The 56,687-nt window shown below is 33.5% G+C and carries 51 protein-coding genes and 1 tRNA gene; 29 read left to right on the plus strand and 23 right to left on the minus strand.

Annotation, left to right across the window (positions count from 1 at the left end; genetic code table 11):
- Positions 1-78 precede the first annotated feature (78 nt).
- Together ACFSSE_RS16760 and ACFSSE_RS16765 are read right to left on the minus strand one after the other, a co-directional pair.
- Entirely contained in the window at positions 79-771 is a 693-nt protein-coding gene (locus ACFSSE_RS16760; protein WP_379044392.1) for a head GIN domain-containing protein, read from the minus strand.
- Positions 772-821: 50 nt separating this feature from the next.
- Positions 822-2,483: a M1 family metallopeptidase gene (locus ACFSSE_RS16765; RefSeq protein ID WP_379044389.1), complete on the minus strand. Its 1,662-nt coding sequence runs from the start codon at positions 2,481-2,483 to the stop codon at positions 822-824.
- A gap of 301 nt (positions 2,484-2,784) precedes the next feature.
- On the opposite strand from ACFSSE_RS16765, the gene ACFSSE_RS16770 reads away from it, so the two are divergent.
- The 21 genes from ACFSSE_RS16770 to ACFSSE_RS16870 all read left to right on the plus strand — a co-directional run bounded on the left by ACFSSE_RS16770 (position 2,785) and on the right by ACFSSE_RS16870 (position 21,172).
- Positions 2,785-3,576, plus strand: coding sequence for a HipA family kinase (locus ACFSSE_RS16770; RefSeq protein ID WP_379044386.1), 792 nt, complete (start codon positions 2,785-2,787; stop codon positions 3,574-3,576).
- Positions 3,554-3,940: a DUF3037 domain-containing protein gene (locus ACFSSE_RS16775; RefSeq protein ID WP_379044383.1), complete on the plus strand. Its 387-nt coding sequence runs from the start codon at positions 3,554-3,556 to the stop codon at positions 3,938-3,940. Before ACFSSE_RS16770 ends, ACFSSE_RS16775 begins: the two co-directional genes overlap by 23 nt.
- A gap of 246 nt (positions 3,941-4,186) precedes the next feature.
- Complete coding sequence (locus ACFSSE_RS16780; protein ID WP_379044380.1) at positions 4,187-6,985, plus strand: outer membrane beta-barrel protein; 2,799 nt, start codon at positions 4,187-4,189, stop codon at positions 6,983-6,985.
- A gap of 1 nt (position 6,986) precedes the next feature.
- A complete protein-coding gene (locus ACFSSE_RS16785; RefSeq protein WP_379044377.1) occupies positions 6,987-7,739 on the plus strand; it encodes a GLPGLI family protein in 753 nt (250 codons plus the stop codon).
- An 80-nt stretch (positions 7,740-7,819) separates the two neighbouring features.
- A complete protein-coding gene (locus tag ACFSSE_RS16790; protein WP_379044373.1) occupies positions 7,820-8,074 on the plus strand; it encodes a type II toxin-antitoxin system Phd/YefM family antitoxin in 255 nt (84 codons plus the stop codon).
- Positions 8,075-8,169: 95 nt separating this feature from the next.
- Positions 8,170-8,328: a Txe/YoeB family addiction module toxin gene (locus tag ACFSSE_RS18015; RefSeq protein WP_449304959.1), complete on the plus strand. Its 159-nt coding sequence runs from the start codon at positions 8,170-8,172 to the stop codon at positions 8,326-8,328.
- Between the two features lie 86 nt (positions 8,329-8,414).
- Positions 8,415-9,233: a serine O-acetyltransferase EpsC gene (gene epsC / locus ACFSSE_RS16800; protein WP_379044370.1), complete on the plus strand. Its 819-nt coding sequence runs from the start codon at positions 8,415-8,417 to the stop codon at positions 9,231-9,233.
- Positions 9,230-10,102 (plus strand): cysteine synthase CysM, encoded by an 873-nt coding sequence (gene cysM / locus ACFSSE_RS16805; RefSeq protein ID WP_379044367.1) that lies wholly within the window; start codon positions 9,230-9,232, stop codon positions 10,100-10,102. The genes epsC and cysM overlap by 4 nt, the downstream gene beginning before the upstream one ends.
- A gap of 36 nt (positions 10,103-10,138) precedes the next feature.
- Positions 10,139-10,768: a Crp/Fnr family transcriptional regulator gene (locus ACFSSE_RS16810; RefSeq protein ID WP_379044364.1), complete on the plus strand. Its 630-nt coding sequence runs from the start codon at positions 10,139-10,141 to the stop codon at positions 10,766-10,768.
- Between the two features lie 82 nt (positions 10,769-10,850).
- Positions 10,851-11,057, plus strand: coding sequence for a YgaP family membrane protein (locus tag ACFSSE_RS16815; protein WP_379044361.1), 207 nt, complete (start codon positions 10,851-10,853; stop codon positions 11,055-11,057).
- 1 nt (position 11,058) lies between these two features.
- Positions 11,059-11,505, plus strand: coding sequence for an OsmC family protein (locus tag ACFSSE_RS16820; RefSeq protein ID WP_379044358.1), 447 nt, complete (start codon positions 11,059-11,061; stop codon positions 11,503-11,505).
- Positions 11,506-11,513: 8 nt separating this feature from the next.
- On the plus strand, positions 11,514-11,717 hold the full coding sequence (locus ACFSSE_RS16825; RefSeq protein WP_379044355.1) for a DUF6132 family protein: 204 nt from the start codon (positions 11,514-11,516) through the stop codon (positions 11,715-11,717).
- Positions 11,710-11,964, plus strand: coding sequence for a rhodanese-like domain-containing protein (locus ACFSSE_RS16830; RefSeq protein ID WP_379044351.1), 255 nt, complete (start codon positions 11,710-11,712; stop codon positions 11,962-11,964). Before ACFSSE_RS16825 ends, ACFSSE_RS16830 begins: the two co-directional genes overlap by 8 nt.
- Before the next feature lie 8 nt (positions 11,965-11,972).
- Positions 11,973-12,287: a rhodanese-like domain-containing protein gene (locus ACFSSE_RS16835; protein ID WP_379044348.1), complete on the plus strand. Its 315-nt coding sequence runs from the start codon at positions 11,973-11,975 to the stop codon at positions 12,285-12,287.
- Positions 12,288-12,289: 2 nt separating this feature from the next.
- A complete protein-coding gene (locus ACFSSE_RS16840) occupies positions 12,290-12,547 on the plus strand; it encodes a hypothetical protein (RefSeq protein ID WP_379044345.1) in 258 nt (85 codons plus the stop codon).
- A 1-nt stretch (position 12,548) separates the two neighbouring features.
- Positions 12,549-12,845 (plus strand): thioredoxin, encoded by a 297-nt coding sequence (gene trxA / locus ACFSSE_RS16845; protein ID WP_379044342.1) that lies wholly within the window; start codon positions 12,549-12,551, stop codon positions 12,843-12,845.
- 4 nt (positions 12,846-12,849) lie between these two features.
- Positions 12,850-13,242: a rhodanese-like domain-containing protein gene (locus tag ACFSSE_RS16850; RefSeq protein ID WP_379044339.1), complete on the plus strand. Its 393-nt coding sequence runs from the start codon at positions 12,850-12,852 to the stop codon at positions 13,240-13,242.
- A gap of 490 nt (positions 13,243-13,732) precedes the next feature.
- Positions 13,733-15,139, plus strand: a complete 1,407-nt coding sequence (gene rlmD, locus ACFSSE_RS16855) for a 23S rRNA (uracil(1939)-C(5))-methyltransferase RlmD (protein WP_379044336.1) — start codon at positions 13,733-13,735, stop codon at positions 15,137-15,139.
- Positions 15,136-15,525, plus strand: a complete 390-nt coding sequence (locus ACFSSE_RS16860; RefSeq protein WP_379044333.1) for a hypothetical protein — start codon at positions 15,136-15,138, stop codon at positions 15,523-15,525. Before rlmD ends, ACFSSE_RS16860 begins: the two co-directional genes overlap by 4 nt.
- 207 nt (positions 15,526-15,732) lie before the next feature.
- On the plus strand, positions 15,733-16,326 hold the full coding sequence (locus ACFSSE_RS16865) for a phospholipid scramblase-related protein (RefSeq protein ID WP_379044330.1): 594 nt from the start codon (positions 15,733-15,735) through the stop codon (positions 16,324-16,326).
- Positions 16,327-16,537: 211 nt separating this feature from the next.
- Complete coding sequence (locus tag ACFSSE_RS16870) at positions 16,538-21,172, plus strand: T9SS type A sorting domain-containing protein (RefSeq protein WP_379044327.1); 4,635 nt, start codon at positions 16,538-16,540, stop codon at positions 21,170-21,172.
- Between the two features lie 111 nt (positions 21,173-21,283).
- On the opposite strand, the gene obgE is transcribed toward ACFSSE_RS16870, so the two are convergent.
- The 8 genes from obgE to ACFSSE_RS16910 form a co-directional block, all read right to left on the minus strand.
- Positions 21,284-22,282, minus strand: coding sequence for a GTPase ObgE (gene obgE / locus ACFSSE_RS16875; protein ID WP_379044324.1), 999 nt, complete (start codon positions 22,280-22,282; stop codon positions 21,284-21,286).
- A gap of 117 nt (positions 22,283-22,399) precedes the next feature.
- Entirely contained in the window at positions 22,400-22,972 is a 573-nt protein-coding gene (locus tag ACFSSE_RS16880; protein ID WP_379044321.1) for an adenylate kinase, read from the minus strand.
- Positions 22,973-23,040: 68 nt separating this feature from the next.
- A tRNA-Arg gene (locus tag ACFSSE_RS16885) sits at positions 23,041-23,114 on the minus strand.
- 179 nt (positions 23,115-23,293) lie between these two features.
- Entirely contained in the window at positions 23,294-24,184 is an 891-nt protein-coding gene (locus ACFSSE_RS16890) for a flavin reductase family protein (protein WP_379044319.1), read from the minus strand.
- Complete coding sequence (locus tag ACFSSE_RS16895; RefSeq protein ID WP_379044317.1) at positions 24,171-25,184, minus strand: fumarylacetoacetate hydrolase family protein; 1,014 nt, start codon at positions 25,182-25,184, stop codon at positions 24,171-24,173. The genes ACFSSE_RS16890 and ACFSSE_RS16895 overlap by 14 nt, the downstream gene beginning before the upstream one ends.
- 171 nt (positions 25,185-25,355) lie before the next feature.
- A complete protein-coding gene (locus ACFSSE_RS16900; RefSeq protein WP_379044314.1) occupies positions 25,356-26,663 on the minus strand; it encodes an MFS transporter in 1,308 nt (435 codons plus the stop codon).
- Positions 26,664-26,681: 18 nt separating this feature from the next.
- On the minus strand, positions 26,682-28,541 hold the full coding sequence (locus tag ACFSSE_RS16905) for a glycoside hydrolase 100 family protein (RefSeq protein WP_379101034.1): 1,860 nt from the start codon (positions 28,539-28,541) through the stop codon (positions 26,682-26,684).
- Positions 28,542-28,718: 177 nt separating this feature from the next.
- A complete protein-coding gene (locus ACFSSE_RS16910; protein ID WP_379044308.1) occupies positions 28,719-31,343 on the minus strand; it encodes a TonB-dependent receptor domain-containing protein in 2,625 nt (874 codons plus the stop codon).
- A gap of 167 nt (positions 31,344-31,510) precedes the next feature.
- Between ACFSSE_RS16910 and ACFSSE_RS16915 the strand changes: the two genes are divergently transcribed.
- The 3 genes from ACFSSE_RS16915 (at position 31,511) to hppD (ending at position 35,142) form a co-directional block, all read left to right on the plus strand.
- Positions 31,511-32,503, plus strand: a complete 993-nt coding sequence (locus ACFSSE_RS16915; RefSeq protein WP_379101037.1) for a LacI family DNA-binding transcriptional regulator — start codon at positions 31,511-31,513, stop codon at positions 32,501-32,503.
- 246 nt (positions 32,504-32,749) lie between these two features.
- Positions 32,750-33,907 (plus strand): homogentisate 1,2-dioxygenase, encoded by a 1,158-nt coding sequence (locus tag ACFSSE_RS16920; RefSeq protein ID WP_379044302.1) that lies wholly within the window; start codon positions 32,750-32,752, stop codon positions 33,905-33,907.
- 131 nt (positions 33,908-34,038) lie between these two features.
- Complete coding sequence (gene hppD / locus ACFSSE_RS16925) at positions 34,039-35,142, plus strand: 4-hydroxyphenylpyruvate dioxygenase (RefSeq protein ID WP_379044299.1); 1,104 nt, start codon at positions 34,039-34,041, stop codon at positions 35,140-35,142.
- Positions 35,143-35,260: 118 nt separating this feature from the next.
- On the opposite strand, the gene ACFSSE_RS16930 is transcribed toward hppD, so the two are convergent.
- Genes ACFSSE_RS16930 through ACFSSE_RS16945 form a run of 4 tightly spaced genes read right to left on the minus strand, consistent with a single transcriptional unit; the run spans position 35,261 to position 37,582 of the window.
- Positions 35,261-35,500: a cytochrome b5 domain-containing protein gene (locus ACFSSE_RS16930; RefSeq protein ID WP_379044296.1), complete on the minus strand. Its 240-nt coding sequence runs from the start codon at positions 35,498-35,500 to the stop codon at positions 35,261-35,263.
- Complete coding sequence (locus tag ACFSSE_RS16935; RefSeq protein WP_379044293.1) at positions 35,481-36,179, minus strand: lycopene cyclase domain-containing protein; 699 nt, start codon at positions 36,177-36,179, stop codon at positions 35,481-35,483. Before ACFSSE_RS16935 ends, ACFSSE_RS16930 begins: the two co-directional genes overlap by 20 nt.
- Complete coding sequence (locus ACFSSE_RS16940; protein ID WP_379044290.1) at positions 36,180-36,707, minus strand: hypothetical protein; 528 nt, start codon at positions 36,705-36,707, stop codon at positions 36,180-36,182.
- Positions 36,708-36,748: 41 nt separating this feature from the next.
- Positions 36,749-37,582: a phytoene/squalene synthase family protein gene (locus ACFSSE_RS16945; RefSeq protein WP_379044287.1), complete on the minus strand. Its 834-nt coding sequence runs from the start codon at positions 37,580-37,582 to the stop codon at positions 36,749-36,751.
- Between the two features lie 98 nt (positions 37,583-37,680).
- On the opposite strand from ACFSSE_RS16945, the gene ACFSSE_RS16950 reads away from it, so the two are divergent.
- Entirely contained in the window at positions 37,681-39,162 is a 1,482-nt protein-coding gene (locus ACFSSE_RS16950; RefSeq protein ID WP_379044284.1) for a phytoene desaturase family protein, read from the plus strand.
- A gap of 154 nt (positions 39,163-39,316) precedes the next feature.
- On the opposite strand, the gene ACFSSE_RS16955 is transcribed toward ACFSSE_RS16950, so the two are convergent.
- Positions 39,317-39,736: a nucleoside-diphosphate kinase gene (locus tag ACFSSE_RS16955; RefSeq protein WP_379044282.1), complete on the minus strand. Its 420-nt coding sequence runs from the start codon at positions 39,734-39,736 to the stop codon at positions 39,317-39,319.
- 107 nt (positions 39,737-39,843) lie between these two features.
- Between ACFSSE_RS16955 and ACFSSE_RS16960 the strand changes: the two genes are divergently transcribed.
- The 3 genes from ACFSSE_RS16960 (at position 39,844) to ACFSSE_RS16970 (ending at position 42,607) form a co-directional block, all read left to right on the plus strand.
- The gene (locus ACFSSE_RS16960) at positions 39,844-40,854 is read left to right on the plus strand and encodes a DHH family phosphoesterase (RefSeq protein WP_379044279.1); all 1,011 of its coding nucleotides are present in this window, start codon (positions 39,844-39,846) and stop codon (positions 40,852-40,854) included.
- Positions 40,855-41,146: 292 nt separating this feature from the next.
- On the plus strand, positions 41,147-42,100 hold the full coding sequence (locus ACFSSE_RS16965) for an FKBP-type peptidyl-prolyl cis-trans isomerase (RefSeq protein WP_379044276.1): 954 nt from the start codon (positions 41,147-41,149) through the stop codon (positions 42,098-42,100).
- A gap of 171 nt (positions 42,101-42,271) precedes the next feature.
- A complete protein-coding gene (locus ACFSSE_RS16970) occupies positions 42,272-42,607 on the plus strand; it encodes a hypothetical protein (protein WP_379044273.1) in 336 nt (111 codons plus the stop codon).
- A gap of 231 nt (positions 42,608-42,838) precedes the next feature.
- On the opposite strand, the gene ACFSSE_RS16975 is transcribed toward ACFSSE_RS16970, so the two are convergent.
- From ACFSSE_RS16975 to ACFSSE_RS17005, 7 genes are all read right to left on the minus strand, one after another.
- The gene (locus ACFSSE_RS16975; protein WP_379044270.1) at positions 42,839-43,636 is read right to left on the minus strand and encodes a toxin-antitoxin system YwqK family antitoxin; all 798 of its coding nucleotides are present in this window, start codon (positions 43,634-43,636) and stop codon (positions 42,839-42,841) included.
- Positions 43,637-44,080: 444 nt separating this feature from the next.
- Positions 44,081-47,179 (minus strand): translation initiation factor IF-2, encoded by a 3,099-nt coding sequence (gene infB, locus ACFSSE_RS16980; RefSeq protein WP_379044267.1) that lies wholly within the window; start codon positions 47,177-47,179, stop codon positions 44,081-44,083.
- Between the two features lie 62 nt (positions 47,180-47,241).
- Positions 47,242-48,477 (minus strand): transcription termination factor NusA, encoded by a 1,236-nt coding sequence (gene nusA, locus ACFSSE_RS16985; protein WP_379044264.1) that lies wholly within the window; start codon positions 48,475-48,477, stop codon positions 47,242-47,244.
- A 33-nt stretch (positions 48,478-48,510) separates the two neighbouring features.
- Positions 48,511-48,975, minus strand: coding sequence for a ribosome maturation factor RimP (locus tag ACFSSE_RS16990; protein WP_379044261.1), 465 nt, complete (start codon positions 48,973-48,975; stop codon positions 48,511-48,513).
- 156 nt (positions 48,976-49,131) lie between these two features.
- A complete protein-coding gene (locus ACFSSE_RS16995) occupies positions 49,132-49,752 on the minus strand; it encodes a rhomboid family intramembrane serine protease (protein ID WP_379044258.1) in 621 nt (206 codons plus the stop codon).
- Complete coding sequence (locus ACFSSE_RS17000; RefSeq protein WP_379044255.1) at positions 49,753-50,106, minus strand: MmcQ/YjbR family DNA-binding protein; 354 nt, start codon at positions 50,104-50,106, stop codon at positions 49,753-49,755.
- 3 nt (positions 50,107-50,109) lie between these two features.
- On the minus strand, positions 50,110-50,883 hold the full coding sequence (locus ACFSSE_RS17005) for a hypothetical protein (RefSeq protein WP_379044252.1): 774 nt from the start codon (positions 50,881-50,883) through the stop codon (positions 50,110-50,112).
- 119 nt (positions 50,884-51,002) lie between these two features.
- Between ACFSSE_RS17005 and pepT the strand changes: the two genes are divergently transcribed.
- Positions 51,003-52,244, plus strand: coding sequence for a peptidase T (pepT, locus tag ACFSSE_RS17010; RefSeq protein ID WP_379044249.1), 1,242 nt, complete (start codon positions 51,003-51,005; stop codon positions 52,242-52,244).
- A 325-nt stretch (positions 52,245-52,569) separates the two neighbouring features.
- On the opposite strand, the gene ACFSSE_RS17015 is transcribed toward pepT, so the two are convergent.
- The coding region (locus ACFSSE_RS17015) for an Ig-like domain-containing protein (RefSeq protein WP_379101040.1) at positions 52,570-56,687 on the minus strand (4,118 nt) is incomplete at its 5' end.

Genomic DNA, 56,687 nt, shown 5'->3' on the forward strand with positions numbered 1-56,687 from the left:
TAAGCAGAAACTAACATTATGTGAATAACCCTACGATTTTTTACTTTTTTCATGCGTTGACCCTGCTCCCAAAGCAAATTACATTTTACTTACCTTACCATTGCCTAATTTGCTGGTGGTAATATTAGGATTTCCTAAATATTTAACTTCACCGGGTCCAACTATTGCAGCTTCTAGCTCACTTTCTGCATAAACATAAGCAACTCCATTACCGGCCAATTTCACTTTTACAGTTTCTGCAATTAGCTTATCTGCATTTACATCGCCAGAGCCAGACATCGTTATTTTTAGGTTTCCAACTTTACCATCTAAAACTAAATTTCCAGACCCACTTAAAGTTATACTCGCACTTTGCGTTTTTAAACCAACTTTAATTTGTCCAGAGCCGCTAACTTGTATATCTGCATTAGCAGAATTCAAATCTCCTTCAACGGATATTATTCCGGAACCTGATTGCATTAGAGCATCTAACTTAATAGCTGTAATGTAAATTTTAACAACATTAACTGCTTCGTTCCAGTTGTTTATGTTACGTTTGGTTCTTATTCTAAGTATTCCGTTTTGAACTATAGTTTCTATGCGTTCTAAATCTTCTTCAGAGCCTTCAACCTCAATACTTTCTTTATCGCCCATGCGTACATAAACCTCAAAAGCACCAGAATTGGCTATTCCATGAAAGTTTTTTATGGTACGGTTATCTTGTGCATGAACACTTAAAACAGAGAAAACTATTATTGATAAGAAAATTAATATTGCCTTTGATTTTTTCATTTTGAAAATACTGTTTCAATTATAGACGTATAAATTGGGAAATAGTTGCATTAGTTCTCTATAATTTTTAAATCGATATAAAAATCTTCGCTAACTATCACATTTTTAGCTTCTACAATATTTGGAACAACTTGCCAATTTTTTGTAGGTTTTATCCATGTTTTATTTTTATCAGCCAATTGCAAAGGCATATCAAAATCAATAACATTGGCTAACCAACGGCACTCTACATTGCTACCATTTTGCCTGACTTCTAAAACCGGAATGCTTCTGAATTTCAAATATTGGTTAAAGACTTTGGTTAAGTTTAAACCCGACTGTTGGTTAAAATAATTCACCACATCTGCTGTAGTACACGTTATTTTTCCAAATTTTTTATTCATTCCAATCAGCATTGAACGCCATTTTTTATCATCGTTAACTAGCTGCCTAATGGTATGAAGCATGTTTGCGCCTTTATAATACATATCACCAGAACCTTCTTTATTTACACCATACGGGCCAATAATTGGTTGGTCGTTAGAAATGTTTTTTCGCAAACCTCTCACATATTCGGCTCCCGCATTTTTACCATAATGGTATTCTGTAAATAAATTTTCGGAGTAACAGGTAAAGCCCTCATGTATCCACATATCTGCAATATCTTTAGAGGTGATATTATTCCCAAACCACTCATGTCCAGCTTCATGCACAATAATAAAGTCCCACTTTAAACCCCAACCAGTTCCTGATAAATCTTTACCTAAATAACCTCTTTTATACTGATTACCATAAGCAACTGCGCTTTGATGTTCCATTCCTAAATGCGGCGTTTCTACTAATTTAAAGCCATCTTTGTAAAAAGGATATGGACCAAACCAATGTTCAAAAGCTGCTAACATTCGCTTTACATCGGTAAATTGCTTTTTGGCTTTGGTTTCATTTTCGGGCAGTACATAATAATCTATAGTTAAGTTGCCGTTTAAGCCTGCATAATTATCATTAAAGTGTGCGTAGTTGGCTGCATTTACTGCTATGTTATAGTTGTTAATTGGGTTAACAACTTTCCAATCGTAACGGGTATAACCATCTTTTAGCTCTGTTTTACCAACTAGCCTGCCGTTAGAAACATTCATAATTTCTTTAGGAACGCTTACGCTGATGAGCATGCTATCCACTTCATCTGCTTGTTGGTCTTTTGTTGGCCACCATATACTTGCACCAACTCCTTGGCAAGCTGTTGCAATCCAATCTTTACCGTCATCATGTTTTGCAAATACAAAACCTCCATCCCAAGGCGCTCTTTTTGCAACAATTGGTTTACCCGAATAGTAAACGGTAAAACTATCTTGCTTACCTTTTAAAATCTCTTGGTTAAAAGTTAAAAAAACTGCGTTAAATTCTCTTCTAAACTTTAATTCTTTTTTATGATACACAACTTTTTCTATCGCTAAATTTTCAAATAAATCAAACTGTAGCTCTTTAAAATTGGTGGTGGCTGTAAATTTAAAAAGATTGCTTCCGCTGATGAATTTCTCTTTGGGATTAACTTTTACATTAAGGTGGTAATAATTTATATCGTAACAAGTTCTGTATGGCGATGTTAAACTGCCCCGCAAAGAATCGGCTTTGCTAAAGGTTTCTTTGTCTCCTAATAATTGTGCACAACTGTTTAAAGAAGTTGCTAGCAATAATATATATGTGCCTATTAAAAATGGATAAACTACTTTCATATTGTTATTTAAAACTTAAACATAAGAAATATTTAAAAGTAGGTCAAAAATTCACAGCATCATTACAAATGGTTTTTTTAACACCAGAGGAAGTGGAGCTTGAGCACAAATATAATTAAAGCCTGATTAAAAGTTTTTGTTCCCGCAGATTTCGCTGATTTTCGCAGATTGAAGCATAAGATTCGAAAATTTTGGTGATTCATGAAACAACATTTCTTCTTTCTCTGTGAAAAATCTTTGGACCCTTTGTGGTTAAAACAAACAATGCTTAAAAACCAATTTTTTCAAATAGCTTTACATTATGGTAAATAAACCCAATTTACGCACTGTAAATGTAATGCGTTATGTAACTCCTTTGCGAGAAGGCGGATCTATGCCTGCAATTGCCGAGGCCGACGATGAATTTTTATATGTATTAAAATTTAGAGGAGCTGGCCAAGGCACAAAAGCTTTAATTGCCGAATTAATTGGTGGCGAAATTGCCCGCAAATTGGGTTTAAAAATGCCGGAACTTGTTTTTGCAAATTTAGATGAAGCTTTTGGTAGAACCGAAGCTGATGAAGAAATTCAGGATTTATTAAAATTTAGTACTGGTTTAAATTTAGCTTTACATTACTTATCTGGAGCTATTACTTTTGACCCAGCTGTAAATGTTTTAGATGAGGAATTGGCATCAACCATTGTTTGGATGGATGCTTTACTGATGAATATGGACAGAACTGCCAAAAACACCAATATGTTGATGTGGCATAAAGAACTTTGGCTGATAGACCATGGTGCTGCTTTATATTTTCATCATTCGTGGACCAATTGGAAAGAACAAGCCCTCTCCCCTTTTTTATTAATTAAAGACCATGTTTTATTAAAACAAGTTACACAAATAAACGATATTGATAAAAAAGCCAAAGAATTATTAACTAATTCATTTTTAGAAAGTGTGGTTAGTTTAATACCTGATGAATGGCTTACCGATACTTTTTTTGAAACGCCACAAGAATTTAGAAATGCTTATTTAGAATTTTTGAATACACGTATAAATCACTCTTCAAACTTTATTAAAGCTATTGAAAATGCAAGAACCACAGCTATTTGAGTATGCTATAATTCGGGTTGTGCCAAGGGTAGAGCGTGAGGAATTTATAAATGTTGGTGTTATTTTATATTGCAAAAACCAAAAATTTTTAAAAGCAAAATATAAGCTTGATACTATTAAATTATTAGCACTAAAAAGCGATTTAGATTGCGAAGAACTTGAAAAAAATTTAAAAGCATTTGTAGCAATTGCGGAAGGAACAAAAGGTGATTCTATTATTTCTGAATTAGATATACCTTCTCGGTTTAGATGGCTTACCGCCACTAGAAGTACGGTTATACAATGTTCTAAAGTGCATCCTGGTTTTTGTAAGGCTGATGCTGCTTGCTCTTTAAATAAAATTTTTGAGGAAATGGTTTTGTAATTAACTTCTCTTTCTCCCATGTGCTTATCCTATCAGAACCTAGTTTAATTTAATTTAATGACCTTAGTAGTGATAAGTGTAATATTTTTTATTAAGCCAATTCTCAAAAACCAATTCATTTCAATATTCCGTAAACAATTAACCATCAATTAACATTGTTAATTTTTGTTAAAAATTAACTCCTATTTTGCAATTCAAAATTTTGTTGATATGTTTACCTAAGTTTTTAGTTAATCTACCTACAACATGAAAAAAATTCTACTACTAAGCTTTATCAACTTATTTTTTATCATCAATTTAGTTGCCCAAGAATCGCAAATTAAAGGCTTTGTGATTGACAGTATTTCTGATGTTAAGCTTGCAAATACTTCTATTAGTTTGTTAAGACAAAAAGATTCTATCCTTGTGAGTTTTACTAGAGCTAAAACAGATGGCAGTTTTAGCTTTAATAACATTAAAAATGGCAACTATTTTCTACTATTTAGCTACCCAGCTTACGCCGATTATGTAGAACCTTTTACAATTGACAAAGAAAACCCAACCAAAGATTTTTTGCAAAAAAACCTATTGTTAAAAGCTAGGTTGCTACAAGAAGTTATTTTTAAAGGCGAAGCTGTTGCTATACGTGTTAAAGGCGATACCACTGAATTTAATGCCGGCAGTTTTACAGTACAACCAAATGCAAAAGTTGAAGATTTATTGAAACAACTGCCCGGCATACAAATAGATAAAGATGGGAAAATAACTGCCCAAGGACAAACAGTATCCCGAGTTTTGGTAGATGGTGAGGAGTTTTTTGGTGACGACCCTACCCTAGTAACAAAGAATTTGAGATCGGATATGGTTGATAAAGTACAACTTTATGATGATAAAAGTGAGAATGCAAAATTTACCGGAATTGATGATGGCGTTTTAAACAAAACCATAAACCTAAAACTTAAAGAAGATAAGAAAAAAGGTTTTTTTGGCAAGTTAGATGCAGGTATTGGTAATGACGATTTTTACACCACACAAGGTATGTTTAATGTATTTAACAATAAACAAAAACTTTCTTTCTACAGTACCATTGGCAATACACAAAGAACTGGTTTAGATTGGGAATCTTCCAGAAAATTTGGCGTTTCAAATTCGAATATAGAAATAGGTGATGACGGAAGTGTAAGCGTATTTTTTAATGGTGGCGATCAGTTTAGTAGTGAAAGTTTTAATGGACAAGGTATTCCAGACATTATAAATACCGGTATCCATTATGAAAACAAATGGAAAGATAAACACGGTTTAAACTTAGATTTTAAAGTTGGTAGGTTAGGCAACCTAGGGTTTAATAATAGCATCAATCAAAATAGTTTACCAAATAGCATTTTAACGAATAACAGCAACAGAAATTTTAACAATCTACTAAACCAAAATAAGTTAAATGCTGTTTATGAATTTAAAATAGACACCAACAACACCATTAAAATAGCTTTTGACAATACCAATAAAAGAAGCGATAATAGATATACAACCCTTACCTCTGGTTTTACCAATGCTGGAGATAGAATATTAAACAATGGTGAGCAAAATTTCAATCAAGAAAGTGAAGACTATAGATTAAATACCAGCCTTTTTTACGGAAAGAAATTTAAAAAATTAGGACGTTCTTTAACTTTCAGGTTTAACCAATCTTATTTTGATAATAATGCCGAGGGCTTTTTAAAATCAAAAAACAGCTTTTTTAATAATACTGGTGCTTTAGATAGTATAAACGTAATTGATCAATTAAAGCAAAACGACCAATATGGAGAGTCCTATAAAACAAGTTTAACTTTTACAGAAAAAGTATCTAAAACCTTAGCATTATCTACCAATTATGATTTTGCTATTAACGACGTAACCTCAAGATTAAATTCCTTTAATACCAACCAAGCAGGTGATTATGTTATTTTAGATTCTCTTTTTTCAAATGAGTTGATTTATGAAAGCACTACTCACCAAGGTGGTTTGTCTTTAAGTTATAAAAAGGATAAAAAAAGCATCACTTTAGGAGCTAAAGTTGCTAATTCAAAATTAAACCAAAATAACCTCATTAGTAATTTTGAGTTTAACAGAAACTTCATCAACTTTTTACCTAACGCAATATTTGAACATAAATTTAGCAAACAAAGTACGTTAAGGTTTTCTTATGATGGAAGTACAAGACAGCCAACAGTTAATCAACTGCAACCAATACTAAACAATAACGACCCGCTTAATTTGATTTTAGGCAATAAAGACTTAGATATAGCTTTTAGTAACAGAATTACGGCAAACTTTAATTCATATAAAGTATTATCAAGCAGAAGTATTTGGGCTTATGCTAGTTATAGTTTCACAAACAATGAAATAGTTAGCGATGTAAGTACTGATGACGCAGGTAAAAGAATTTTAAAATTCACCAATTTAGAAGATAAAAGACCGAGTAATTTTTATTTAAGTGCAGATTATGGTGCCAAAATAGCATCTACAAAAATTTATTGGAGAGTTAGTGCAGGCGGTAATGGTAATACTTTCTACAACTTAGTTACTGAAGGTAATAACGTTAAAAAAACTAATAAAAATGAAAGTTATAACTTAAATACTACCTTCAGTTTGTCAACTTATGAAGATAAATATGAATTCTGGCTTTCTGCAACTCCCGGATATCAGGTAAATAAATCATCCTTACAACCACTACAAGACGCTAATGGTTACACCTTAGCAATCAGAGGCTCTTTAGCTTACACCTTCCCAGGAAAAATAAGAATACAATCAGACTATACTTATAATTTCCAAGAAAAAACAACAGCATTTAACACCAATTTCGAGAGGTTTATTATAAACAGTAGTTTATCAAAAACATTCTTGAAAAAAGACAATATCAAATTAGCCCTTTCAGGTAACGATTTATTAAATCAAAACGTAGGTTTTAGTCGTTCTGCTTTTGGAGCCAGCATTAACCAAACAACATTTACTAATATTCAAAGATATTTCTTGTTCTCAGTAATCTGGGATTTCTCAAAATTTGGAAACTTAAAAAGCAACTAATATGAAAAACATCATTATAACTTTTACGCTTATTTTTTGTACTCAAATTTCTTATGGTCAGTTTGCTCGTTTCACAAACCACGGTATAATTGAATTTGAAAAAACAGTTAATATTTACGCGTTGCTAAAACCAAAAAATAATGATAATTCTTTTCAGCAAGAATATTACGAGAAATATAAAAGCACCCAGCCTCAGTTTATTAAATTTAGATCAAAACTTATTTTTGACCAAAACAAAAGTCTTTTTACGCCAGTTTTAGAAGATAACGAAAAAGTAAAAATGGGCTACTGGCTTACCAATGCTGGGCAAATAAATGAAGTTTACACCGATTTTAAAGCGAAAAATTTCAGCACTAAAAAAACAGTTTTTGAAGAAGACTTTATTGTTAAAGATAGTCTGAGAAAAATTGATTGGAAAATAACTTCAGAGGTACGAGAAATTGCAGGTTATAATTGCCGCAGAGCAAACGCCATCATTATGGATTCTATTTATGTGGTTGCTTTTTATACAGATGAGATTATTGTTTCTGGAGGCCCAGAATCTTTTACTGGCTTACCCGGAATGATTTTGGGAGTTGTTTTCCCAAGAGAACATGTAAATTGGTTTGCTACTAAGGTTACGGATATTGGGGTTCCTGATAAAGATTTTATTATCCCTAACAAAGGAAAAGTAACAACTATTGTAGCCTTAAAAGATAAAATATTAAAAGCGGGAGAGTATTTTAAAGAGAGTTTAAAGTATTTTTTGCTATAAATTTTAACCAAAGAGGCACTAACTAGCCTATTTTTATTATCAATATTTGCACTTATTTTTCTACAAAATAACGTACAAACATGTTAACTACCACTATCTCTGAATTCAGAAAAAACATTAAAAGCTATTTTGACAAAGTTTCAAAAAATTTTGAAACTCTTATCATTAATAGAGGTAAAGATAATGGTGTCGTGATTATGTCTTTAGATGAATACTATTCGTTATTAGCAACAAACCACGAATTAGGCTCTTCAAAAAATGAGAAACGTTTAGATGCTGCTATTGAAAAATTAACCAATAAACAATCTTTCGAAAAAGATTTGATAGATTTATGAGATACGTTTTTGTTGATGAATCTTGGGAAGATTATCTTTATTAGCAGAAAACAAACAAGAAGTTTTTAGCTAAAATAAACGATTTATTAAAGGACATTTCTCGTACTCCTTTTTCAGGGATTAGTAAACCAGAACCTTTAAAATTTAAATACAAAGGTTTTTGGTCAAGAAGAATTAATGATGAACATCGATTGATTTATAAAATTCAAGACGACGAAATTTTAATTGCAAAATGTAGGTATCATTATGATTGATACCATTCTTTTTTACAAACCATTAACAACATTTTTTTATTTCTGTACCTTAAAAAACTCCGATTGCTTACCTTTGGTGTAAGAAAATGAATAAAGACTTTTTAAGTACCCTTTACCAAAGGCAGCAAAGTGCACAAGCAATTCCTCCAAACGAAGAGATTGCAAAATGGGCATTACAAATAATTGGTTTACTTTTTCCAGAACTTTCTGACAAGAAATTTAATTCGGAAGAAGAAATTGAAGATGAGTTTTCGCAATTAAAAAAAGAGCTAAATAACCTTTTAGATGCTACCCAAGCTTGTAAAGATTGCCATAACGACGTTATTGCAGAACAGTTTATTGATAGTTTAAACACTATTTACGAAAACTTAAAAACTGATATTATTGCATTAAATAGCGGGGACCCTGCTGCCAATAATGAGTTTGAGGTCATCAGAACTTATCCTGGTTTTATGGCAATTGCATTTTATCGTATTGCGCATCAACTTTTACAACTTAAAACTCCACTTATTCCGCGTATTTTAACTGAATATGCGCACTCTAAAACCGGTATTGATATCCATCCTGGTGCACAAATTGGGCAATATTTATGTATTGACCACGGTACAGGAATTGTTATTGGAGAAACCGCTGTTTTAGGTAAAAATGTAAAGCTTTATCAAGGAGTAACATTGGGTGCATTAAGTGTAAGCAAGAATTTGGCAGGTACTAAACGCCACCCAACATTAGAAGACAATGTGGTAATTTACAGCAATACCACCATTTTAGGCGGTGCAACTGTTATTGGTACAAATAGTATTATTGGTGGCAACGTTTGGCTAACAAAAAGTGTAGCTCCAAATTCAACTGTTTACCATACTCCAACTATAAAAGTGGTAGAAAATTCAAACTTAACAGAATCATGAGTACAATTATAGATTTAGTAGGCAATACACCACTTGTAGAAATTACCAAACTAAACACCAACGCAAATGTTAAAGTTTACGCTAAATTAGAAGGTAATAATCCTGCCGGTAGCGTAAAAGACAGAGCAGCGTTAAACATGATAAAAAGTGCGGTTGAACGTGGTGATATAAAAGCTGGAACAAAGTTAATAGAAGCAACCAGTGGTAATACAGGAATTGCTTTAGCTATGATTGCTCGTTTATTTGATTTGGAAATTGAACTGATTATGCCTTCCAACTCTACCAAAGAACGCACACAAACCATGGAGGCTTTTGGCGCAAAAGTGATTTTGTTAGATGATATTGAAAAATGTCGAGATTATGCAGAAGAAAAAGGTGCAACTGATGAATATTTTTTACTAAACCAGTTTGCTAACGCCGATAATTACTTAGCACATTATAAAACTACCGGACCAGAAATTTGGAAAGATACCGAACATAAACTTACTCATTTTGTAAGTTCTATGGGTACAACCGGAACTATTATGGGGACTTCCATGTTTTTGAAAGAACAAAACCCAGCTATTCAGATTGTGGGGTGCCAGCCAACAGAGGGTGCATCTATACCCGGAATTAGGCGTTGGCCAGCAGCTTATCTACCTAAAATTTTTGATGCAAGCAGAGTAGATAGAGTAATTGATATTTCACAAGATAATGCGACGCAAATGGTCAGAAAACTAGCTAAAGTAGAAGGCATTTTTGCAGGTATGAGTAGTGGTGGTGCATGTTATGCAGCTTTAGAATTAGCAAAAGAATTAAAAGAAGGGGTTATTGTTTTTATAGCTTGCGATAGAGGCGATAGGTATTTAAGTAGCGATTTGTTTGGGTAAAAAATATTTTATGGCAAATTAATTCTTCAGTTATAAATGAACATAAAAGAACAATTTTCGCCATTGTTTGAACCCGAATTATTAACGGAGCTTCAAAGTAAGGCTCAATACTTAAAAGCCAAAGAAGGAGATATTATTATTGATATTGGCCAAACAGTTAGGGTAATTCCAATTGTACTTTCTGGAACTCTCAAAATTTCGAGAATTGACGAAAATGGACATGAGCTACTGCTTTATTATGTAAGTGCAAAAGAAAGTTGTGCTATGTCTTTTACTTGTTGCATGCAACAATTCCCAAGTGAAGTTAAAGCACAAGCAGAAGATGATGTTGAATTTTTAGCCATCCCGATAGCAACAATGGACGAATGGATGATGAAATACGCAACTTGGAAAAGTTTTGTAATGACTACCATTCGCACCCGTTTTAATGAACTGCTAAAATCTATAGACCAACTTGCGTTCCAAAAGCTTGATGAACGCTTAATTCATTATCTTAAAGAAAAATCAAAAGCTACTGGTTCATCATTAATTAACCTTTCTCATGAACAAATTGCTAATGAAATGGCAAGCTCACGAGAAGTCATTTCTCGCCTATTAAAAAAACTAGAAAACGACAATAAATTATTACTTTACCGCCACCAAATCAAGCTTTTAAGTGCTTTATAACCAAACCCTTTTCTGTATGTGATATTTGTCACAGAATTCATTAATTCATTGTTGGATATTTGTTATACAAAATTCAAAGACGATGAAAAAAAACATGGGTTCAACAGACAAAGTAATTAGAATACTAGTTGCTATTGTTATTGCAGTATTATATTTCACTAATCAAATTACCGGAACAAGTGCACTGATACTTAGTGTTTTGGCAATAATTTTTGTTGCCACAAGTTTCATCAGTATATGTCCTTTGTATTTGCCTTTTGGTATTTCTACATGTAAAAAATCTAAATAGTATGAGCCACGAAATTGAAACCCAATGGATGGGTAAAATGCAATTTAATGCATTAATAAATGGCCATACAGTAGTAATGGATGCTCCTGAGAAAGTTGGCGGTGAAGAGCAAGGTCCCACACCAAAACCTTTTATACTATCTGCATTATCTGGTTGTACAGGAATGGATATTGTTGCAATTCTTAGAAAAGCACAAAAAGAAGTTGATGATTTTAGCATTAAGGCAACAGGAGAAATTAGCAAAAAAGCACCAATAGAATATATAGCTATACACCTTCAATATGATTTTAAAGGAGGTGAAGAAAACAAAGAAGCTGCGTTAAATGCAGTTAACGATTCGCAAGAAAAATATTGCGGCGTAAGCAGTATGTTAAAAAAAGCTTTACCTGTTACATGGGAAGTGTTTTATAACAACGAGCAAATATTTAACAACAAAAAAGAACACTAATTAAAAAGATGAATTTTATAAACCAACATAAGCTTACGATACTAGGTGTGCTCTTGGGTCTAATTGCAGGCTATGACTATTATCATTTTATAGGTTGTGCTAGTGGCACTTGCGCTATTACTTCAAAACCTTTAAACAGTAGTATTAACGGAGCAGTTATGGGTGGTTTATTGTTCAATCTATTTAAAAAAGAAATTAAAAGCCATGAGTAATAAAAAAACAGTGATAGATGTAAGAACACCTGCAGAATATTTGGGAGGAAGTGTTGTAGGGAGTGTCAATATTCCTTTACAAGAGTTACACTTAAGAGTAGATGAAATTAAAGCTATGCAGCAACCAATTGTTTTATGTTGCGCTAGCGGAATGCGGAGCCAACAAGCTACTACATTTTTAAAAAGCGCCAATATCGATTGTGAGAATGGCGGAAGTTGGTACGATGTTAACGGTAATTTAAACTAGCTATTAAGATGATACAGTTTTTAAAAACCATTTTTGGTTTAGGACCAAAAGTCAACTACAAAGAACTTTTGCAAAGCGGTGCTCAATTAATTGATGTGCGAACCAAGGCAGAATTTCAATCGGCACATATAAAAGGTGCAGTAAATATTCCTTTGCAAACTATTGAAGGCAGTTTATCAAAAATTAAAAAAGACAAACCTGTTATTACATGTTGTGCTTCAGGTATGCGCAGTGCATCGGCAAAAAGCATTTTAACATCTAATGGTTTTAAAGAAGTATATAATGCTGGTGGTTGGATCAGTTTAAATACTAAAATTAACTAAGTATGAGAGAAAGAATTTTATCAGGATGGACGTTTAAAAGAGGATTATATGTTACATTAGGAATAATTGTAATTATACAATCTGTAACGCAACATCAATGGTTTGGTGTAGTTTTAGGAAGTTACTTTGCAGCGATGGGATTATTTTCTTTTGGTTGTGCCGGCGGAAATTGCTTTAGCGGATACTGTAGCACTAAAACCCCAAAATATAATAAGCAAGAAATAGAAGATATTAGATTTGAAGAAGTAAAATCTAAATAATATGGCAACATTTTCAGAAATCATAAAATCAGACAAACCTGTATTGGTAGATTTTTTTGCAGAATGGTGCGGACCATGCAAAATGATGAAACCTATTTTGGATGAATTAAAAAAGAATTTAGGTGATAGTACTACAATTTTAAAAGTTGATGTAGATAAAAACCCAAAAGCAGCAAGCGCTTATCAAGTGCAAGGCGTACCTACATTAATAATTTTTAAAAATGGAGAAGTTAAATGGCGTCAATCTGGTGTGGTACCTGCAAATCAATTGGCAAAAATTTTAGCTAAATATCAATAGCTTAATGAAAAAGTATTTTTTTATTCTGATTTCTTTTCTCGCACTAATTGCTTCTAGCAACAATGTAAAACAAAACAACAGTAATCTTAATACTCAAGATTTTGAAGCAAAAATCAAAACACTTCCAAACGCTCCAATTATTGATGTGCGTACACCAGATGAATTTTCAAATGGACACTTACAAAACGCAATAAATATTGATTGGAATGGCAACAATTTTCAATCTCAAATATCAAATTTTGATAAAGCATCTCCTATTTTTGTTTATTGTTTAAGTGGAGGAAGAAGCGCCAGCGCAGCAGAAGCTATGCGTAATGAAGGCTTTAAAGAAGTTTATGAACTTGATGGAGGCTTAATAAAATGGCCAGCAGCAATTTCAGCAAAAACCAATAAATAATTAAATTAATAATTCTTTGGTCTGCTTAATTTAATAAACTACTTTTAATTCTAAAACAATAATACCAATTCGGTTTTTGGTTCAAAATTAGCTATATTGTGCAATTAAAAATAAAATAATGCGCAAAGAACTACAAGATTTTTCTTCAATGATTGACGAGCAATTTGAATTAGCAGAAAAATCCAATCTAACATTTTGGAATTTTATCCTCAGCTTATTTAAATAGATTAAACATTTCAGCTAAATAACTGCATTCCAATAAAAGCTGTATGGAATTTCTTTGCCTAAATCCTTTCCTTATCGCATCGTAAATTTAAAACTATCTAAACTTTAAAACTAAAACTTTCTCCTTAAATTTAGCTCTCTTTAGTTCTACCCGAAGCCTAAACCTTCCACCTCAAACTTTAAACACCATTAAACATTCCTTCTACCATAAACCTCAATCTTTAATCCTTTTTACTAAATTTGCACCCTTAAATAAAATACAGTTTTGAGAAGAGCAAGAGAGCAGCAAACGTTAACGGGTTTAACCGTACATGATATAGCCGAAGAAGGTAAAGGAGTTGCCCGATCAGAAGATTTAGTGGTATTTATAGAAAAAGCAATCCCTGGAGATGTAGTTGATGCTACCGTTTATAAAAAGAAAAAAAACTTTGCTGAAGCAAAAATTGCACATCTTATTACTCCTTCGCCAGAAAGAGTAGAACCTTTTTGTAGCCATTTTGGCGTTTGTGGTGGTTGCAAATGGCAACACATGGATTACGGGGCGCAACTCAAATACAAACAAAAATCTGTTTTAGATGCGTTACAACGCTTAGCAGGCTTAGATGTTAGCCATGCAGAAGCTATTTTACCATCCGTACAGGATAAATATTACCGCAATAAGTTAGAATACACTTTCTCTAATAAACGTTGGTTAACAAGCCAGGATGATATTATTGAGGATGAAAGAGAATTGAATGCTTTAGGCTTTCACGTTCCATTACGTTTCGATAAAATTTTAAAAATAGATCATTGCTATTTGCAAGCAGATCCATCAAATGATTTAAGAAATAGTATAGCCGCATTTGCTATCGAAAATAATATTTCTTTTTACGATTTAAGAGCACATGAAGGTGCTTTACGTAATCTTGTAATTCGTACTTCATCTACCGGTGAGTTAATGGTGATTGTAATATTTGCTTACCCAGAGGAGGGACAAGTAGAACTGGTTATGGAATTTGTAAAAGCACAGTTCCTTCAAATCACTTCTTTATTATACATCATTAACCAAAAGAAAAACGACACTTTTTCTGATCAAGAAGTACTCTTATACAACGGGAAAGCATACATTGAGGAAGAAATGGAAGGTTTAAGATTTCGTATTGGGCCAAAATCTTTTTATCAAACCAATTCTTTACAAGCTTACGAATTGTACAAAATTACTCGTGATTTTGCCGACTTAAAAGGCGATGAATTGGTGTACGATTTATATACCGGAACCGGAACCATTGCCAACTTTGTAGCTAAAATGGCTAAAAAAGTAGTTGGTGTAGAGTATGTACCAGATGCTATAATTGATGCCAAAATAAATTCTGAAGTTAACGGCATTAACAATACTGTTTTTTACGCTGGCGATATGAAAGACATTTTAAATAACGATTTCATTAATCATAACGGCAAACCAGATGTGATAATTACCGACCCTCCAAGGGCAGGGATGCACCCAGAGGTGGTAGAGCGTTTAATGGAAATGGAAGCTGATAAAATTGTGTACGTAAGTTGTAATGCTGCCACACAAGCTCGCGATTTAATTCGCTTAAAAGAAAAGTATGATTTAGTGCGCATTAAACCTGTTGATATGTTTCCGCATACGCAGCATGTAGAAAACGTTGTACTTTTAAAACTAAAAAAATGACTCCAGAAGAACTATTAGATCAAAACGGCGGACAACAACCAGCACCAGAAAGTCCGCTGTTAAGTTTAAAAAGAGACCTGGAGTTTTATAATGAAACTTTAAGAGAAGTTGCAATTGAAATTATGGTGGAGGGCTTATCTGCCTACCCTATTTTTGTAGCACACCAGCATGAAGTTGCCCTTGGCGAAATGATTTTAGACCGTACAGAATTAGGTACCAGCTGGACTATTCAAGCCTCCACATTAGAAGAGTTTGTAGAAAAAGGAATCATACAGCACTCTAAAAAAGAAATGTTTATACAAAGTTTTAAACCCGCAGATGACTTTATGTGCGTGTTTACCATTGTGCCAGAAGGTGCAAACTTTGTGTATTTTCCTTATAAATAAAAATCAGGGCGTTTGCGCCAGCTGTCGGACGAGCTAAACATTAGCCTGCCGCAGGCAAGGTATCTTTTTTTGCCATCTGCTTTATGCCGGTGGCAAAAAAAGGATACCATTTCTATCCCTAACGCAAAACAAAAATCATCTAGCTTATCCCATTTTCTAAATCAAGAAAATAAATCATTATGTTTATCATAAATTAAGAAAAACATCATGAATCCTATCCTAAACAAAAATCTATTCTTTGTAAAAGAACATCGTGGCATTTTTAAAGCCTCTAATAATTATGATATTTTTGACCCTAACTCGCAGGAAATGATTTTGCTTTGTAGAGAGCAAAACTTAGGCTTCTTTAGCAAAATACTTCGCTTTACAGATTATAAACGAATGACGCCATTCGATATTGAAATTACCACGCCGCAAGGGGAAAGCATTTTAAGAGTAAAACGAGGTGTTTCTATATTTGTATCTACCGTTGAAGTTTTTGATGAAAGAGAAAAATTAATTGGAAAGTTTAAACAAAAATTCTTTTCAATTGGCGGAAAATTTGATATTTTAGATTTAGACGACCGTGTGGTTTGTACCTTAAAAGGTAAATGGACTAGCTGGGATTTTAAATTTATTCAAGACAATACAGAGCTGGCGCATGTAAGTAAAAAATGGGCAGGTATTGGAAGAGAGTTATTCACTTCTGCTGATAATTATATGCTAAACATTAACCAAAGTGTTCCTGAAAACGATCCTAACCGTTTATTAATTTTAGCAGCGGTAATGTGTATAGATATGGTTTTAAAAGAACGATTTTAGAACCCATAGATAATTCTATTTATATGCCTATTTACTGTTGTAGCTGAAGGAATAAACTTTGTATATTATTCATGTAAACAAGAAAATATAAACTTTACACCTAAAATAATATTTAATAAAAATTTTTCTACTAATTAAAAATTACCCATAAGTAGGTATTTTTCAGGGACTTAATTTTATAGAGATTTGTTAAAAAATCTAATATAATTTTATGAAAAAAATCTACAAGAATCTCTCGGTAATTTTCATTTTAATTTTCTCTTTTCAAAGTTTACATGCAGCAACTTGGTATGTCAGAAAAAATGCTACTGGCGATGGTAAAGCGCCAAACTATGCTTTAAGCACCTTAGCAGCAGCAATTGCAGCCTCTTCCGCTGGTGATGTTATTGATATTGGGAATGGTGAATTTTCTGAAAGTGGTTTAATAGTGAATAAACAATTAACCATACAAGGTACAAAAGACGAAAACACCATTTTTAAAGGAAACGGTGGTAATTTTATCACTTTTACAGCAGGTGGAAGTTTAAGTAATTTAATGGTTATTAAAAACATGACTATTGAGGGTTATGCAAATGTTTTTTTTGATGTTCCCTCCAATTCTTTATTTTCAAACATTAATATTTATGGCTCAAGTACAAATTCTAATGTTTGGAGCGGAAATGTAATAACTTACGCTAATAATTCTTCTGAAATAAGATTTGAGTTTACTAATGTTAGTGGCTATTGGAATGATAATGAATTTGGAGCCTATACGGCTGGAAGTACAAACGGAGCCACAATTTTTAAAATACCAGATGGTTACACAGTAAGTAATCTAAGTTTTGTAAAACTTAATGTTTACGATGCGGGTATTGCTTTTCACGCTTCCCAAACAGTTTCTCCTTCTTTAACAGCTAATGTTTCAAATGTTTTATTTGATTATTGTCAATTTGAACAAATTAAATACAAAGGTATATATGCCGAAAAATTATCGGGTTTAACGGTAACCAATTCATTTTTTGAAGAGGTTGGGCAAACCTTAACAGGACAACCAGCTGCCGTTGATGTAGATTTAAAATGGCAAACCTATACTGGAAACATCAATATTACCAATACTACTTTTGCAGGTTGCGGCAAACCTAATAGTGGTACTGATTTAAATGGAGCGGCTGTTATCATTAAAGCCAGAGATTTTGGCTCTTTTGCTTCACAAAAAGCAATTTGGAATGGAAATACAACAATAGACAGATGCTTTTTTACAAAAAATAATGCAGGTGTAAAAATTGGGGAATCTTTTAATGGGTCAGGAACAGCTATCAATGAAAATAATTCACAAGGAGGATCTCTCTCAATTATAAACTCTACTTTTATCGATAATAATATTGGAACAGCTAACACATACAATCATTACGATATTAGAAACGTTGCAACCAATAGTCTAAATATTTCAAATACATTTTTTAAGAGAACTGGTTCAATTCAAAATCCATCGATAACTACAACTTTTGCTTCGGGACCAGTTTCAGATGTTAATAATAATGGAGGAACAACATCAATTAATTCTACCAATTTAACAGGCCCTTATTTGGCAGAATTAACTACTGGCAATTTTACCGGTTATGCAACTTTTAATGCAGCTTATGCTGCTATCCCTAGTGGTGGAAATATTTATATTTTAGAAGATGTAAGTCCAAATAATGGTATTCCAACTTTAACAGCTACAAAATCTTTTGGTTTATATTACCCTGGATATGTAGAATTTAGAAATAACATTACTATAAACAACGGTGCTGAAATTACCCTTTATGGGGAATTTGAAATGGACGGAAACATTGTAAACATCAATAATGGAAAGTTAATAATACCTAATTACACCAGTTTAAGTGCCGAAGAAATAAACACATCTAATGGAAGTGTTTTCTTCTCAGGCAGTTACGGAATACTCAATATAGGTTCAGGTTCTACTTCAAATATGCCAAAAATTACCGGAATCCCCTATTATCTATCAATGACTGATGACATCTCTTTAGTAGAAAACTTGACTGTGAAAAATATATCTGTAGAAGATGCTGAATTAGATGTTAAAAATTTTACACTTACCATTTTAGAAGATTTGCTTAATGATGGAGACATTGATGCAGAAAATGGTACAATTAGATTTGCAGGTACTGGGACTATAGCAAAGGTAGATAACTACATGGTAGTTAAAGACTTAATAATTGACAGAACATCAGGTATTGAAATAACTAGTGGAATTGAAATTTCCGAAAGCCTAAGTCTTAAAAATGGCGATATTTATGTATCATCCAAAACTAATGATAACAACAACGGTGGTGCAGAATTATATTTTTCTAAAAATATGACTTATGACAATACCGGTGCTACACCTGGTTATGTGGTTGTTAATAATAATTATGATGCTGAAATAGGAAAAGTTTTTAGTGCTTCCAATTTAAACTTTGTATTCCCTTTAGCAACTTTTGTAAATGGAAATAAAACAAGCATTCCTATTACAATTAATTTAAATGCTTCAACAGTTTTTGATGATGAAAATAATGACGGAGACGAAATAGGCTATTTATATTTAGAATTTAACAGAGGCTTAAATACAAATGCACCAATAGGAACTTCCAAATATGCAGGCTTTTCATGGGGAATTGAGGCCGAAGAGATGTCTAATGTAAATTATACCGCAACTTTTGGATATAACGAGAACACTTTTAATAGTGGCTTAACAGAAACAGAATTAGCAGTTTACTTATATAATGGAACTTCAAACCCACCTATTAAAAGAATTGTTGCTGCTAACGGCTTAACCAAAAACACAACTGCAAATACGCTCACATTTAGTGACACTAAATTTGGTGAATTTATGTTTTTGGCTGATAACGGAACAACAGCAACTACCACAGTTGACTTTCCTGTGATTAATGTTTACAAACAAAAAGGGTACTCAACAATACAAGCTGCTATTAACGATGTAAGTACAACAGATTTTGATCTTATAAAAATAGCAGCAGGTACTTATGTAGAAAAAATTGATATCACAAAAGCTTTAACATTAAAAGGCAATAACTCAGGTGTAGAGCCTTGGAATTGGATAAAACCAGCAACTATTCTTAAACCATCTGTAACTGATTTCAACATACCGTTAGTTAGGTTATCTTCTTCAAACATTACAATTGATGGCATTTCACTTGAAGGCACAAATGACTTGTTAAATGATGATACACCTCGCACAATTAATAATAAAGGAGCTAGGGTTGCTACAGGTATTCAAAAAACAACAGTCAATGATGATGCAAATTATTCTATCATAAATAATAGATTTTCCGATTTCTCTGGAAGAGGAATAGTTATGAGTGCCACCAACGGGCAGTATGGACTATTTATTGAAAACAATAGCTTCGATAATATAATTGGTGTTAATAATTCTACAGCTTTAGGTTTAGTAACTTTAAATTATACTGCTGAAATAAAAAACAACAGATTCACAAGATGTGACAGAGCTATACAACCTCATTATAATGTATTTGGTTATGGCGATATGATTATCAATAATAATCAAATAGCAGCTTACAAATACGGTATTGTTTGTACTGGTTCAACTAGTTTTAATTTTCCATCATTAACAATATCAAATAACACCGTTACAAAAGCAGACTACACCACATGGACAGCTGACGGTCTTACTATACCTTCCTCTAACGTACTTGAGGGAATTCTTGTCGCTAATTTAGCTGGTGACAATTCTATTTTAATAGAAAGTAATACAGTTGATGGTGCATCTGACGGGATTTATGCCTTTGCAGTTAAAAAATCTACATTCTTCCCAAATAGATTTACTATAAAAAATGGCACCTACTCAAATAATAGAATTGGTATTTGGTTAGATAATACAGGGAACACTTCATATAGTACAAATGTGATAATTGATGGTGCAACTATTACCAATTCTAGTTTCATTGGAGTGCTTAATGAAAATGCAACATCAACAGGTTCATTTGTTTCTGAGATGACATTAAAAGGAGGTACATTAATTAACCACACAGGTACTCCAGCAAGTAATTACGACCCAATTCAAATTTTTGGCTCCAAAGCAAGATTAAATCAATTAAACGACACCAAGATTAGCGGTGGAAATGCAACATTTATAAGAATTATTGCCCCAGCAATGTCAGGTTTAACCGTTGACGGAAAAGACGTAACTTACGATGGCACAGTTAACGGACAGACATTCAACAATTATAAACCATCAGCCGCATTTAATTTATCACTTAGAAATGCCGTTAAAGCAAGAATTTTTGATGGGGAAACGGCTAACAATAATACCGCAGGTATTGTAACCATCCCTAATGTTCTACCTGTTACTTTAATTAGTTTTTCCGCAAAGGCAGAAACACAAGGAAATTTATTGTCATGGGTTACCCTTTCAGAAATTAACAACAAGCAATTCGTTTTAGAAAAAAGTTTAGATGGTAAAACATTTATCCAAATTGCAACAGTAAACGGTAAAGGTAACTATGATGGTAAATCTAACTATCAATTTATAGATACCGATGCTAAATTAGCAGCTTATTACAGACTTAAACAAATGGATTTAAACGGAGATGAAACTGTTTACGATGATTTAGTTAGGTACGTTAAAGGATTAGATGGTGTAGAGTTTTCAATTTATCCTAACCCTGCACAATTTAAAGTTTTTGTAAGCAACGCTAAAAATGATGTTACGCTTTTAGATATAAACGGTAAAATATTACAAACCAAAAGTGCTTATGGTACAATAGAGTTTGATATTCAAAATTTGACCTCGGGCCTATATTTACTTAAAAGCGGTAATGATTCAGCTAAGTTTATAAAACAGTAAATTTCCCTTCAAATTATAAATAAAATCTATTAAGGCTAATTAATGTAGCCCAAATAGATTTTATTTTAAAGTGTTTTTAAAAACAAAAATGTTTTATGAAAAGCAGCAACTTTAATCATTAATCGCTTTCCACAGCAAATCTTTCAATTCTATCAAGTTTTTGTTTGCTAAAGAAGAAATAAAAATAGACGGAATTCCTTTTGGCAATTGCTCTACCATTTCCTTTTGCAATTCATCATCTAACAAATCTGTTTTGGTAATGGCAATTACTTTGGGTTTTTGCAATAACTCTGGATTGTAGGCAGTTAACTCAGCTAATAAAATCTCATACTCTTCTTTAATGGTACGCGAAGTGTCTGCTGGAACCATGAATAACAATACCGCATTTCGTTCTATATGGCGCAAAAATCTAAATCCTAAACCTTTACCTTCAGATGCTCCTTCAATAATACCCGGAATATCGGCCATAATAAAAGACTGATGCCCGCGATAAGAAACGATACCTAAATTAGGAACAATAGTAGTAAATGGATAATCTCCTATTTCTGGTTTTGCAGCAGTAATTACAGACAATAAAGTTGATTTACCAGCATTCGGAAAACCTACCAAACCAACATCTGCTAAAACTTTAAGCTCTAATATTCTCCAAGCCTCTTCGCCAGGCAACCCTGGTTGTGCATAACGTGGTGTTTGGTGCGTTGGAGATTTAAAGTGTGAATTTCCTAAGCCACCTTTTCCACCTTTTAACAATATTTTTTCTTCTCCGTCTTCTGTAATTTCAAAAAGCACTTCACCGGTTTCGGCATCTTTGGCAATAGTACCTAATGGCACTTCTAAAATTTCATCTCTACCCATTTTACCCGATTTCATGGTTGCGCCACCAGCACCACCTTCTCCGGCAAAAACATGTTTCCTAAATTTCAAATGCAGCAAAGTCCACAATTGAGCATTGCCTCTTACAATTACATGGCCACCTCTGGCGCCGTCTCCACCTGCTGGCCCACCCATACTTGTTTTTTTATCTCTGTGTAAATATGCAGAACCGGGGCCACCGTTTCCAGATTTACATGAAATTTTAACGTAATCAACAAAGTTTGTTCCCTGAGACATTTTGAATATTTAAGCTCCTTTAACGGAGATGAATTTAAATTTAAAACCCTAACACTAATAACAAAGAAACTGCTTAATCTCGTAAAATTAAGCAGTTTCTTAATGCTATTAAAGCATTTAAAGTTTTTCTACTACAGCTTTAATTGCTGTGAAAATTCCATCGATAGTACCAATTCCTGCTACCGAGTAAAATTTACTTTGTGCTTTATAAAAGTTAGCCACAGGAGCTGTTTTACTAGTATATTCCTGTACTCTTTTTCTAATAATTTCTGGGTTTTGATCATCTGGTCTGCCAGAATCTTTACCTCTTATTAATAATCTTTTCTCTAATTCAACTTCATTAACCTCTAAAGCAATCATTGCAGAAATTGCGTCATTTTTAGATGCCAAAACTTGATCTAAAGCTTCTGCTTGTGCTACTGTACGAGGAAAGCCGTCAAATATAAATCCTTTAGCGTCTTTATTGCTGTCTAACTTGTTAGAAATCATGCCAATTACTACCTCATCTGGCACTAATAAACCTTGATCCATTAATTTTTTTGCTTCTAAACCAAGCGGAGTTCCATTACTTATCTCGCCTCTTAAGATATCACCGGTTGATAGGTGTACTAAGTTATATTGCTGTATTAAGTTTTGAGATTGTGTGCCTTTACCAGCACCCGGAGGGCCAAAGAGAACAATATTTAGCATATATGATTTTGATTAAAATTTAAAAAGCCTTTTTGCTTTGGCAAAAAGGCTTTACCTTAAAATTAATGTGAACCTGAAGGGATTCGAACCCCTAACCTCCTGATCCGTAGTCAAGTGCTCTATCCAGTTGAGCCACAGGTCCATAATGTTAAATTATTTTTCCTTCTTAAGTTAAACTAAATGTTTTCTCTTAAATCGGATTGCAAAAATAGGCATTCATATTTGTTTTGCAAAATTTTTTATCAAAATCCCTATAAATCAATTATAAAGTATTGTGCTTTAGTATGCTTAAGTTTATTAGATAATACTTTTATTGAAAACTCAATCTTGCAATAACAATTTCCAAGCGTCTTCTACCCTACCCTTATCCAACCATACAACCGCTTTTAAATGCAATTGGGTGGTACGTGTTTTATTATCGCCAATTGTGCTATCTAAAATTTCTTTTACCTCCATGTTTTTTGCAAACGCTTCTACTTCTTCTGCTGTTGGTAAATGCTCCACATTTGCCAATTGCCCCAAATGGTTGCCTGTTAAAATATTTGAATTTTTAATATCATCAGATAAAGCATCAATACCTATCCCTAATTTTGATAAAGGTTTTGCAACCTCAAATAAGCTTTCTGGAGTGATACGGCTATACCAATTGCCGCCCAAACGGGCAACTTGGTCTATTTTAAATATATCAATTTTACCATTTTCATCTAAAACACTTTCATCAATATGGATCATTATTACCTCAGCAACTACAATGGTTCCTGCACCACCTTCTTTCCCTAAAGGAATAACTTGGTTAACTTTACACTCTAGTTGAACTGGAGCTTCTTTCACACGAGGTGGTTTAATATTTTCAGAAGCAATTTCGGTAAATCCTGCCTTAACAAATTCATTTATACCTTTTGGGTATTCTGTACTCGCCAAAGAAGTTTGTTGCACCATTTTGTAGTTCACAATATTGATCACAACTTCTGGCACTTCTAAAATATTATCCAATGTGTTTTTAGAACTTCCGTCCCTACCCCTTAGTACTGGTGAAAAAACACAGATTGGTGGGTTTGAGCTCATCATATTAAAGAAACTAAACGGACTTAAATTTACATTTCCTTTTTTATCTATGGTTGATGCAAAACAAATAGGACGAGGAGCCACAGCGGCGCTTAAAAGTTGATAAGTTTCTGTATTGGTTAAATCTGATACTTTAAGCGACAACATTTGTATTTTTTTTAAGTGCTAAAATAGAGAAATCTGTTTCTTCGGCAACTATAATATTACTTAATACACCTAAACCAGTAATCTCTAATTCTATAATATCGCCTATTTGCAACCATTGCGGTGTAAAGTTTGGATCTTCTAAAATTGCTGAACCGTTTAATTCTAAAAAACAACCAGTACCTACAGTACCAGAGCCAATTACATCCCCGGGTAAAACATCTACCCCGTAAGCACAACGCTCTATAATTTCGGCAAATGTCCAATCCATACTTTCTAAATTACCTGATGAAACTTCTTTTCCATTAACTCGGCACTTCATGCCTAATTGATAACTATTTCCTGTATGACCTTCTTTTGTAAAAACTCTGTACGGCTCTAGTTCGTTTGGAGTAACTAACCACGGACCTAAAGCCGTAGCAAAATCTTTACCTTTTGCTGGTCCTAAATTCAGTTTCATTTCTTCCAACTGCAAAGTTCTCGCACTAAAATCATTCATAATCATATAGCCCGCTATATAATCATCCGCATCACTAGCTTTTATATTTCTTCCCTTTTTATTTAAAACCACCGCTACTTCTAGCTCAAAATCTAACTGCTGCAAATGATCTGGCATAACTTTAACCTCACCCGTTCCTACTATTGAATTATGATTTGCGAAGTAAAACACAGGAAATTCATCAAATTCTGTTACCATTGGCGCATTTCTGTTCTTCCTAGCTGTAGCCACATGTTGTTTAAATGCATAAGCATCTCTGCAAGATGTTGGATGAGGGACTGGAGCCAATAACTCAAAAAATATTTCTTGTTTGGCTATTATTTTACCAGAAACTAAATCGTTATAAACCGCATGAGCAGCATCCATTAGTGCTTCTCCTCCGCGTAAAAACTCATTCATGTTATCAGGAATGACATGGTTTAGCGAGTTTAGGTTATAAATTTTACCACTCAGATAAATCCCTAAATGCTCCATTTCTTCTGTTTTGTAGGATACTAGTTTCATAACTTAATAAAATTAATTTGAGTTAGATTGGTTAATTTTGTTTGAATTTAAAAAAAGCAATTTTATAAAACTATTTAAGGTAATCAATTTATTGGCTAATGTTATATAAAAACAAAAAAAGTTCTGAGGACTATCGTCTCAGAACTTTTAAACCTTCTAATTTTTATTAATCTAAACTGTTTTTTTTGTTCGGATAAAAAGTGTAGAAACAGCTCCTAACAACAACATTACACCCGCCAATTTCATGGCATTGATGGGGTTATTGTTTAACCAACTTTCGTAATACAATGGCATGGTAACGTTTTGTAATAACATTGGTATTACAATAAACATATTAAAAATACCCATGTAAACACCCGTTCTTTTTTCTGGAATGCTACCTGCTAAAATTACGTAAGGATTTCCCATCATACTTGCCCAAGACAAACCCATACCTACCATTGGTATAAATACTAGAATTGGGCTACTTATATATGGTAAAACAAACAAACCTACTCCTGCTAATGATAGGCAAATGGCATGAATATGTTTCGCTCCGTATCTTTTTGCTAACCAAGCTAAACCAAATGCAGATACAAAAGCAATAAAATTATAAAAAGCACCAATTTGCCCCGATAGTATATCAGCATCTCTAAAGCCTTCGGTACTTGAAGCTGTTGCCCCAAAAACAGAACGAGAAAGTGTTTTTGCGATATAAATCCAATAAATAAACATGGCATACCAAGTAAAAAACATCATCGGTATCATTTGTCGCATGGTTAAAGGCATGTCCTTTATAGCTCCCCAGATATCTGCAAAAGTAGATTTAATCCCCACGGGCGAAGCCTTGATTTCAGCTATCTCATCCGCAGTAAGCGGAATTTCTTTTGTACTTTTTAACGTCCATAAAATTGACCCAATAGAAACTACAGAGCCTATAACAAAAGCAATCATTGTAGTAATTGGAATTCCATTGTCATTAGCTGCCATTTTACTAATCCCAAAAAAGATTAATAAAGTGGGGGTTAAATAGGAAAGTGTTTGACCCAAACCCGTGAATGCGCTTTGTGTTAAAAAACCCATTGCGTGTTGCTCGCTTCGCAATTTATCACTCACAAAAGCTCTATAAGGTTCTTGTGTAATATTATTGGCTGCATCTAAAATCCATAAAACACTGGCTGCCATCCATACAGAACTGCTGTATGGCATTATAAATAAACAAATACTACATAATATGGCACCAATTAAAAAGTAGGGTCTTCGCCTTCCCCATTTAGTTACAGTTTTATCACTTAAAGCACCAACAATTGGCTGTATCAATAATCCTGTAATTGGACCTGCCAACCATAAATAAGGCAATTTGCTTTCTTCGGCTCCTAAATAAGAATATATAGGACTCATATTAGCCTGTTGTAAACCGAAACTATATTGCAGCCCAAAAAAGCCGAAATTCATGTTTATAATTTGCCAAAAGCTAAGTTTTATTTTAGGGATTTTCATGTGAACTGTGGCTTAAGTTTAAGATACAATTGAAAAATTTTGATTGAGTACCATGTCTGCTAAACTAAGATGTTTGCTAATAATACTACTTTCTTTTTTTAATACTTTTTCTATAAAATCACTTTGCTCTTCTCTATTTCTATTTGCTCTGTTTTCACGTGTATCTTGGTAGGTTGTATTTATAAATATACGTTGATCTACATGACAAAGTAAAGAAGTATATGTCCCCTCTGCAATTATTAAATCAACCCCAAAAATATCTATCAATGTATCTTCCTCTGCGTCGGTTAGCCAATCCATGTGTGGGATATTTAAAGTTTGAGAATTAGAACTTTTTATTTTTTGGATATGCTTATCTAATAAATCTAATTTTGCTTCATGAGTGCCTATGTGGCTAAAATCATTTAATCTGGCTTGATGATTTTGTTTTGGTGGTAAATTAAAATACTCGTCTTGATGAAGAATGACTACTTTTTTTCCTTCTGTTTCTAAGGCTTCTTTTATGGCTCTACTTAAAGTTGTTTTTCCACATCCAGATTCGCCAGCTATAGAAATTGCCAGTTTATCTCCTTTATTTAATCCAATTTTATCTATAATTACAGCAACATTTTTTTGGATAATTTGCGCAAGTTTTTCTCTTTTAACTTGTATTGCAAAGAGCTCATTTTTAAAAGCATCGGCTTCGTATGTTGATTGATGTCCGATTAAGTAACCAGAGGCACTATAACATAAATTCTTAACTCCACCTGGTGCTGCATTATCAAAATCAAAATACTCTGCAAAAGGAAATGTTTCATCATTTTGAGATAAATTTTGCATCATGGTATGTTGTAAAGTTTCGGCTGTTTCTGTAAACCCTTGTTGGTTTAAACCTGCAATTAAAAAGCCATTTACAACAGGCCAAATACCACCATTGTGAAAATGCCCAGGGTAGTTTTTAAAGTGATAGCTGTGATTTAATTCTATAAAATGATATAAAGGATCGTTTTCTTTAATTAAGGGATAAAATGCCGGTATCCCTTTTTTTAAGGTAGCATTAAAAATATTTTTGCTAGCTAATTCAAGTTTTTTTGCACTTTCTTTTGAAGGGATGTTTAATAACATCAATAAACCTGCTGCCCAACAGTCAAACCTTTCTACCCTATCGCCCGGCGAAAAAGAAGCAATAAATTGATGTTCCAAATCAAAATTAGCGAGTTCTCTAATTTGAGCTTTAGTGTAAAGACTATTTTCCAAATCGGTTTCTAAAAGATAATGCTTTTTAATAGCTATTTTTATTAAAGAGGCTTTCTCTTTCCAATCTTCCCGGTTGTAATAGCTACCCGCAATATCTAATGCCCAATATCTTAAAATCTGATCGTACAAAACATAACCATGTGTTACATATTCATCGGCCCAATTACTACTCATGGGTAAGTACATTAAGTTTTTACCATTAAACTCCCAAGCATCAGCTAATTTAAAAATAGTACCTGCTTGTAAATAAGCTGTTGATTTTAATTCCTCATCTGCATCTTGCTTAAGCAATTGTATTGTCATAATAACCCACCAAAAACCTGCATCTGTTCTACCCACAGGGCCTCCAAAGCTTGCTCCAGCTATCTGTCCGTTTGCATTTATTGCAACATTAGATGGTATTTGCCCCTTTGCTGAAGCTGCCTTTTGCAAAGAATAAATAGAAGACTTTATTGATTTGTAAAGTGGCTTAATTTGGTGAGCTATAATGGCTAATGCAGCTACTGCGGTGTCTCTGGCCCAAATTCTATTATAATTGTCTGTTTGCTCTAAAGACGCCTTAATTCCTTGTTCTGAAGAGGCATCCATTAGCATTTTTATAGCCTTGGTTACCATGGAATTTTTTTGGTTCAATAGTGTCATAACATTAAAATTTTGTGTAGTAAGTTGAAGATGACAACTTGTAATATTGATTATCAAATGATTAAAAGATACTTTGACACATTTTGGTTACCTGAAGTATCTCTCATCCCAATTTACATCAGGATGAGGAGGATACTCTCAGACCGCTAGTGTGTGTTAAAGCGTCTTTTGTGTGGTTTAGAAAGTAAATGTTAAGCTTCCGCCAACAGTTCTTCCGGTAATTGATCTGGCTCTGATGATATTAATTTGATTATCAGTAATTGACCCTTCTTCAGATTCTGTGAATCCAAAAGCATTGAATAAATTATTTGCATTAACTGCAACAGTAAGTCTTTTACTTAAATTGTAATTTACGTAAGGGCTAACCACTGTATAACCTGGCAATATCAATTGGTTATTATCCTGAGCGTAAGATTTAGTTGTACCTATAATACTTACACCAGTAGAAAACTTTTTAAAGTTATAGCTAGGCATTAAGCTAAAAATTACGTCTGCTTGTCTTCTTGGTTTGTTGCCTTTGTTAGCACCAGATGATATTTCGGCATGTGTATAAGTTAAGCTACCTCTTAAATCAAAGTTTCTAGCTAAATTAATTACACCTTCTAACTCTAAACCGTAAGAATTATAATCGTTTTGGATAATTTGTTGTGTAGTAGCTTCAAAACCACCTGCTTCATTGGTGCTGGCATAAAAACCAGTTAAAAACACTCCGCCTTTTTCGTATTTATATTTGAAACCTAATTCTGCTTGGGTAATCTCATCAATTACACCCCTTGCACTACCATCTGCCAATACATTAGGCGAAAACAAAATACGATCTGCTTTTGCTGCTGCACCTTTACTATATCTTGCAAAAACTGCTTTTGCATCGTCTAATAAATAGTTTGCACCAACAGAGTAAGATGCATAATTGTAGTTGTAATTAATTGGTTTTGGATTAGCTAAATCAATTGCAGAAACACTTTGCTCATTTGGAGAAATAACGTTATCGTTGTTTACATCAAAAGTAGTTTGTGTATTTCCGGCATAATTACCTCTTACATTTCCAAAATCGTATCTAAAACTTGCATCAACATTTAATTTATCATTAACAGGGAACGATAATGCCATATATGGAGCAGAAATATCATATTTAGCATTGTAGCTTCTATGTAGATTTCCCCAAACTGGCACTCCATAAGCAAATAATCCGTTTTGACTAATATTGGTTCCGGTAGATGTAACAACATCTAAGGGTTTAGCATCAACACCATTTACATCTAAAACATAAGAGTTCCATAACCATGACATATCTATATTTTGGTTAGATTTATAGTAACCAAAAGTTAAGTTTACATTGTCAATAGTTTTTCTAACTTTTAAATCGTTTACAAAATTGTTAAAGTTGTTTAATTCAGTATCAAACATGTGAACAATCATGGCATTTGTACCATTATAATTGGCTCCATCATTAGCATACTTTAAACTGGCGCCAGTTAAATCGCGGCTTGTAGCCGTTGCTATGCTAGCTAAAACGTTAGCTCTTGTATCTACTTGTGCAGGAAAAGGTGCTATAAATCTTCCAGAGTTCAAAGAAAATCTTCCTCTGTTTTCTACACTCCATCCATTATCTAAATCAAACTGAAACTCGGCACCTATTGAAGATGAAACCGGGTGCATACCATCAGAAACATCGCTTCTTCTTAGTTGACCATCAACACCTAAACCTAAATTTTGCATTAAATATGGGCTGTGTATTGCTCCGTTTTTAGCGTCAAATCCTGGTAATGAAGAAAAAGTAGGATCTGCATTTGTGCCACTAACTTGTACCGGCATTGGCATATAAGCAGCTGCTCTATCGTTTAAATATTTCATATAAACTCTAGCATAACCGTTTTTAAACTGTTTAGTTAAGTTAGCTTTAAACTGACCACCATTGTTTGAGTTATAACCAGTTGTTCTTGGGCCTTCGCCACCACGGTAAAAACCACCTACATGAAAGTATAAACCTTCACTTATTGGCGCTCCAAAATCAAAATCTGTACGGGTGTTTTGATAATCTAAACCAAAGTTTGTAGTAATGCTTCCGCCTTCTACAGCTCCAGTTTTACTAATAAAATTAATGATACCTGCTGGAGAGTTTGTTGCCAAAGTAGAGGCAGAACCCCCACGAATTGCTTCGATTTTAGCAACACTCTGATCGGCTCTTAAAAAAATATCGGAAGTTGCAAATGCAATATCACCAAATTGTAATACTGGCAAACCATCTTCTTGTAATTGTAAATATTTAGATCCGCCAGAAGAAATTGGCACACCACGCACCGTAATATTAGTATTACCGTCGCCTCCTGAAGATTCTGAACGAATACCAGGGATAGTTTTAAAGATTTCGGCAGTTGTTCTCGGTGCTGATTTACCTAAATCTGCACTAGTAATAGAACTAACCGAAACTGAACTCGTTAATTTAGATCCTGGAGTAGTTACCCCTGTTACAACTACTTCATTTAAAGACAATGGATCAGATTTTAAAACAATTTGCAAATCAGAAATTGCACCACTACTTAAATCTAATGTTCTTTCAACTGAGGTAAAACCAGTATAGGTTACTTTAATTTTAATTCCTTTAGTTGCGGGTACACCCGTAATGGTAAAATTCCCATCTAAATCTGTAACGGCACTTTTGTTTACATTTACACAAGTTACAGCTGCACCGGGTAGGGTTTCGTTATTTCCGTCGGTAATTTTTCCTTTTAAAACAACTGTTTGTTGTCCGAAAGAAGTTGTTGCATAAAACAACAATAAAATTAGTAATAAATTTTTCATGCTCTTTAGTTTAATTTGTAATTAATAATTGGTACATCTAAGGTAAGTCTAACGTCGTTAGAATTTATTAATTTTATTCACTTTAGCAACGCAAACGTTTGCGAAAATGTTTGCGAAATTGATTGTTGTGGAAAATTACTATATTTAAACATCAAATTCTTAAACTATTGAGACCAAATGTTACTTTAAAAAAACTTGCAGACATGCTAAACCTGAGCATTTCTACGGTATCGCGAGCATTAAAAGATCATCCAGATATTTCTATAGAAACCAAAAACAAGGTAAGAGAATTATCAAACGTACTGGAATATGAGCCTAACACTTACGCAATTAACCTACGCACTAATAATAGTAAAGAGTTTGGTGTAATTGTCCCTGCTATTTCTAATTATTTTTATCATTCTTTCATCAGCTCATTAGAAGAGGAAGCAAGAAGGTATGGTTATTCATTAATGATTTTGCAATCTGTAAATGATCCTTTAATAGAATTAGAAAACTTAAAACGCTGCAAGCAAAGTAGAGTAGCAGGAATATTTGTTGCCATTACCTCTGAGACTACAGATATAAAACCTTTTATTAAAGTTGAAGATCAAGAAATTCCGATCATATTTTTTGATAAAGTACCTGCTTTTGAGGCTTGTAACAAAGTTTGCGTAGCAGACGAAACTGCCGCAGAATTAGCGATAGAGGCCTTGGTAAATAAAAAGAGAAAAAAAATACTTGCTTTATTTGGTGATAATAATCTTTCCATTACAAAAAAGCGCCTAAAAGTTATAAAAGCTTTTGCTGATAAAAAATCAATTTCAATTGATATACGAATTGATCATGCAAACAACCCTTTAGAAGCAAGCATAAAATTCGCAGAGGCTTTTAAAAAAGACCCACCCGATGGTGTTTTTTGTATGAGTGATGAAATTTTAACAGGTGTGATGAAAATGGTGCAAAAACTAACCATACAAATCCCAACACAGCTTAGCATTGTAGCAATAAGTGATGGTTTTATACCTCAATTATACTACCCAGAGATTGCGTATGCAGAAACCAGCGGTTTTAAACTTGGTAAATTAGCTTTTAGTAGAATGATGAAGTGTATGGCAGGCCACTCTTATGCCCAAGAATTAGAAATTGATTCGGTCCTTATTAAAGGAGGTTCTTTATGATTGCTGCTATTACTAAAAAATAAAATCATTATATTCGTATTTAACCAAAAAACATAACATTGCAAAACTTACAGCATCTTAGATTAATTTCTTCGGGAGTACTTGCTAAATTCCGCTTTGCAATGGTGGCTAAAATTGTTTTTGCCCAATATTCTGTTTAATCCCCATCCATTGATAGCGCTAACTATCAATCTATTACAAGCTTTTTATTTTTAAATCGTTATTTTTATTAAAACCGATTTTACTATGCCATTTTATCATAAATTAGGAGTAATTCCTCCTAAAAGACATACCCAATTTCGTAAACCTAATGGTGAGCTTTATGCCGAAGAGCTGGTCTCTACCGAAGGTTTTTCTAGCAACTACTCTTTGGTTTATCATTGCCACGCACCTACTATTGTAAAAGAATTAGGAGAAGCGTATTCTGTAGAACCCAAAATCGCAAGAGAAAAACACCTAAAGCACACCAGCTTAATAGGTTTTAAAATCAAGCCAGAAGATGATTTTTTAAAAAGTCGTAAACCTATTTTAATTAATGCTGATTTGCATATTTCTTTGGCTGCGCCAAGAAATTCTATGACAGACTATTTTTACAAAAACACCATGGCTGATGAGATGATTTTTATTCATGAAGGCTCGGGAGTTTTAAAAACTGGTTATGGTAATATCAACTTCGAATATGGAGATTATTTAATTGTCCCTCGGGGGGTGATTTATCAAATCCATTTTAACGATGATAAAAACAGGTTATTTATTGTTGAAAGTTTTAGCCCAATTAAAGCGCCAAAACGATACAGAAACGAGAACGGACAACTTTTAGAACATTCTCCTTATTGTGAACGTGACATAAAAATACCAGAGAATTTAGAAACTCATGATGACCATGGCGACTTTAAAATTCTAATTAAGAAACAAGGTTTAATTTATCCCTACACTTACGGAACACACCCTTTTGATTTTGTAGGTTGGGACGGTTTTCATTATCCTTGGGCGTTTTCTATCCATAATTTTGAACCGATAACTGGTCGTTTGCACCAACCACCTCCAGTACACCAAACTTTTGAAGCACACAATTTTGTGGTCTGTTCTTTTGTTCCTCGTAAATACGATTACCATCCGCTATCTATTCCGGCACCTTACAATCACTCAAATGTAGATAGTGACGAAGTTTTATACTATGTAGATGGTGATTTTATGAGCCGTAAATCTGTAGAGAGAGGACAAATAACATTACATCCCGGAGGCATACCACATGGTCCACACCCAGGAACGGTAGAAAAATCTATAGGCCAAGAAGCAACAAAGGAATTGGCAGTGATGATTGATCCTTTTAGCCCGTTAATGTTAACAGAAGATGCTTTAGCAATTGAAGATCCTGATTATTATAAAAGCTGGATGAGCTAAAGCTGAAAGCTAAAGGCTGAAAGCTAAAGGCGAAAAGTTTATAGCAAAAAAGCAACTTTAATAAACAAAATAAGTTACAACCCAGCCTGCGGACTTCTGACAATAGACTGCGGACTTTTTAAAAAAACAAAATGACTGACGAAAAAAACGATTTTCTCCCTATAAACGGGACAGATTATATAGAATTTTATGTAGGTAACGCTAAACAGGCGGCTCACTTTTATAAAACTGCTTTTGGTTTTCAGAGTGTGGCTTATGCCGGCCCAGAAACTGGCGTTAAGGAAACAGCATCATACATGATTCAGCAAGGCAAAATTCGCTTTGTATTAACCTCAGCTTTACGCTCTAACCATCCAGTCGCTCATCATGTTTTAAAACATGGCGATGGCGTAAAAGTTTTAGCACTTTGGGTGGATGATGCCTATAAAGCTTATGAAGAAACAGTAAAACGTGGTGCAAGGTCTTTTTTAGAACCCGAAACTTTAAGCGATGAAAACGGTGAAATTAAGCGAAGTGGAATTTATACCTACGGAGAAACTATTCACCTTTTTATAGAGAGAAAAAATTATTCGGGCTTGTTTTTACCTGGATTTGAGCCGTACCATTCGGAATATGAGCCAGATGATATGGGTTTGTTATACGTTGACCATTGTGTTGGAAATGTAGGCTGGCACCAAATGAATAAATGGGTAAAGTTTTATGAAGACACTATGGGGTTTAAAAATATACTCACATTTGATGATAAAGCTATTTCTACAGAATACTCTGCTTTAATGAGTAAAGTGATGAGTAATGGGAATGGCTATGTAAAATTTCCAATAAACGAACCGGCTCTAGGTAAAAAGAAATCGCAGATAGAAGAATACCTTGATTTTTACGAAGGTGAAGGTGTTCAACATGTCGCCATTGCTACCGCAGATATTATAAAAACAGTAAGGCAATTAAAAGCTAAAGGAATTGAATTTTTAGATACTCCAGATTCTTACTACGATGATTTATTAAATCGTGTGGGTAAAATTGATGAAGATATTGCTCCGCTTAAAGAATTGAAAATTTTAGTTGATAGAGATGAAGAAGGTTATCTATTACAAATATTTACCAAACCTTTACAAGACAGGCCAACCGTTTTCTTTGAGATAATACAACGTAAAGGAGCGCAATCTTTTGGAGCAGGTAATTTTAAAGCCTTATTTGAAGCTATTGAAAGAGAGCAAGATTTAAGAGGGAATTTATAAAGGATTTTATGGAGTAAGTGTTTAAAATGCTTACTCCTTTTTTTAATTAACTGTTCTATTAACAATTTCAACTAATGAGCTTTTTTACTAATGAACCAATGAACTCATTTTACTAAAACTAAATTAAAACCCCAATTACCTCAAACTTCTTAAAAACTGAAGGATTGTGTGGCGCATCTTTTAACTCGTCGGTTAAATCTTGTCCAGCCCAATGTTCATAATGCTTACCATTTCTCCATAATCTGCTATCTGTAACATCGTAAATATTACCCAAATAAGCTACCCAAATTTGTGGTTTATCTTGTCCATTACGTAAAGCTAATTGAGATTTGGTGTATTTAGGCAGCAAGTTTTCCATTCTGTTTTTTGCTTCTAAAGTATTCAAAGAAAATCAAATTCAATAAAATTAACGACATGGAGTAAAAATGATCCTCAAAAGGAATTGTACCTACCCTAAAACCCATGTTTTGGGTGTTATCATAACTGACAATTGGAATTGAAGTTAATATGCCATTCACTATATAAAAAGGGAGTAAAGAAACTGCATAAGCCGCATAAAACTTACCCATATCTAATGCTGTTGGTTTTGTTAAGGTATATAACAAAATTACTGCTAGTGTTAAAAAGTTAATAATACTATATAATCTGGAAGCGAATAAAACTGCTAATACTAAGCTAAGCGCCAATAAAAACACAGTAATTAATCTAACTAATTTGGCGTTTATGTTTAACTTAAAATAGCATATTAAACATTCGTAAATAAAAATGCAGGCAAACGGTACGGTAACAAAAAACAGTATTTCTTCTAACGGGAGGTCAAAAAATTTAATCCCCAAGATATAATCATCATTAAAAGACCAAACGTTTTTTATTGTAAAAACATAATCCCAAACTAAATACAAAAGCCCAGTTAATAATAAACCAGGAAAAATATGTTTCCAACTTTTATAAAAAGCTACTTTTTTATCAAAAGATAAAACTAAAGGAAAAAAGATAGTAGCAATATTAATTAGTAAGTAGGTATAAGTTTTATCCATTTAAGCCAAAATCTTTTTTAATACAGCAATCTCTTGATTATTACACTTTTTACTGTCAATCATAAAATTAACCATATTTTTAAGAATCTCTTTGTCCACTTTTAAAGCGGTAGGTTCTGTAGTTCTAAGAATAGAAACAATTTTGTTTTTATCATTAATTAGGTTTTTACTGTATCCTAAAAAAGATGGCACATAATACTGTAAACTAAATCTTAAAAAACGCACCTCTAATTGGTTACCATCCTTTGCAACGGCTTTATCTATAGTTGCAAAACCTTGTTTTAAGTAGCTCATTTTATTTACCGGATTCCAAGCGTGTTTGCCTTTAATGGCTTGCACAGAACCTAAGTAAGCTAGCATTAATGCATCAGGATTTTTAATATCTTCTAATCGTTGACATAGTTTATCGGCAACATCGCTATCTGCAATAGCTTCAATATAATCTTTTCTTATTTGATCCATATCTCTTGCATTCACATTTGCTAAAGAGCTTATTAAAATCAGTATACTTATAAAAAGTGTTTTCATTATTTTAAAATTCGTTATATAGGTTAACAAACGAAAATTATCTATACATAGTTTAATTTATTTTTAATTAGCGCTTGAGCCATCAAAAATAGCTTATGTGAATCAGAAACTCTTATTCTTTTATCAGAAATTGTAGCTGCAGATGTATTTTTTATTTTTTTAAACAATTGCAAATAATAGGTATAAGCAATATAAACGCCCAATTTAGCTCCACTTGGCAATTTTTTTATTCCTAGTAAAGCATCGTCAAAATCGGCTTTAATATCTTCTTCAATCTCTTTTTTATCTTTTTCAGAAAATCTCTTAAAATCTACTTTCGGGAAATATGTACGCCCTCTTTCATCATAATCTGATTTAATATCTCGCAAAAAATTAATTTTCTGGAATGCTGCACCTAATCTTCTTGCTTGAGGTAATAAAGCTTGGTATTGGTTTTCATCGCCTTTACAAAAAATCTTTAAACACATTAAACCAACTACTTCTGCAGATCCATAAATATATTCTTGATAACTGGCATCGGTATAGCTGGTTTTATCCAAATCCATTTCCATAGACTTCAGAAAAGCATCAATCATATCAAAAGTGATATTGTAAGTATTTACAACTTCTTGAAAAGCATGCAAAACCGGGTTTAAACTAATTTTTGTTGCAATGGCTTCCTTTGTATCTGCTCTAAATTTCGCAATTAAATAAGCTTTATCCTTATCATGAAAAGTATCAACAATCTCATCTGCATATCTTACAAAACCATAAACTGCATAAATAGGATATTGAAGTTCTTTAGAGAAAGCTTTAATGCCCAAACTAAAGGAAGTGCTGTATTTATTAGTAATGACTTTACTGCATTCAAAACAAGTTTGATTGTATAGATTCATAGATGTTTAAAATAAATTTAATTAAAATACGCTTTTTTTATTGCTTTTGTTTTCAATTGCACCAAACAAAATAGCTAATTTTAAAATTATAAGTGAATATGCAGCAAAAAAAACAAATTCACATCATAGGTTCAGGTTTTTCTGGTTTAGCAGCTGCAGCTGTTTTAGCAAAAAAGGGTTATGATGTTACCATTATAGAGAAAAATGAGCAGCCTGGTGGCCGAGCTAGGCTATGGAAAAGTGAAGGTTTTACTTTTGACATGGGTCCAAGTTGGTACTGGATGCCAGATGTTTTTGAAAATTATTTTGCCCTTTTCGGGAAGAAAGTAAGCGACTTTTACGATTTAAAGAGATTAGACCCTGGGTATAGAGTTTATTTTGGGAAAGATGATTTTATAAATATCCCTGCCAATATGCAGGAATTAGAAGCTTTGTTTGAAAGTTTTGAAGCAGGTAGTGCAATAGGTTTGAAAAAATTTATGGAACAAGCTGCCTACAAATATAAAACCGCTATGGGCGATTATGTTTTTAGACCATCGCACAGTATTACCGAGTTTATTGATATAAGATTGATGTTGGAAAGTTTGCGCATACACATGCTAAAACCCATGAGCAAGCATGTAAGGCAATATTTTACTAATCCTAAACTGATACAACTTTTAGAATTTCCAGTTTTATTCTTAGGTGCTACCGCACAAAAAATACCCGCTATGTATAGCTTAATGAACCATGCCGATTTGGCGATGGGAACTTGGTTTCCTATTGGCGGCATGTACGAAATTGTGAAAGCCATGGTAAATGTAGCTACGGATAACAATGTTAAATTTATTTTAAATACAGAGGTTAAAAAAATTAATATTGAAAATGGGGTTGCTAAAAGTTTGGAAACAGATAAAGAAATTTTACTAACAGATTTTGTTATTGCTGCTGGTGATTATCATTTTATAGAACAAAACCTAATTGAAAAAAAATACAGAAATTATGATGAAAAATATTGGGACAAAAGAATAATGTCGCCATCTTCTTTATTATATTACATTGGTTTAGATAAAAAAATTGAAGGTATAGAGCATCATAATTTATTCTTTGATGAAGATTTAGATCAACATGCTAAAGAGATTTATATAGAACCACAATGGCCTTCAAAACCTTTATTTTATGTTTCTTGTGTAAGTAAAACTGACGCTGATGCTGCTCCTATTGGGCAAGAAAATTTATTCTTCTTGATTCCTTTAGCTCCCGGACTAGAGGATACAGAAGAATTAAGAGAAAAATACTACCAGTTAATGATGGATAGGTTTGAGAAAATTACTGGGCAAACCATACGTGGGCATGAAATTATAAAAAGAGGTTACGCCATGAATGATTTTACTTCTGATTATCATTCTTATAAAGGAAATGCTTACGGTTTAGCAAATACGCTTTCGCAAACTGCGTTTTTTAAACCTGCAATGCGGGCTAAAAAAATCAAGAATTTGTTATTTACCGGGCAGTTAACTGTACCAGGACCGGGAGTGCCACCTGCAATTATATCTGGACAAGTGGTAGCTACTGAAGCAGATAAATTATTAACAAGCTGAAGGTAGAAGGCTGTAAGCAAAAGGTGGAAAGCTGAAAACAGAAGACTTAAAGCTGTAAGCAAAAGTCGAAAAACTAAACGATAATTATTAATTTGAATGCAAAAAAAAGTCCCTTGAATAAAATTCAAAGGACTTTTTTATGAAGTTAATTTTACTAGAAACGTTCGAAAGCAGTGAAGTAAAAACTTCCTTCAATCTGTGCGTTCTCATCAGAATCAGATCCGTGAACTGCATTAGCATCAATTGATTTTGCATATTTCTGACGGATAGTCCCTTCAGCAGCTTCAGCTGGATTAGTAGCACCAATTAATTTTCTAAAATCTTCAATAGCGTTATCTTTTTCTAAAATAGCGGCTACAATTGGTCCAGAAGACATAAAGCTTACTAAATCTCCATAAAAACCACGTTCTTTATGCACCGCATAAAATTCACCTGCTTTTTCTGCTGATAACTGAGTGTATTTCATAGCAACTATTTTGAAACCAGCTGCTGTAATATCATTTAAAATTGCTCCAATGTGGCCATTAGCTACTGCATCAGGCTTAATCATTGTAAAAGTTCTATTAGTTGTCATCGTTATATTTTTAAAATTGATGCAAAAATAGGCTTTTAAAATCATAACAAAAAGTATTGATATAATTTTCAGATGATTTGCTTAACTTCGCACACTTATTACTATAAATGATTGATTTAAATACCTTAAAGGAAAAGTTAGCACAACCTTGCAAAATTGTAATTACTACTCATCACAAGCCTGATGGCGATGCAATGGGTTCGTCTTTAGGTTTGTACAACTATTTGATTCAAAAAGGGCATTATGTTAAAGTGGTATCTCCAACAGATTACCCTTATTTTCTACAATGGCTACCTAACAATCCCGAAGTAATAATTTACACAGAAAAAGAAACTGAAAGTAAAGTTTTAGTTGCCGAAGCTGATATTATATTTTGTTTAGATTTTAACACTTTAAGTAGAATTAACGAATTAGGTGATGAGGTTAGAAAAGCTGGTGGAATAAAAGTTATGATAGATCATCATTTAGAACCTGAAGGTTTTGATGATTTTAGACATTGGAACATTAACGCTTGCGCTACTGCCGAATTAATTTATGATTTTATAGCAAACTCACTTGATGATGCTACCTTAATTAATAAAGATGTTGCTACTTGTTTATATACAGGTGTTATGACAGATTCTGGCTCATTCCGTTTCCCAAATGTTACTGCAAATTTACACCGTATTGTAGCTTCTTTAATTGATGCAGGTGCGGAAAATTGGAGAATACACCAACAAGTTTATGATAACGCTACAGAAGGACGTTTAAAGTTTTTAGGTTACTGTTTAAGTAATAAGTTAGAGGTTTTTAGAGAGTTTAATACTGCGCTAATTACCGTAAGCAAAGAGGATATTGCTAAATTTGATATTCAAACAGGCGAAACTGAAGGTGTTGTAAATTATGCTTTATCAATATCAGGTATTAAATTAGCAGCTTTTATTGTAGAAAGGAAAGATAAAGTTAAACTATCATTAAGATCTATTGGTACTTTCCCAGCAAATGAAATTTGTAAGAAATACTTTAGCGGTGGCGGGCACAGAAATGCAGCCGGTGGACAATCTGAAGATACTTTTGAAAATGTAATTGAACAGTTTAAAGCTATATTGCCAGAGTATAAGAATTTGTTGATGCAATAAGTTTGAGTAGTAAGTGGTAAGTAGTAAGTAGTAAGTAGTAAGTAGTAAAAATAAATTTTAGTACCAGTTAACTGATTATTAAAGAAAAATTAAATCCCAATTGAGCAATCCAGGCAATGGACTATCGACTGCGGACAATGGACTAAAAAAAAATGCAATTAAAAAACTATAGATAAGGAATGAAAACATCCCAATTAAGGGATTCTTGAATGCGATTAAAAAACAATAGATAAGGAATGAAAACATCCCATTTAGGGATTCTTGAATGCAATTAAAAAACAATAGATAAGGAATGAAAAAAGGATTATTAATTTTAACAGTTGCGGCATTAGGATTTGCAGCTTGTAACGGAGGATTTAAAAAAGGCCCTGCTGGTTTACTTTACAGTATACATGACGATGTAAAAGGCGATTCAATCGCTGATGGCGATTTTATTAGCTTAAATATTGTAGCTAAAACGGATGGAGATTCTGTATTATACAACTCTTATGAGTTAGGTAGAGCGTCTCAAACTTTTGTACCAAAACCAGTTTACGATGGTGATTTGTTTTACGCAATTAAAATGTTAAACAAAGGTGATAGTGCAACAATTAAAATTGATTTAGATTCTGCCGAAGCAAAAGGACAACCTAAACCAGCTGGAATTAAAGGTAAATATGTGATTTACACCGTTAAAATTGAAGAAGTAATTCACAAAGACACTGCTAACCAACAAGCTTTCCAAAGCAAAATTGAAGCTTATTTTAAAGCCGAAGGCGATAAAGCTAAAGGTGCAGAAGTAACTAACATACAAAAGTACGTTGATGACAATAAATTGAAAGCAGAAAAATTGCCTTCAGGTTTACAAGTTGTTACTACTATTGAAGGTAAAGGTGTACAACCTGTTGTTGGAGATAGCGTAGTAGTTAATTACACTGGTAAATTATTATCAGGTAAGGTATTTGACAGTAGCGTTGAAGCTGATGCTAAAAAAGCTAACATTTTTAACCCAGCAAGAGCACCTTATACTCCACTAAGTTTAATTATTGGTAAAGGAAATGTTATCCCTGGTTTTGACGAAGGTGTTTTAAAAATGAAAAAAGGTGGTAAAGCAACAGTTCTTATCCCTTCTAACTTAGCTTACGGTGAGCAAGGTATGCAAGGTGGAATGATTGGTCCGTTTACACCATTAGTTTTTGAACTAGAATTAGTAGATGTAATTAAAACAAACGCAGCTACTCCTCCACCAGCACCAGTTGCACCATAACAATTAGAGTTTACATATAAAGCAGAACCCTTTCATTAATTTGGAAGGGTTTTGTTGTTTTAAGAGATTGTTAAGTTTTGTTTAGTGTTAACTTAGAAAAATTTATTTTATTGTTATGATATTAAATCAAGAATAAAAATCTTTAAATTTAAACCTTAATTATAATTGGATATGAAAAAATTTATACTCGGATTAATATTTCTTTTTTCTGTAGGAGCAATTAACGGTCAAGATTTACCTGTCTCTGGTTTTGCTAAAAAGAAAGCCGCCGACAAAGCAAAAAAAACATCTAAACGGAATCAAAGCCTAAAATACAATATTCCGATGTATGGATTTATATCTTCAAGATTGAGTAAAATGAACCCTAATAAGACTATTTTCTTTACTCCGGTAACTTCTCATCCTAATTTATTAATAGATTTAAGAAAGACGTTTTATTATCAAAATTTTGGTTTTGATACATTTCCAAAACCTATAGTGTTTCTAAGACCTCCAATAAGTTGGTAGTTATTTTTTAAAATCTGTTATAATTTTCTCTATTAAAACATCTAACAAATTCACGACGGAGAACGTTACAAAATGGGCATTTTCATTATCTCCAAATCGGTACGTGTTGCCATAAATAAAAATAAAACTTTTTTTAGAATTATTATTTAACGCTGGATTGAGTCCTGAATTTTCTAAATAGATTTAAGTGTTCGCTATAAAAGCGAACACTTAAACCAGTAAGCGAATTACTTATTCCATTTTCGAAAATGAAGTTCCAGAAATCAATGAATCTATTGCTATATTATCTTTATTAAATAATTTACTCACGATATTAACATGATACTTCCCTTCGTTAAGAAAAGCATCGGGTACTCTTATTGTATTATTAACTATTTTAAACCCTCTAACTTCTTTATTATTAATCTGTATATTAAGCTTCAAACTTGCTTTTGGTGGAGTAGCAACTGTAATAAATAAATCCTTTATATTTTTATATTTATTCTGATACTGTAAAATCTCGGTAGAATCTGTCAGTATATCAAATGAAAAGATATTTAAACTAACCAATAGACTTCCTTCATCAGGCTTAACATCATTGGAAGGAGTGTAATCACATCCATAAAATGGAGTTTGTGTTATATCAAATACGTTGTAACCAATCAATTTTCCATCTTCGGAGTAAAAAACAACCTCACCATATCGCTTGCCATTCTTCCAGTTAGAGACATGTTCAATATTTCCATTTTCAAAATATTTAATTGTCTTTCCGTTAGCTCTACCCTCATGGAAATTCATTTTGGTTTTAACTTTTCCATTTTCAAAATAATACACAACCAAACCTTCAACCTTTCCGTTTTCAAGATTTCCTTTAAAAACTAATTTACCATTTGTAAAATTTAAAATTTCACCATCTTCTTTATAAGTAGACGTTGTTCCAGTTTTATTAAACAGAGTAAAATACATTTTTTGGATGTTAGGCTTTTGATTTAATAATATTATAATTAATCCAATAAAACCAACTATATATAAGTAAAATCTAATTTTCATGACTTACTTTCTTAAAAATTATAAAATTCAATTTCCATAAATAGTAACTGGAGAAGCTTACCCCAATTATTAAAGTTATTCCCATTTCTTCTTCCTGCTTCTTCATAAATACCTTATCTTTTCGGACAAGATCAACGTGATGGCCGATTACTTTCATTCTATGAGTGTAATCAACATTTTCCAGTACATGAGTCTTTACAATTGACGCACCTTGCTCATTTAAGTGTTCCGATAGAATCACTTAAATGGCTTATGAAAACCGAGGACTCTGTCCGAAATGTTAGAGTATCCTTTCAATTCACAACTATTTCAATAGCCTTATGCTTAATTTATTAAATATAAACATAAAAACTAAATCCCAACAAAATGAAAAAAAACCTCCAAAACAAAAAAATCCCCGATTTAAAAAACCGAGGATTTTGATATCTATAATAATTTATAAGATTATAATTTACGCTTAACTTCTACTTGTTCATAAGCTTCAACAATGTCACCTACCTGAATATCGTTGTAACCTTTAATGTTCAAACCACACTCGTAACCTCTATTAACTTCTTTAACATCATCTTTGAAACGTTTAAGAGATTCTAGCTCGCCTGTGTAAACAACCACGCCTTCACGTATAATTCTGATTTTACTATTTCTGTTAATAGTACCATCTAACACCATACAACCAGCAATGGTTCCAACTTTAGTGATTTTGAAAGTCTCTCTAATTTCTACGTTAGCAATAATTTTCTCTTCAAATTCTGGTGCCAACATACCTTCCATTGCCGCTTTAATCTCGTCAATAGCTTTGTATATAATAGAGTATAACCTTACGTCAATCTCTTCTGTTTCGGCTAATTTACGAGCACCTGCTGATGGACGTACTTGGAAACCAATAATAATGGCATCTGAAGCTGTAGCTAACAATACATCTGATTCTGAAATTGGACCAACTGCTTTGTGAACAATTTTAACCTGAATTTCTTCTGTAGATAATTTTTGTAATGAATCTGATAATGCTTCAACAGAACCATCCACGTCACCTTTAATAATGATGTTAAGCTCTTTAAAGTTACCAATAGCCAAACGACGACCAATTTCATCCAAGGTAATATGTTTCTGCGTACGTAAACCTTGTTCTCTTTGTAACTGTAAACGTTTGTTCGCAATTTCTCTTGCTTCTGGCTCACTTTCTACTCCGTTAAAACGATCACCTGCTTGTGGTGCACCTGCAAAGCCTAAAACCTGTACTGGTTGTGCTGGCCCTACTTGTTCAACCCTTGCACCTCTTTCATTATATAAAGCTTTTACTCTACCACTGTATGAACCAGCAAGTATAGGATCTCCTACTTTTAATGTTCCGGCTTCAACTAAAACAGTAGCAACATAACCTCTACCTTTATCTAATTGTGCTTCAATTACAGTACCAACAGCTCTTTTATTTGGATTAGCTTTTAGCTCTAATAATTCTGCTTCAAGCAATACTTTTTCTAATAATTTATCGATGTTTAAACCAGATTTAGCAGAAATTTCTTGAGTTTGGTATTTACCACCCCACTCTTCAACCAATATGTTCATTGCCGATAATTGCTCACGAATTTTGTCAGGATTTGCTCCTGGTTTATCCATTTTATTGAAAGCAAATACCATTGGTAAGTTAGCTGCCAAAGCGTGATTAATTGCTTCTGTAGTTTGTGGCATCACGGTATCATCTGCTGCAATTACAATAATTGCAACGTCTGTTACTTTAGCACCACGGGCTCTCATTGCTGTAAAGGCTTCGTGACCAGGAGTATCCAAGAATGTAATACTCTTATCGCCATCTACCATTACTTCGTAAGCTCCAATATGCTGTGTAATACCTCCGGCTTCACCAGAAATCACATTTGCTTTACGTACAAAATCTAACAAAGATGTTTTACCATGATCTACGTGACCCATTACCGTAACAATTGGAGAACGTGAAATCATATCAGCTTCTTCATCCGTCTCTTCTAAGTTTATCTCTTCTTCCTCTGCACCAACAAATTGAATTTCATATCCAAATTCGTCAGCAACAATAGTTAAAGTTTCAGCATCTAACCTCTGGTTAATAGATACAAATAAACCTAAGCTCATACAAGTTGCTATAACTTCGGTTACAGAAACCTCCATCATGGTTGCTAATTCATTTGCTGTAACAAATTCTGTTGTTTTCAACAATTTAGCGTCCATTTCTTCTGCTGCTAATCTTTCTTCAGTGTTAGCTGCAACATCATCACGTTTTTGTCTTCTTAATTTGGAACGCTGAGCAAATTTTCCAGATTTTCCGGCACCACTTAATCTGGCAAGTGTTGCCTTAATTTGATCTTGAATTTCTTTTTCAGTTGGTTCTGCTTTTGGAGGTACTGGTTGGCCTCTTTTATGTGGAGGTCTTCCGCCTTTATCACCGCCAGTATTTGGATTTGCATTTCTATTATTAGGATGATTTCCACCTGCACCACCTGAATTTGGACCACCTGCTCTATGAGGATGGTTACCACCTTGGTTTGGGTTTGGTGTGCCAGTCCCTGGTTGATTTGGTCTTCCTACTCCACTACCACCAGTTCCGCCAACTGTTGGCTTACGCTTACGTTTGCGTTTATTATCAGCAGTATTTGGATTTGATGAAGATGCAACTGGTTGATCTTTTTTCCTATTAACAGGAAGTTCAATTCTACCAATTACTTTAGGGCCCGTAAGTTGTTTTGCTTTTGCTCTAATTACATCGTCATCTTCTTCTGGTGCCGATGTAGGATTAGGAGCAGCAGCTTCTACAGGTTTCAGTTGAGGAGGTAAAGGTGCTTCCTTCACTTCCAATTTTATATTTTCAGCAGGTTTTAACGCCTCAGTAGGGGGTTCAACTTTAGGAACTTCTAACTTTGGTGTTTCTGCAATTACTTTTGCTTCTTCTTTAACCTCTTTTAGTGGCTCTTCTTTTAAGGTTTCTTCCATAGGTGCTTTAGGTGTTTCAACCTCAGCAACTTTAGGCTCTTCCTTTTTTTGTTCAACTATCGGTGCTTTTGGAGTTTCAACAACAGGTGCTTCTTTAGCTTTTTTATCAGGACGAGTTCTTGAATTTAGGCTATCCAAATCAATTTTACCTACAATTTTAACCCCAGGAGTTGTTGTTTCTGGCGCACTTGTAGTTTCCTTAACCGGATTAGCTGCGGGAATTTCTGGAATACTTTCAATTTTTGGAGCAGGCGCAGCAAAACCAGTATTTTTAATTAAAATCTCTTCTGGTTCTTCTCTATTATTATTCACCGGACTTGTAATAACATCATTGGTTTCAATAACGGTATTTGCGTCTTCGCGACGAATTTTCCCGATAACGATGCTTTTTGCCTCTTCCTTAAGTATTTTATCTCCTTGATACTCTTTCAAAAGTGTACTGTACATATCGTTGGTCAGCTTAGTATTTGGCCTAGCTTCTACTGAAAAGCCTTTACCATTTAAAAAATCAGCTATTGTGCCCAAACCAATATTTAGTTCTTTCGCAACTTTTAATATTCCTAAATTTTTGTCTTCTGACATTTATTGTTCTCTTTCTTACCTATTATTAAAACAAAAGTACGTTTAGTTAATCAAAACCGCAATTATTCGAACTCAGAACGTAAAATTCCTAGAACTTCTTCTACTGTTTCTTCTTCTAAATCGGTACGTTTCACTAATTCTGTAACTGTTAAAGCAATTACACTCTTAGCAGTATCTAAACCTATCTTCTTAAATTCGTCAATTATCCAACCCTCAATTTCATCTGAGAATTCTTCTAAATCAACATCTTCTTCTTCTTCATTTGATTCTCTGTACACATCAATTTCATAACCGGTCAATTTTCCTGCCAGTTTAATGTTGTGTCCACCACGTCCAATAGCTAATGAAACTTGGTCTGGTTTTAAATAAACCGCAGCCCTCATTGTTTCATCATCTAATTTAATAGAAGTGATTTTTGCTGGAGATAATGCTCTTTGTATATACAAAGAAATATTGCTAGTAAAATTTATTACATCAATATTTTCATTTCTTAATTCTCTTACAATACCATGTATTCTAGAACCTTTCATACCAACGCAAGCGCCAACTGGGTCAATTCTATCATCATAAGATTCTACCGCTACTTTTGCCCTTTCACCTGGCTCACGCACTATATTTTTGATTGTAATTAAACCATCAAAAATTTCTGGCACTTCTAACTCAAATAAGCGTTGCAAAAATTCTGGTGCTGTACGCGAAATAATAATACGAGGATTGCTATTTAGCATTTCTACTTTATAAACAACCGCTCTAACAGAATCTCCCTTTTTGAAATAATCAGCAGGAATTTGTTCTGTTTTTGGCAAAATCAATTCGTTACCTTCATCATCAAGTACTAAAGTTTCTTTTTTCCAAACTTGATAAACTTCGCCTGTTACAATTTCACCTACTCTATCTTTGTAATTTTTGAAAATTTCGTCTTTTTCTAATTCTAAAATTTTAGAAACCAAAGTTTGACGGGCAGCTAAGATCGCTCTTCTTCCAAAGCTCTCTAAGGTAATTTGCTCAATAAAATCGTCACCAACTTCTAAATCTGGGTCTATTTTATGAACCTCTAATAACTCAATTTCTAAATCATCATCTTCAGAAAAACCATCTTCCATTACAGTTCTAGTTCTCCAAATCTCTAAATCCCCGTTATCTGGATTCACAATTATATCGCAATTTTCATCAGTTCCAAATCGCTTGCGCAACATACTGCGAAAAACTTCTTCCAGTACACTAATTACTGTTGGCCTGTCAATATTCTTGAAGTCTTTAAACTCCTGAAATGAATCGATTAAATTAATACTGCTCATTTTTTATCATTGATATTTTTCTAAAATAATGCTTTACTTGAATGATACTCCTACTTTTATTTCGGAAATTTCATTTTTATTAATACTTCTTTCTGCTTGTTTTGCTTTTTTTCCTTTTTCTTTAACCACTTCCATAATGGTTATTTCTTCTGCTGATGCCGAAATTAAATTACCTTCGGTATTTTTACCATCGTTAAACTTTATTTCTATTAACCTACCAACATTTTTTTGCAACTGACGGTCTGTTTTTAACGGGATGTCTAGTCCTGGAGATCCTACTTCTAAAGTGTACGCACTATCAATAATGTTTTCTTCTTCTAAATGAAAACCAACATGCCTGCTTACTGCGGCGCAATCATGAATACCAACTCCGTTATCTCCATCTAAAAGGATAATAACTTTTAGGTTATTCACTACTTTCAACTCTACTATAAAAAGATCAGGCCTGTCTGCTATTTTTTCTTCTACCAGATCCCTAACTCTCTTTTCTATATTCATTCTGCTGTTTTTTATTAAATAGAAAGAGGGGACTATCGCCCCCTCTTTCGAATCAATGCAAATGTAGCAAAAATTTATTTAATTTCAAGATATAGCTTAAAATAAACATAGATTATAAAACCTAATTATTTGATTTTTAATATTTAAGATATAAAACTAAAAAAATTTAGCATTAATAACTAAAATGAAATTTGTAATTACCTGAGGTGAAAGTACAATAGTGATAAAAACACCTGATAGTGCGCCGTAAAAATGTGCTTCATGATTGATGCCATCATTAGCTTTACGGCCAGCGTAAGACGTATAAATTATAAATAAAAAGCCATAAACCACTGCCCATATTGGGAAAGGGATGGGTAAAATTAGTAACGTTGTAAAAGGTGAATATAAAATAAATGAAAAAAGTACCGCACAAACAGCACCCGATGCCCCCAAACTGTAATAGCCATAATTGTTTTTATGTTTAAAAACGGTTGGCAAATCACTCAATATTAATGCAACAATATATAGTACTCCAAATTGCCAGTGGCCTATTGTGCGTTCTAAATCAAAAGCAAAAAAATAGTACGACAACATATTGAAAATTAAATGCTGCCAATCTTTATGTATAAAACCACTGCTAATTAATTGAAATATGTTTTTTCCTTTACTTACACTGTATGGATGTAACATTAATTTGCCAAAAAGTGATTGATCATAAAAAGCAAATACACTAGTAGCTATAGTGAAAATAAAGATGATTACCGAAACAGGCGTTTCGTTTAATATTTGAAACATTTATAAAGATTTAATTGTGTTCTGAAGGTTTTTGGAAAGACTTGCGAAAATCAAATCGTAAGAATGATTGATGAGTTCTAATAATAAAGATTCTGATAAGCTTTGGTTGTAATAAACGGTGTTCCAATGTTTTTTATTCATGTGGTAACCAGGGATAATTTCAGGGTATTGTTCTCTTAAAGAAACGGCTTTTTCTGGGTCGCATTTAACATTAAAACTTTGTGGATTGTTTAAACCCGCTAAAAGGAAAATTTTCTCTCCTACTTTAAAAACCAAAGTATCGTCACCAAAAGGTGTACTTTCTGTTACTCCAGGCTTGCTTAAGCAATAAAATCTTAAACTTTCTATATTCACGGTTTATTTGAAATATAAACCAGTTGGCCCAAATAAATATTTTAGTGAAATGCCATAGCTTGTATAAACATCTTTAGCATTGTTCTGAAAACCAACTGAAGCGTCATCTGCAAAGCCATCAAGATCATCTGATGAAGTAAATACCATTTTATAATTAAAACCAATTACAAACTTAACTTCTTGGTAGGCGTTATATAGATTTAAATTATAGCCTACACTAAGTGGCAGAGAAATAACACTACTAAATTCACTTTTACCTAAGTCATTGGCATGCATTCTTCTTGGATATGGATCGGGATCTGAAACTAATTTTGTTGCGTCGTAAGGCAAAACATTATTTTTACCACTAATAAATCCAATACCAAAACCAGCATTAACATTCCGTATAGCATATAAAAATGGGCTGTAAGAAAAATCTATAAATTGCCCAACAGCTACATTACCTCTAATTTCTATCGAAGAAAAATCAGAAATAAATGCTCTATTATGCTTATCTGGACCATCTTTAAGTTGTACTTGATTGTATTCTATTCCACCAATAATGAACGGGGTGAAATAATAATCTAAAGAACCGCCAATTACTTTTGATTTATTTGTTGTAATGCCTTTTTTAGCATTAAAACCTGCTAAACCTGGTAAATCGCTTATTCCAAATGTAAGCCCAGTGTATGCCGCTGTTATTACACCGTTTATACCTACTCCTATTCTACTAAAGTTAGCTTGCGAATAAACTTTTACAGACGTAAAAAGTAATAGTGCTATGATTAATTTTTTCAAATTATTATTATCTAATGTAAAATGATGGAGTTTTTAACCTTATCTTTTACTTTATTTGTCTTTCAAAGATTTTGGCATAAAAATATTTTAAATAATCCGATAATCAAAATTCTATTTCAATGAATATTAATTATACTGTTACAGAACGTTTTACAAAGTATGTAAAATTTGATACTCAATCAAATTACGAATCAAAAACAAACCCTTCTACTGCTAAACAAAAAATATTTTCGGCCGAATTAGTAAAAGAATTGCTAAATATAGGAATAAATGATGCGTTTTTGGATGAGTTTGGATACGTGATAGCTACTATACCTTCAAATACAGAAAAAAATGTACCCATAATTTGCTTTTGCTCTCATGTTGATACTTCACCAGATTGTAGCGGCGAAAATGTTAAACCAATAATTCATTATAATTACCAAGGCCAAGATTTAGTTTTACCTGATGATATTAACGTGGTTTTAAAATTAAGCGAACACCCAGATTTAAAACATCAGATTGGGAATGATATCATTACCGCAAGTGGAACTACTTTATTGGGTGCAGATAATAAGGCTGGAGTTGCAGAGATTATGGATGCTGCAAACTTTTTTATGCAAAACCCAGAGGTTAAGCATGGCACTATTAAAATACTTTTTACCCCAGATGAAGAAATTGGCCGTGGTGTTGACCATTTAGATATTAAAAAACTAGGAGCCGATTTTGGTTATACCATTGATGGTGAAACTTTAGGATCTTATGAGGATGAAACATTTTCTGCTGATGGGATGCAAATGTTAATTAAAGGAGTAAGTGCGCACCCGGGATTTGCAAAAGGAAAGATGGAAAGTGCTATAAAAATAGCTTCAGAAATTATTGCTGCTTTGCCAAATGATAGAATTACACCAGAAAGTACAGCAGGAAGAGAAGGTTTTATTCATCCTGTTGGAATTAGCGGACAAGTGGAAGAAGCCCAAGTTGATTTTATTATTAGAGATTTTGATGATGATAAATTACTGAAACACGAGGATGAGCTGAAAGAAATTGCTTTGAAAGTAATGCTAAACTATCCGAATTCTAGTATTGAGTTTAAAGTACAAGAGCAATACAGAAACATGAAAAAAGTAATTGCTAAACACCCTAAAGTTAGTGAATATGCTTTAAAAGCAATTGAAAGAGCTGGAGTGGTGCAAAAAAAACAAAGTATTAGAGGCGGAACTGATGGTTCTAGGCTATCTTTTATGGGCTTACCTTGCCCAAATATTTTTGCCGGCGAACATGCTTTTCATAGTAAACAAGAATGGGTTTCTGTACAAGATATGCAAGCTGCAGTGAGAACAATTATTAATTTAGCGATGATTTGGGAGGAAGAGGCTTAATGATTTTTTTGAAAACTAAGTTTTTTTGAATACTGAGTTTTTTTACCACAAAGCGCACAAAGATTTATTTATATTTTTTTACCGCAGAGAGCGCCTAGTTCACAGAGTTGGGTGGTTAACTGATTGTTTTTGAAAAAAAAAGTGTTTTAGAGTAATCAGTTATTTGTGAGTTAAAAAACGAAATACCTAAGTTACTAAACCCGGTTGTAGTGGATACCAGCCTTGTGATTAAGGCTGAGTTGTGGCTGGTGTTTTTGGGTGCAGTATGAGCGAAAGACGGGACTAACGCTTGTAAGTTTGCGAAAATCCCGCCTTTTTCTAAATATTATCTCTTTAAAATTATATATCCTTTATTGGTTTTCTTCTCTCCGTTTTGGGTGGTAAAAATGAGGTAATAATAAACCCCATCTACTAAATCTTTATTGGAATTTGTGAGTATGCCAACATTAGCCACTCCTCTGAAAGAATTACCTGTATTGTCATAACCTTTTGTTCTATAAACTTCATTTCCCCATCTGTTAAAAATCACTACTTCGTTGTCAGGATATTTAGAGATATTATAAATCACAAATGTTTCGTTTCCATTACCATCTCCGTTTGGGGAAAACATTGGATCTGGATTTATATCGGGATTTTCTGTTGGTGCTATCGGTTTGGTTTCTGGGTAAACATCTGTAATAGCTATTGTAGATCCAGTTCCTATTAAAACAAAATTAGGTTGTGTTGTGCTACTCACATTAGAAACCACGGTTTCTCCATTATCTTTTATATCATCTAATAAAGCTTGGACTACAAAATATTGAGTGCTTTTAGTTTGATTAGCCGGAATGGTTATAGAAGTGAAATTTTGACTTAATTTATAATCTTTATTGAGCGTAGCTGTACCATTAATTGCTATAAAAACAGTTATATCTTCAACCAAAGACTCAGTTAATACGGCAGTCACATGTATGGTATCCCCTTCTCTAATGAGGGCTTCTTTTGGAATCAAGTTAACTGTAACCTGAGGTTGAACAACTAAAGTTACCATTGCATTGTCGCATAAACCGGATGGATCGCATGCTCTATAATTGAAAGTATCTATGCCTTTAAAAGTTGGGTTTGGCTGATAGGTAAAAGTTCCGTTTGTATTAAAAATTAGAGTCCCGTTTTGTGGTTGTGTTAAAGCTGTAAACAGTAATATATCACCATCAGGGTCAACATCATTTTCGGTTACTTTTTGGTTAATAGAAGCTCCGCGTTGTAAAGAAAACTTATCATCTAACGCAATTGGCGAGTCATTTACAGGACTGATAATAATGGTTGCCACAGCTTGATCGCATAAACCTCGTGGGTCGCAAACTTGATAAGTAAAAGTAACAGTTCCGTTAAAATCTTTTAAAGGGATATAGTTAAAAGTACCATCAGTATTAAATGTTAAAGTTCCGTTTAAAGGTTGATCCACCAATGTATAGTTTAAAACCTGATTTTCCGGATCATTATCATTTGGCGCAACCGAACCATTAACTGGCGCATCTTCTAAAGTATTAAAATTATCATTTTGTGCAATTGGCGGATCATTTACCTCTTCCACAACTATAGTTACTTGTGCGAAATTTGAACTTAATTTACCATCGGTAACTTCGTAAATAAAATACTCTGTCCCAAAAAAGTTTTTGTTTGGGGTATAAGTAAATGATCCATTATCGTTTAATGTAACTGTTCCGTTTTTAGTTCTAAAAAACGATTTCGTTCCGTTCACTGTTCCTGCTTGTCCTTCGGGATCTTTTGCAGAACTTAAAGAAATTTTTAAATCGTCATCATCGGGATCAATATCATTTATTATTACTCCTGGTGTATTGATAATAATTGGAGTATCTTCTCTGGTTCTATAATTATCATTATCTGCACTTGGCGCACAGTTACCTGGCAAAACTTCTCCAAATAATTGTACCGAACAATTATTTGCATCAATAACTGTAACAGTATATTTCCCTAAACTTATATTAATTAAAGAACTATTAGCTCCTCTATCGGTATTATTCCAAATGAAACGGTAAGGGGCAGTGCCACCAGTAACTTTAGTAAAAATTGCACCATCTGGAGAGTATTTACAGGTTGTATTTTTTATGGTGAGTTGCGCTGTTAATTTTTGTGGCTGAGTGATGGTTATTGTTTTAACAATTGAGCATCCATAAGCATCTGTTGCTGTATAAGTATAATTACCAGCTGTTAAATTTGTAATTGAGTTTCCGATTAAACCATTATTCCATTTAACTGTGTAAGGAGTTTGGCCGCCACTTAATTGAAGAGAAATACTGCCAATGTTTTCTTCAAAACATTTGATTTGTTGTATTTCTTCTTGAATAGAAAATAGTTTCGATGGTAAAATTTCGACTTGTATTGAAGTTGAACAATTGTTTTTATCGGTAACAACCAAGGTGTAAATTCCGGCAGGTAAATTACTGAGATCTTTTGTAGTTGCTCCGTTACTCCAATTATAGGTATAAGGTAAAACTCCACCAGATACACTAATTTTAATTTGTCCTTTATTATCTGTGTAGCAGATGTTGTTTTGATGCGTTTCTGTGATTGATAAAGGTTGACTTGGTTCTGTAATAGTTAGTGTTTTTGTCGTGATGCAATCATTCGCATCTTTTACCGTAAATGTATAAACTCCTGCTGGTAAGTTTGTAAATGTGTTTCCGATTTGAAAGTTAACTCCATCTTTGCTGTATTGGTAAATTCCTGTGCCACCTTTTGACGTTAAACTAACCGTTGATGTTTCTCCTTTGCACTTGATTGCTGTGTTGTTTGTTGCTAGAGTTAGTTGTGTTGGTTCAGTTATCGTTAAGGTTTTCGACATGAAGCAATCATTCGCATCTTTTACCGTAAATGTATAAACTCCTGCTGGTAAGTTTGTAAATGTGTTTCCGATTTGAAAGTTAACTCCATCTTTGCTGTATTGGTAAATTCCTGTGCCGCCTGTTGATGTTAGTGTAACCGTTGATGTTTCGCCGAAGCATTTGATAGCGGTGTTGCTTGTTGCTAGAGTTATTTTATCTGGTTCTGCAATGGTTAAGGTTTTTGTCGTGATACAGTCATTCGCATCTTTTACCGTAAATGTATAATCTCCAGCGGTTAGGTTGGCAAATGTGTTGTTTGATTGAAAAGTCGTTCCGTCTTTGCTGTATTGGTAGTTTGCTGTTCCTCCAGTTGATGTTAGTGTAACCGTTGAGGTTTCACCTTTGCATTTGATCGCGGTGTTGTTGGTTGATAAAGTTAATAATGCGGGTTCTGTAATGTTGATCGGGAAAGTTTTGATGCAGTTGTTTTCGTCTTTTACCGTAAATGTATAATTGCCTGCTGTTAGGTTTGCAAATGTATTGTTCGCAAGGAATGTTGTGCCGTCTAAACTGAATTGAAGGTTTCCTGTTCCGCCGTTGGCTGTTAAAGTTACAGTGGATGTTTCGCCGTTACATAAAATTGGCGTGTTCGCTCCTGATAATGTTAATAATGCGGGTTCTGTAATATTGATCGGGAAAGTTTTGATGCAGTTGTTTTCGTCTTTTACAGTGAAAGTGTAATTGCCTGCAACTAGGTTGGCGAATGTATTGCTTGCTTGGAATGTTGTGCCGTCTAAGCTGTATTGAAGATTTTCGGTGCCGCCTGTCCCTGTTAAAGTTACTGTGGAGGTTTCTCCATGACATAAAATTGGCGTATTCGCTCCTGTTAAAGTTAATAAAGTCGGTTCTATAATGTTGATTGGAAAAGTTTTGATGCAATTGTTTTCGTCTTTTACCGTAAATGTATAATTGCCTGCTGTTAGGTTTGCAAATGTATTGTTCGCAAGGAATGTTGTGCCATCTAAGCTGTATTGAAGGTTTCCTGTTCCGCCTGTTGAGGTTAAGGTTACAGTGGATAAATCACCATGACATAAAATTGGCGTGTTTGCTCCTGATAAAGTTAATAAGGCTGGTTCTGTTAGGTTAATTGGGAAAGTTTTGATGCAATTGTTTTCGTCTTTTACAGTGAATGTATAAGTGCCTGCAACTAGGTTTGCAAATGTGTCACTCGCTTGGAATGTTGTTCCGTCTTTGCTGAATTGTTTTATTCCTGTCCCACCGTTGGCTGTTAAAGTTACGGTAGAAGTTTCTCCGTTGCATAAAATTGGCGTGTTTGCTCCTGATAATGTTAATAATGCGGGTTCTGTAATATTGATCGGGAAAGTTTTGATGCAGTTGTTTTCGTCTTTTACCGTAAATGTATAATTGCCTGCTGTTAGGTTTGCGAATGTGTTGTTCGCAAGGAATGTTGTGCCGTCTAAGCTGTATTGAAGGTTTCCTGTTCCGCCTGTTGAGGTTAAGGTTACAGTGGAGGTTTCACCAAAGCATTTGATAGTTGTGTTGCTTATTGCTAATGTTAGTGGTGTTGGTTCTGTTATCGTTAAGGTTTTCGTCGTGA

The sequence above is a fragment of the Pedobacter alpinus genome, from assembly GCF_042684645.1.
GTDB lineage: Bacteria > Bacteroidota > Bacteroidia > Sphingobacteriales > Sphingobacteriaceae > Pseudopedobacter > Pseudopedobacter alpinus.

Coding starts and splice junctions, on each gene's coding strand:
- ACFSSE_RS16760 (WP_379044392.1), bottom strand. CDS start 771: ATGAAAAAATCAAAGGCAATATTAATTTTCTTATCAATAATAGTTTTC.
- ACFSSE_RS16765 (WP_379044389.1), bottom strand. CDS start 2,483: ATGAAAGTAGTTTATCCATTTTTAATAGGCACATATATATTATTGCTA.
- ACFSSE_RS16770 (WP_379044386.1), top strand. CDS start 2,785: ATGGTAAATAAACCCAATTTACGCACTGTAAATGTAATGCGTTATGTA.
- ACFSSE_RS16775 (WP_379044383.1), top strand. CDS start 3,554: ATGCAAGAACCACAGCTATTTGAGTATGCTATAATTCGGGTTGTGCCA.
- ACFSSE_RS16780 (WP_379044380.1), top strand. CDS start 4,187: ATGAAAAAAATTCTACTACTAAGCTTTATCAACTTATTTTTTATCATC.
- ACFSSE_RS16785 (WP_379044377.1), top strand. CDS start 6,987: ATGAAAAACATCATTATAACTTTTACGCTTATTTTTTGTACTCAAATT.
- ACFSSE_RS16790 (WP_379044373.1), top strand. CDS start 7,820: ATGTTAACTACCACTATCTCTGAATTCAGAAAAAACATTAAAAGCTAT.
- epsC (WP_379044370.1), top strand. CDS start 8,415: ATGAATAAAGACTTTTTAAGTACCCTTTACCAAAGGCAGCAAAGTGCA.
- cysM (WP_379044367.1), top strand. CDS start 9,230: ATGAGTACAATTATAGATTTAGTAGGCAATACACCACTTGTAGAAATT.
- ACFSSE_RS16810 (WP_379044364.1), top strand. CDS start 10,139: ATGAACATAAAAGAACAATTTTCGCCATTGTTTGAACCCGAATTATTA.
- ACFSSE_RS16815 (WP_379044361.1), top strand. CDS start 10,851: ATGAAAAAAAACATGGGTTCAACAGACAAAGTAATTAGAATACTAGTT.
- ACFSSE_RS16820 (WP_379044358.1), top strand. CDS start 11,059: ATGAGCCACGAAATTGAAACCCAATGGATGGGTAAAATGCAATTTAAT.
- ACFSSE_RS16825 (WP_379044355.1), top strand. CDS start 11,514: ATGAATTTTATAAACCAACATAAGCTTACGATACTAGGTGTGCTCTTG.
- ACFSSE_RS16830 (WP_379044351.1), top strand. CDS start 11,710: ATGAGTAATAAAAAAACAGTGATAGATGTAAGAACACCTGCAGAATAT.
- ACFSSE_RS16835 (WP_379044348.1), top strand. CDS start 11,973: ATGATACAGTTTTTAAAAACCATTTTTGGTTTAGGACCAAAAGTCAAC.
- ACFSSE_RS16840 (WP_379044345.1), top strand. CDS start 12,290: ATGAGAGAAAGAATTTTATCAGGATGGACGTTTAAAAGAGGATTATAT.
- trxA (WP_379044342.1), top strand. CDS start 12,549: ATGGCAACATTTTCAGAAATCATAAAATCAGACAAACCTGTATTGGTA.
- ACFSSE_RS16850 (WP_379044339.1), top strand. CDS start 12,850: ATGAAAAAGTATTTTTTTATTCTGATTTCTTTTCTCGCACTAATTGCT.
- ACFSSE_RS16860 (WP_379044333.1), top strand. CDS start 15,136: ATGACTCCAGAAGAACTATTAGATCAAAACGGCGGACAACAACCAGCA.
- ACFSSE_RS16865 (WP_379044330.1), top strand. CDS start 15,733: ATGAATCCTATCCTAAACAAAAATCTATTCTTTGTAAAAGAACATCGT.
- ACFSSE_RS16870 (WP_379044327.1), top strand. CDS start 16,538: ATGAAAAAAATCTACAAGAATCTCTCGGTAATTTTCATTTTAATTTTC.
- obgE (WP_379044324.1), bottom strand. CDS start 22,282: ATGTCTCAGGGAACAAACTTTGTTGATTACGTTAAAATTTCATGTAAA.
- ACFSSE_RS16880 (WP_379044321.1), bottom strand. CDS start 22,972: ATGCTAAATATTGTTCTCTTTGGCCCTCCGGGTGCTGGTAAAGGCACA.
- ACFSSE_RS16890 (WP_379044319.1), bottom strand. CDS start 24,184: ATGTTGTCGCTTAAAGTATCAGATTTAACCAATACAGAAACTTATCAA.
- ACFSSE_RS16895 (WP_379044317.1), bottom strand. CDS start 25,184: ATGAAACTAGTATCCTACAAAACAGAAGAAATGGAGCATTTAGGGATT.
- ACFSSE_RS16900 (WP_379044314.1), bottom strand. CDS start 26,663: ATGAAAATCCCTAAAATAAAACTTAGCTTTTGGCAAATTATAAACATG.
- ACFSSE_RS16905 (WP_379101034.1), bottom strand. CDS start 28,541: ATGACACTATTGAACCAAAAAAATTCCATGGTAACCAAGGCTATAAAA.
- ACFSSE_RS16910 (WP_379044308.1), bottom strand. CDS start 31,343: ATGAAAAATTTATTACTAATTTTATTGTTGTTTTATGCAACAACTTCT.
- ACFSSE_RS16920 (WP_379044302.1), top strand. CDS start 32,750: ATGCCATTTTATCATAAATTAGGAGTAATTCCTCCTAAAAGACATACC.
- hppD (WP_379044299.1), top strand. CDS start 34,039: ATGACTGACGAAAAAAACGATTTTCTCCCTATAAACGGGACAGATTAT.
- ACFSSE_RS16930 (WP_379044296.1), bottom strand. CDS start 35,500: ATGGAAAACTTGCTGCCTAAATACACCAAATCTCAATTAGCTTTACGT.
- ACFSSE_RS16935 (WP_379044293.1), bottom strand. CDS start 36,179: ATGGATAAAACTTATACCTACTTACTAATTAATATTGCTACTATCTTT.
- ACFSSE_RS16940 (WP_379044290.1), bottom strand. CDS start 36,707: ATGAAAACACTTTTTATAAGTATACTGATTTTAATAAGCTCTTTAGCA.
- ACFSSE_RS16945 (WP_379044287.1), bottom strand. CDS start 37,582: ATGAATCTATACAATCAAACTTGTTTTGAATGCAGTAAAGTCATTACT.
- ACFSSE_RS16950 (WP_379044284.1), top strand. CDS start 37,681: ATGCAGCAAAAAAAACAAATTCACATCATAGGTTCAGGTTTTTCTGGT.
- ACFSSE_RS16955 (WP_379044282.1), bottom strand. CDS start 39,736: ATGACAACTAATAGAACTTTTACAATGATTAAGCCTGATGCAGTAGCT.
- ACFSSE_RS16960 (WP_379044279.1), top strand. CDS start 39,844: ATGATTGATTTAAATACCTTAAAGGAAAAGTTAGCACAACCTTGCAAA.
- ACFSSE_RS16965 (WP_379044276.1), top strand. CDS start 41,147: ATGAAAAAAGGATTATTAATTTTAACAGTTGCGGCATTAGGATTTGCA.
- ACFSSE_RS16970 (WP_379044273.1), top strand. CDS start 42,272: ATGAAAAAATTTATACTCGGATTAATATTTCTTTTTTCTGTAGGAGCA.
- ACFSSE_RS16975 (WP_379044270.1), bottom strand. CDS start 43,636: ATGAAAATTAGATTTTACTTATATATAGTTGGTTTTATTGGATTAATT.
- infB (WP_379044267.1), bottom strand. CDS start 47,179: ATGTCAGAAGACAAAAATTTAGGAATATTAAAAGTTGCGAAAGAACTA.
- nusA (WP_379044264.1), bottom strand. CDS start 48,477: ATGAGCAGTATTAATTTAATCGATTCATTTCAGGAGTTTAAAGACTTC.
- ACFSSE_RS16990 (WP_379044261.1), bottom strand. CDS start 48,975: ATGAATATAGAAAAGAGAGTTAGGGATCTGGTAGAAGAAAAAATAGCA.
- ACFSSE_RS16995 (WP_379044258.1), bottom strand. CDS start 49,752: ATGTTTCAAATATTAAACGAAACGCCTGTTTCGGTAATCATCTTTATT.
- pepT (WP_379044249.1), top strand. CDS start 51,003: ATGAATATTAATTATACTGTTACAGAACGTTTTACAAAGTATGTAAAA.